This window comes from Pseudomonas zanjanensis, assembly GCF_014268745.2.
In the GTDB taxonomy this organism is placed as follows: Bacteria; Pseudomonadota; Gammaproteobacteria; order Pseudomonadales; family Pseudomonadaceae; genus Aquipseudomonas; species Aquipseudomonas zanjanensis.
On record NZ_JABWRB020000005.1, the window covers coordinates 1 to 55,672 of the forward strand.

At 61.0% G+C, this 55,672-nt stretch carries 52 protein-coding genes (1 of these 52 cut by a window edge); 22 read left to right on the forward strand and 30 right to left on the reverse strand.

Annotated elements, in window-relative coordinates; genetic code table 11:
* Nucleotides 1-6 precede the first annotated feature (6 nt).
* From trmB to HU715_RS23835, 4 genes are all read right to left on the reverse strand, one after another.
* Nucleotides 7-732 carry a tRNA (guanosine(46)-N7)-methyltransferase TrmB gene (gene trmB / locus HU715_RS23820; protein ID WP_181288180.1) on the reverse strand — a complete coding sequence of 242 codons (726 nt, stop codon included), beginning with the start codon at nucleotides 730-732 and terminating at the stop codon, nucleotides 7-9.
* A 9-nt stretch (nucleotides 733-741) separates the two neighbouring features.
* On the reverse strand, nucleotides 742-1,536 hold the full coding sequence (locus HU715_RS23825) for a thiazole synthase (protein WP_003177480.1): 795 nt from the start codon (nucleotides 1,534-1,536) through the stop codon (nucleotides 742-744).
* 54 nt (nucleotides 1,537-1,590) lie between these two features.
* Nucleotides 1,591-1,791: a sulfur carrier protein ThiS gene (thiS, locus tag HU715_RS23830; protein ID WP_163006804.1), complete on the reverse strand. Its 201-nt coding sequence runs from the start codon at nucleotides 1,789-1,791 to the stop codon at nucleotides 1,591-1,593.
* A 91-nt stretch (nucleotides 1,792-1,882) separates the two neighbouring features.
* Nucleotides 1,883-2,263 (reverse strand): DUF423 domain-containing protein, encoded by a 381-nt coding sequence (locus HU715_RS23835; protein ID WP_186707533.1) that lies wholly within the window; start codon nucleotides 2,261-2,263, stop codon nucleotides 1,883-1,885.
* Between the two features lie 73 nt (nucleotides 2,264-2,336).
* Between HU715_RS23835 and mtgA the strand changes: the two genes are divergently transcribed.
* Nucleotides 2,337-3,059 (forward strand): monofunctional biosynthetic peptidoglycan transglycosylase, encoded by a 723-nt coding sequence (gene mtgA, locus HU715_RS23840; protein ID WP_186707534.1) that lies wholly within the window; start codon nucleotides 2,337-2,339, stop codon nucleotides 3,057-3,059.
* Nucleotides 3,060-3,255: 196 nt separating this feature from the next.
* Here mtgA and rpoH read toward each other — a convergent pair whose 3' ends face one another.
* The 4 genes from rpoH to ftsY form a co-directional block, all read right to left on the reverse strand.
* Nucleotides 3,256-4,110: an RNA polymerase sigma factor RpoH gene (rpoH, locus tag HU715_RS23845; protein ID WP_003177476.1), complete on the reverse strand. Its 855-nt coding sequence runs from the start codon at nucleotides 4,108-4,110 to the stop codon at nucleotides 3,256-3,258.
* A gap of 112 nt (nucleotides 4,111-4,222) precedes the next feature.
* Nucleotides 4,223-5,245, reverse strand: coding sequence for a permease-like cell division protein FtsX (gene ftsX / locus HU715_RS23850; RefSeq protein WP_186707535.1), 1,023 nt, complete (start codon nucleotides 5,243-5,245; stop codon nucleotides 4,223-4,225).
* Nucleotides 5,242-5,913, reverse strand: coding sequence for a cell division ATP-binding protein FtsE (gene ftsE / locus HU715_RS23855; protein ID WP_186707536.1), 672 nt, complete (start codon nucleotides 5,911-5,913; stop codon nucleotides 5,242-5,244). Before ftsE ends, ftsX begins: the two co-directional genes overlap by 4 nt.
* Nucleotides 5,910-7,349 carry a signal recognition particle-docking protein FtsY gene (gene ftsY / locus HU715_RS23860; protein WP_186707537.1) on the reverse strand — a complete coding sequence of 480 codons (1,440 nt, stop codon included), beginning with the start codon at nucleotides 7,347-7,349 and terminating at the stop codon, nucleotides 5,910-5,912. The genes ftsE and ftsY overlap by 4 nt, the downstream gene beginning before the upstream one ends.
* A 344-nt stretch (nucleotides 7,350-7,693) precedes the next feature.
* Between ftsY and HU715_RS23865 the strand changes: the two genes are divergently transcribed.
* Genes HU715_RS23865 through HU715_RS23880 form a run of 4 tightly spaced genes read left to right on the forward strand, consistent with a single transcriptional unit; the run spans nucleotide 7,694 to nucleotide 12,173 of the window.
* Nucleotides 7,694-9,049 carry a M16 family metallopeptidase gene (locus HU715_RS23865; RefSeq protein WP_186707538.1) on the forward strand — a complete coding sequence of 452 codons (1,356 nt, stop codon included), beginning with the start codon at nucleotides 7,694-7,696 and terminating at the stop codon, nucleotides 9,047-9,049.
* Nucleotides 9,042-10,532 (forward strand): M16 family metallopeptidase, encoded by a 1,491-nt coding sequence (locus tag HU715_RS23870; protein ID WP_186707539.1) that lies wholly within the window; start codon nucleotides 9,042-9,044, stop codon nucleotides 10,530-10,532. The genes HU715_RS23865 and HU715_RS23870 overlap by 8 nt, the downstream gene beginning before the upstream one ends.
* Nucleotides 10,532-11,143 carry a 16S rRNA (guanine(966)-N(2))-methyltransferase RsmD gene (gene rsmD, locus HU715_RS23875; RefSeq protein WP_186707540.1) on the forward strand — a complete coding sequence of 204 codons (612 nt, stop codon included), beginning with the start codon at nucleotides 10,532-10,534 and terminating at the stop codon, nucleotides 11,141-11,143. The genes HU715_RS23870 and rsmD overlap by 1 nt, the downstream gene beginning before the upstream one ends.
* Before the next feature lie 31 nt (nucleotides 11,144-11,174).
* A complete protein-coding gene (locus HU715_RS23880; protein ID WP_186707541.1) occupies nucleotides 11,175-12,173 on the forward strand; it encodes a hydrolase in 999 nt (332 codons plus the stop codon).
* A 192-nt stretch (nucleotides 12,174-12,365) separates the two neighbouring features.
* On the opposite strand, the gene HU715_RS23885 is transcribed toward HU715_RS23880, so the two are convergent.
* Both HU715_RS23885 and HU715_RS23890 read right to left on the reverse strand, forming a co-directional pair.
* Complete coding sequence (locus tag HU715_RS23885; protein WP_186707542.1) at nucleotides 12,366-13,220, reverse strand: sulfurtransferase; 855 nt, start codon at nucleotides 13,218-13,220, stop codon at nucleotides 12,366-12,368.
* Between the two features lie 34 nt (nucleotides 13,221-13,254).
* Complete coding sequence (locus HU715_RS23890; RefSeq protein ID WP_060740184.1) at nucleotides 13,255-13,926, reverse strand: TetR/AcrR family transcriptional regulator; 672 nt, start codon at nucleotides 13,924-13,926, stop codon at nucleotides 13,255-13,257.
* Nucleotides 13,927-14,074: 148 nt separating this feature from the next.
* Here HU715_RS23890 and HU715_RS23895 point away from each other — a divergent pair, with 148 nt between their 5' ends.
* The 5 genes from HU715_RS23895 (at nucleotide 14,075) to HU715_RS23915 (ending at nucleotide 18,926) form a co-directional block, all read left to right on the forward strand.
* Nucleotides 14,075-15,505, forward strand: coding sequence for a coniferyl aldehyde dehydrogenase (locus tag HU715_RS23895; RefSeq protein WP_186707543.1), 1,431 nt, complete (start codon nucleotides 14,075-14,077; stop codon nucleotides 15,503-15,505).
* A gap of 27 nt (nucleotides 15,506-15,532) precedes the next feature.
* A complete protein-coding gene (locus HU715_RS23900) occupies nucleotides 15,533-16,078 on the forward strand; it encodes a twin-arginine translocation pathway signal protein (RefSeq protein ID WP_186707544.1) in 546 nt (181 codons plus the stop codon).
* A gap of 148 nt (nucleotides 16,079-16,226) precedes the next feature.
* Nucleotides 16,227-17,822 carry a GMC family oxidoreductase gene (locus HU715_RS23905; RefSeq protein ID WP_186707545.1) on the forward strand — a complete coding sequence of 532 codons (1,596 nt, stop codon included), beginning with the start codon at nucleotides 16,227-16,229 and terminating at the stop codon, nucleotides 17,820-17,822.
* A 239-nt stretch (nucleotides 17,823-18,061) separates the two neighbouring features.
* A complete protein-coding gene (gene coaD, locus HU715_RS23910) occupies nucleotides 18,062-18,541 on the forward strand; it encodes a pantetheine-phosphate adenylyltransferase (protein ID WP_003177462.1) in 480 nt (159 codons plus the stop codon).
* A gap of 133 nt (nucleotides 18,542-18,674) precedes the next feature.
* Entirely contained in the window at nucleotides 18,675-18,926 is a 252-nt protein-coding gene (locus HU715_RS23915; protein WP_003195146.1) for a YfhL family 4Fe-4S dicluster ferredoxin, read from the forward strand.
* A gap of 163 nt (nucleotides 18,927-19,089) precedes the next feature.
* Here the strand turns inward: HU715_RS23915 and HU715_RS23920 are convergent, their stop codons facing one another.
* The 3 genes from HU715_RS23920 to HU715_RS23930 are packed head-to-tail and all read right to left on the reverse strand — an operon-like array spanning nucleotide 19,090 to nucleotide 21,122.
* Complete coding sequence (locus HU715_RS23920) at nucleotides 19,090-19,410, reverse strand: multidrug transporter (RefSeq protein ID WP_186707546.1); 321 nt, start codon at nucleotides 19,408-19,410, stop codon at nucleotides 19,090-19,092.
* Nucleotides 19,411-19,463: 53 nt separating this feature from the next.
* Entirely contained in the window at nucleotides 19,464-20,276 is an 813-nt protein-coding gene (gene mutM / locus HU715_RS23925) for a bifunctional DNA-formamidopyrimidine glycosylase/DNA-(apurinic or apyrimidinic site) lyase (RefSeq protein WP_186707547.1), read from the reverse strand.
* 30 nt (nucleotides 20,277-20,306) lie between these two features.
* Nucleotides 20,307-21,122: an HDOD domain-containing protein gene (locus HU715_RS23930; RefSeq protein ID WP_186707599.1), complete on the reverse strand. Its 816-nt coding sequence runs from the start codon at nucleotides 21,120-21,122 to the stop codon at nucleotides 20,307-20,309.
* A 404-nt stretch (nucleotides 21,123-21,526) separates the two neighbouring features.
* On the opposite strand from HU715_RS23930, the gene HU715_RS23935 reads away from it, so the two are divergent.
* The 3 genes from HU715_RS23935 to ilvD all read left to right on the forward strand — a co-directional run bounded on the left by HU715_RS23935 (nucleotide 21,527) and on the right by ilvD (nucleotide 26,248).
* Nucleotides 21,527-22,723: a class I SAM-dependent rRNA methyltransferase gene (locus HU715_RS23935; RefSeq protein WP_003206543.1), complete on the forward strand. Its 1,197-nt coding sequence runs from the start codon at nucleotides 21,527-21,529 to the stop codon at nucleotides 22,721-22,723.
* A gap of 211 nt (nucleotides 22,724-22,934) precedes the next feature.
* Nucleotides 22,935-24,140, forward strand: a complete 1,206-nt coding sequence (locus HU715_RS23940; protein WP_186707548.1) for an MFS transporter — start codon at nucleotides 22,935-22,937, stop codon at nucleotides 24,138-24,140.
* 266 nt (nucleotides 24,141-24,406) lie between these two features.
* Nucleotides 24,407-26,248 (forward strand): dihydroxy-acid dehydratase, encoded by a 1,842-nt coding sequence (ilvD, locus tag HU715_RS23945; RefSeq protein ID WP_186707549.1) that lies wholly within the window; start codon nucleotides 24,407-24,409, stop codon nucleotides 26,246-26,248.
* 235 nt (nucleotides 26,249-26,483) lie between these two features.
* Here the strand turns inward: ilvD and HU715_RS23950 are convergent, their stop codons facing one another.
* Nucleotides 26,484-27,539 (reverse strand): HAD family hydrolase, encoded by a 1,056-nt coding sequence (locus HU715_RS23950; RefSeq protein ID WP_186707550.1) that lies wholly within the window; start codon nucleotides 27,537-27,539, stop codon nucleotides 26,484-26,486.
* 242 nt (nucleotides 27,540-27,781) lie between these two features.
* Here HU715_RS23950 and HU715_RS23955 point away from each other — a divergent pair, with 242 nt between their 5' ends.
* Nucleotides 27,782-29,173: an L-cystine transporter gene (locus tag HU715_RS23955; protein ID WP_186707551.1), complete on the forward strand. Its 1,392-nt coding sequence runs from the start codon at nucleotides 27,782-27,784 to the stop codon at nucleotides 29,171-29,173.
* A gap of 114 nt (nucleotides 29,174-29,287) precedes the next feature.
* Here HU715_RS23955 and HU715_RS23960 read toward each other — a convergent pair whose 3' ends face one another.
* Nucleotides 29,288-29,800, reverse strand: a complete 513-nt coding sequence (locus HU715_RS23960) for a dihydrofolate reductase (RefSeq protein WP_186707552.1) — start codon at nucleotides 29,798-29,800, stop codon at nucleotides 29,288-29,290.
* Nucleotides 29,801-29,886: 86 nt separating this feature from the next.
* Between HU715_RS23960 and HU715_RS23965 the strand changes: the two genes are divergently transcribed.
* Nucleotides 29,887-31,254: a DUF2868 domain-containing protein gene (locus HU715_RS23965; RefSeq protein WP_186707553.1), complete on the forward strand. Its 1,368-nt coding sequence runs from the start codon at nucleotides 29,887-29,889 to the stop codon at nucleotides 31,252-31,254.
* On the forward strand, nucleotides 31,247-32,620 hold the full coding sequence (locus HU715_RS23970; protein ID WP_186707554.1) for a GTPase/DUF3482 domain-containing protein: 1,374 nt from the start codon (nucleotides 31,247-31,249) through the stop codon (nucleotides 32,618-32,620). The genes HU715_RS23965 and HU715_RS23970 overlap by 8 nt, the downstream gene beginning before the upstream one ends.
* Before the next feature lie 197 nt (nucleotides 32,621-32,817).
* Here HU715_RS23970 and HU715_RS23975 read toward each other — a convergent pair whose 3' ends face one another.
* On the reverse strand, nucleotides 32,818-33,309 hold the full coding sequence (locus HU715_RS23975; protein ID WP_186707555.1) for a 2-thiouracil desulfurase family protein: 492 nt from the start codon (nucleotides 33,307-33,309) through the stop codon (nucleotides 32,818-32,820).
* 2 nt (nucleotides 33,310-33,311) lie between these two features.
* The gene (locus tag HU715_RS23980) at nucleotides 33,312-33,944 is read right to left on the reverse strand and encodes a 2OG-Fe(II) oxygenase (protein ID WP_186707556.1); all 633 of its coding nucleotides are present in this window, start codon (nucleotides 33,942-33,944) and stop codon (nucleotides 33,312-33,314) included.
* A 153-nt stretch (nucleotides 33,945-34,097) separates the two neighbouring features.
* Between HU715_RS23980 and HU715_RS23985 the strand changes: the two genes are divergently transcribed.
* Nucleotides 34,098-34,841 carry a DUF2059 domain-containing protein gene (locus HU715_RS23985; protein ID WP_186707557.1) on the forward strand — a complete coding sequence of 248 codons (744 nt, stop codon included), beginning with the start codon at nucleotides 34,098-34,100 and terminating at the stop codon, nucleotides 34,839-34,841.
* Between the two features lie 131 nt (nucleotides 34,842-34,972).
* On the opposite strand, the gene bipL is transcribed toward HU715_RS23985, so the two are convergent.
* Nucleotides 34,973-35,920: a phospholipase BipL gene (gene bipL, locus HU715_RS23990; RefSeq protein ID WP_186707558.1), complete on the reverse strand. Its 948-nt coding sequence runs from the start codon at nucleotides 35,918-35,920 to the stop codon at nucleotides 34,973-34,975.
* A 108-nt stretch (nucleotides 35,921-36,028) separates the two neighbouring features.
* Between bipL and HU715_RS23995 the strand changes: the two genes are divergently transcribed.
* Nucleotides 36,029-36,607 (forward strand): DUF6436 domain-containing protein, encoded by a 579-nt coding sequence (locus HU715_RS23995; RefSeq protein WP_186707559.1) that lies wholly within the window; start codon nucleotides 36,029-36,031, stop codon nucleotides 36,605-36,607.
* A 19-nt stretch (nucleotides 36,608-36,626) separates the two neighbouring features.
* Here HU715_RS23995 and serS read toward each other — a convergent pair whose 3' ends face one another.
* The 4 genes from serS to HU715_RS24015 are packed head-to-tail and all read right to left on the reverse strand — an operon-like array spanning nucleotide 36,627 to nucleotide 40,743.
* Nucleotides 36,627-37,952: a serine--tRNA ligase gene (gene serS / locus HU715_RS24000; protein ID WP_186707560.1), complete on the reverse strand. Its 1,326-nt coding sequence runs from the start codon at nucleotides 37,950-37,952 to the stop codon at nucleotides 36,627-36,629.
* Nucleotides 37,953-37,996: 44 nt separating this feature from the next.
* Complete coding sequence (locus HU715_RS24005) at nucleotides 37,997-39,013, reverse strand: AEC family transporter (protein WP_186707561.1); 1,017 nt, start codon at nucleotides 39,011-39,013, stop codon at nucleotides 37,997-37,999.
* Nucleotides 39,014-39,044: 31 nt separating this feature from the next.
* Nucleotides 39,045-40,034: a KpsF/GutQ family sugar-phosphate isomerase gene (locus HU715_RS24010; protein WP_186707562.1), complete on the reverse strand. Its 990-nt coding sequence runs from the start codon at nucleotides 40,032-40,034 to the stop codon at nucleotides 39,045-39,047.
* Entirely contained in the window at nucleotides 40,027-40,743 is a 717-nt protein-coding gene (locus tag HU715_RS24015; RefSeq protein ID WP_186707563.1) for a hypothetical protein, read from the reverse strand. Before HU715_RS24015 ends, HU715_RS24010 begins: the two co-directional genes overlap by 8 nt.
* 254 nt (nucleotides 40,744-40,997) lie before the next feature.
* Between HU715_RS24015 and HU715_RS24020 the strand changes: the two genes are divergently transcribed.
* Nucleotides 40,998-43,403 carry a penicillin acylase family protein gene (locus tag HU715_RS24020; protein ID WP_186707564.1) on the forward strand — a complete coding sequence of 802 codons (2,406 nt, stop codon included), beginning with the start codon at nucleotides 40,998-41,000 and terminating at the stop codon, nucleotides 43,401-43,403.
* A 104-nt stretch (nucleotides 43,404-43,507) separates the two neighbouring features.
* Nucleotides 43,508-43,849 carry a carboxymuconolactone decarboxylase family protein gene (locus HU715_RS24025; protein ID WP_014340738.1) on the forward strand — a complete coding sequence of 114 codons (342 nt, stop codon included), beginning with the start codon at nucleotides 43,508-43,510 and terminating at the stop codon, nucleotides 43,847-43,849.
* Between the two features lie 335 nt (nucleotides 43,850-44,184).
* Here HU715_RS24025 and HU715_RS24030 read toward each other — a convergent pair whose 3' ends face one another.
* The 8 genes from HU715_RS24030 to HU715_RS24065 all read right to left on the reverse strand — a co-directional run bounded on the left by HU715_RS24030 (nucleotide 44,185) and on the right by HU715_RS24065 (nucleotide 53,350).
* Nucleotides 44,185-45,072 (reverse strand): ABC transporter permease subunit, encoded by an 888-nt coding sequence (locus HU715_RS24030; protein WP_186707565.1) that lies wholly within the window; start codon nucleotides 45,070-45,072, stop codon nucleotides 44,185-44,187.
* Nucleotides 45,069-45,989, reverse strand: coding sequence for an ABC transporter permease subunit (locus HU715_RS24035; RefSeq protein WP_186707566.1), 921 nt, complete (start codon nucleotides 45,987-45,989; stop codon nucleotides 45,069-45,071). The genes HU715_RS24030 and HU715_RS24035 overlap by 4 nt, the downstream gene beginning before the upstream one ends.
* Nucleotides 45,986-47,128 carry an ABC transporter ATP-binding protein gene (locus HU715_RS24040; protein WP_030138093.1) on the reverse strand — a complete coding sequence of 381 codons (1,143 nt, stop codon included), beginning with the start codon at nucleotides 47,126-47,128 and terminating at the stop codon, nucleotides 45,986-45,988. Before HU715_RS24040 ends, HU715_RS24035 begins: the two co-directional genes overlap by 4 nt.
* Nucleotides 47,129-47,188: 60 nt before the next feature.
* Entirely contained in the window at nucleotides 47,189-48,286 is a 1,098-nt protein-coding gene (locus tag HU715_RS24045) for a polyamine ABC transporter substrate-binding protein (RefSeq protein WP_186707567.1), read from the reverse strand.
* Nucleotides 48,287-48,472: 186 nt separating this feature from the next.
* Nucleotides 48,473-49,570 (reverse strand): polyamine ABC transporter substrate-binding protein, encoded by a 1,098-nt coding sequence (locus HU715_RS24050; RefSeq protein ID WP_186707600.1) that lies wholly within the window; start codon nucleotides 49,568-49,570, stop codon nucleotides 48,473-48,475.
* Nucleotides 49,571-49,751: 181 nt separating this feature from the next.
* Nucleotides 49,752-51,116, reverse strand: coding sequence for an aspartate aminotransferase family protein (locus tag HU715_RS24055; RefSeq protein WP_186707568.1), 1,365 nt, complete (start codon nucleotides 51,114-51,116; stop codon nucleotides 49,752-49,754).
* Between the two features lie 58 nt (nucleotides 51,117-51,174).
* The gene (locus tag HU715_RS24060; RefSeq protein ID WP_003206640.1) at nucleotides 51,175-52,533 is read right to left on the reverse strand and encodes a glutamine synthetase family protein; all 1,359 of its coding nucleotides are present in this window, start codon (nucleotides 52,531-52,533) and stop codon (nucleotides 51,175-51,177) included.
* 40 nt (nucleotides 52,534-52,573) lie between these two features.
* Entirely contained in the window at nucleotides 52,574-53,350 is a 777-nt protein-coding gene (locus HU715_RS24065) for a gamma-glutamyl-gamma-aminobutyrate hydrolase family protein (protein WP_186707569.1), read from the reverse strand.
* A 278-nt stretch (nucleotides 53,351-53,628) separates the two neighbouring features.
* Between HU715_RS24065 and HU715_RS24070 the strand changes: the two genes are divergently transcribed.
* Together HU715_RS24070 and HU715_RS24075 are read left to right on the forward strand one after the other, a co-directional pair.
* Nucleotides 53,629-55,005 carry a glutamine synthetase family protein gene (locus HU715_RS24070; protein ID WP_014340747.1) on the forward strand — a complete coding sequence of 459 codons (1,377 nt, stop codon included), beginning with the start codon at nucleotides 53,629-53,631 and terminating at the stop codon, nucleotides 55,003-55,005.
* Between the two features lie 286 nt (nucleotides 55,006-55,291).
* A protein-coding gene (locus HU715_RS24075) for a TetR/AcrR family transcriptional regulator (protein ID WP_186707570.1) crosses the window boundary here: on the forward strand, nucleotides 55,292-55,672 show its 5' portion. 255 nt of this gene lie beyond the right edge of the window; only the first 381 of its 636 coding nucleotides appear in the window; the start codon lies at nucleotides 55,292-55,294; its stop codon lies off the right edge, out of view.

Sequence of the window (55,672 nt, forward strand, 5' to 3'; positions counted from 1 at the left end):
TGGTGTTTACGCCAATTTCTCGAACTTCAAATCCCACACCCCATGCCCAAGCCGTTCGCCACGGCGCTCGAACTTGGTGATCGGCCGTTCAGCCGGGCGCGGCACGCACTTGCCGTCTTCGGCCAGGTTGCGATAACCCGGGGCGACGTTCATCACTTCCAGCATGTACTCGGCGTAGGGTTCCCAGTCGGTGGCCATGTGTAGCACACCGCCGACCTTCAACTTGCTACGCACCAGCTCAGCGAACGACGCCTGGACGATCCGGCGCTTATGGTGACGGCTTTTGTGCCAGGGATCCGGGAAGAACAGCATCAGCCGATCGAGACTGTTATCGGCCACGCAGCGGTTGAGCACTTCGATGGCGTCACAATCGTAGACCCGCAGGTTGGTCAGCCCTTGGGTCAGTACGCCATTGAGCAGCGCACCGACGCCTGGACGGTGGACTTCCACACCAATGAAATCCTGCTCAGGTGAAGCGGCGGCCATCTCCAACAACGAGTGGCCCATGCCAAAGCCGATTTCCAGCGAGCGCGGGGCCGAGCGGCCAAATACCTGGTCGAAGTCGACCGGTGCGTCAGCCAACGGCAGGACATAAAGCGGCGCGCCCTGCTCCAGGCCACGCTGCTGGCCTTCAGTCATGCGCCCGGCGCGCATCACGAAACTCTTGATGCGGCGGTGCTGGCGCTCTTCGCCTTCTTCCGGCAGGACCGGCGTGTCGTTCGATTCAGTCATCAATGGCTCTTACTTGATCAGACCATCCAGCGGCGAGGAGGCGCTGGCGTAAAGTTTTTTCGGCATGCGCCCGGCCAGGTACGCCAGGCGACCGGCGACGATGGCGTGTTTCATGGCTTCGGCCATCAGGATCGGCTGCTGGGCGTGGGCGATGGCCGAGTTCATCAGCACCGCTTCGCAACCCAGTTCCATGGCAATGGTGGCGTCGGAGGCGGTACCGACACCGGCATCCACCAACACCGGGATCTTGGCTTCTTCCAGGATGATCTGCAGGTTGTACGGGTTGCAGATCCCCAGGCCCGTGCCGATCAGGCCGGCCAGCGGCATGACCGCGATGCAGCCGATCTCCGCCAGTTGACGGGCAATGATCGGGTCGTCGCTGGTGTAGACCATCACGTCGAAACCTTCCTTGACCAGGGTCTCGGCGGCCTTGAGGGTTTCGATCACGTTGGGGAACAGGGTCTTCTGGTCCGCCAGCACTTCCAGCTTCACCAGGTTGTGGCCGTCGAGCAGCTCACGGGCCAGGCGGCAGGTGCGCACAGCCTCGATGGCGTCGAAGCAACCGGCGGTGTTCGGCAGGATGGTGTAGCGATCCGGCGGCAGGATATCCAGCAGGTTCGGTTCGCCCGGGTTCTGGCCGATGTTGGTCCGGCGCACGGCGACGGTCACGATCTCGGCGCCCGAGGCCTCGATGGCCAGGCGGGTCTCTTCCATATCGCGGTATTTGCCGGTGCCTACCAGCAAGCGCGACTGGTAGGTACGACCGGCCAGGACGAAGGGCTTGTCGCTACGAACGATGCTCATGGGAAATCCTCTGTTGGGGTGAGGTTCTTGCGAAATGCTGCGAAACCGAGGCGACTAGCCGCCGCCGATGGCATGGACCACTTCGACCGAATCACCGTCGTTCAACGTGGTTTCGGCGTGCTGGCTGCGCGGGACGATATCCAGATTGAGTTCCACCGCGACGCGGCGTCCGGTGAGTTCCAGACGGGTCAGCAGGGCCGCAACGGTTTCACCGTCGGGCAGTTCAAGGGGTTCGCCGTTCAACTGAATGCGCATGCCGGATGCCGCCATCATTTTTAGGGGCTGGCATTCTAGCCCGATCAGTCTGGGTGACCCAAGCCCCTTGGTCAGCTACGAGCCACAAGCTTCAAGCGGCAAGTTGCAGGCGCCAGGCCGCGATGCCCAGGCACAACCAGCCGATCAGGAAGGCCACGCCGCCCAAGGGCGTGATGATGCCCAGCTTGGTAACGCCTGTAAGGGTCAACAAATACAGGCTGCCGGAGAACAACAGGATACCGATCACAAAGGAAACCCCAGCCCAGGTGACGATGCGTCCGGGAATGTGCGTGGCCAGCAGCGCGACGCCCAGCAACGCCAGGGTGTGGACCAGTTGGTAGGTGACGCCGGTGTGGAAAATCGCCAGGTAATCGGCGCTCAGGCGGCTTTTCAGGCCATGGGCGGCGAATGCCCCCAACGCCACGCCTGTGAAACCGAAAAAAGCCGCCAGCATCAGAAAGCTACGCAACATGGGAACTCCAATCAGACTCGGTGGGCAGGGTCTGTATAATGGCCCGCTCGACGGGTTCGGCCAAGCCATCTCTATGCTGCGTACATTGTTTCGACGATTCCTTAAAGCCCTGCTCTGGTTCGCCGTCGGCAGCGTTGTGCTGGTGCTGCTGTTTCGCGTGGTGCCACCACCGTTCACCGCGCTGATGATCGAGCGCAAGGTTGAATCCTGGTTCAACGGCGAGCCGATCGACCTGCAGCGCGACTGGCAACCTTGGGACCAGATATCCGACAGCCTCAAGGTTGCGGTAATTGCTGGCGAAGACCAGAAATTCCCCGAACACTGGGGCTTCGACATCGGTGCGATCCAGGCCGCCTTCGCCCACAATGGCCGTGGCGGCTCGATCCGCGGCGCCAGCACCCTCAGCCAGCAAGTCTCGAAAAACCTGTTCCTGTGGTCGGGCCGCAGCTGGCTGCGCAAAGGCCTGGAGGCCTGGTTCACCGCACTGATCGAAGTGTTCTGGCCCAAGCAGCGGATCCTCGAGGTGTACCTCAATAGCGTGGAGTGGGATGACGGCGTGTTTGGAGCGGAAGCGGCGGCGCGGCATCACTTTCGCGTGGGCGCGGGTGCATTGTCTCGGCAACAGGCCAGCCTGTTGGCGGCGGTGTTGCCCAACCCGCGAAAATGGAGCGCAAGCCGGCCGAGCCCCTACGTGCTACGGCGGGCGGGTTGGATTCGCCAGCAGATGGGCCAGTTGGGGGGCGCCGGTTATCTATTGCAGCTGAATGAGTCGCGGCGGGCGCCCTGGGCGCAATAACCAAGACCCTGGAGACCCCTTGTGGGAGCGGGCTTGCTCGCGAATGCGGTGCACCAGATACATTGATGTGGACTGGCACACCGCATTCGCGAGCAAGCCCGCTCCCACAGGTGGAGTGTCAGGTCCAAGATTGAGCACAAACAAAAACGCCCCGATCATCACTGATCGGGGCGTTTTTTATTGTCGCTATCGCAGGTCAAGCCGCGATCGAGACCTTGAGCTTGTTCATCGCGCTCTTCTCAAGCTGGCGAATCCGCTCGGCCGACACGTTGTACTTCTGCGCCAGGTCGTGCAGCGTGGCTTTTTCCTCGGCCAGCCAGCGCTGGTAGAGGATGTCGCGGCTGCGCTCGTCCAGCACTTCCAGTGCTTCGTGCAGGTTGGTATTGGAGTTGTCGCTCCAGTCGGCGTCTTCCAGTTGACGCGCCGGGTCGTACCGGTGGTCTTCCAGGTAGTTGGCCGGCGATTGGAAAGCGCTGTCGTCGTCCGCTTCGGCGGCCGGGTCGAAGGCCATGTCATGGCCGGTCAGGCGGCTTTCCATCTCGCGCACTTCCCGAGGCTCCACGCCCAGGCTTTCGGCAACGCGATGGACTTCCTCGTTGTTCAGCCAGGCCAGACGCTTCTTCTGGCTGCGCAGATTGAAGAACAGCTTGCGCTGGGCCTTGGTGGTCGCGACTTTCACGATGCGCCAGTTGCGCAAGATGAACTCGTGGATTTCCGCCTTGATCCAGTGCACGGCAAACGACACCAGGCGTACACCCATTTCCGGGTTGAAACGCTTGACCGCCTTCATCAGGCCAACGTTGCCTTCCTGGATCAGGTCGGCCTGGGCCAGCCCGTAGCCGGAATAGCTGCGGGCGATATGTACGACAAAACGCAGGTGGGCGAGCACCATCTGCCGAGCCGCCTCAAGATCCTGCTCATAGTAGAGACTCTCGGCCAGTTCACGCTCCTGCTCGGGGGTCAGCAGCGGGATGCTGTTGACCGTGTGCACATAGGCCTCCAGGTTCGCACCCGGGACCAGAGCATAAGCAGGTTGCAAAGAAGTGGTCATACGAAAAAACCTCCAACTTACATAACTCGTGCAGTTCAGCACTGCGAAAATTGACCGGGAACCGTAGGACAAGTTCCCACAAAAACCGAAAGGTCAATACGCGCAAAAAACACTATTTTGGCGCAAGCTCACGCAAGTGGCGTGCGACCGCAATCCATGCACCGATATAACCCAACAGCACCGCGCCAAGCAAGAGCGACAGACCGTCGGCGACTGGTACTCCGGCCAGCGAGAAATCACTGCCGTACAAACCGGCCAGCCCCACTACCGCATCGTTCAGCCAATCCAGGCCAAACGCCAATACGCCCCAAGACAGAATGCCGGCACCGAAGCCATACAGCGCCCCCATATAAAGGAAGGGCCTGCGTACATAACTGTCCGTACCGCCGACGAGTTTAATCACTTCTATCTCGGTGCGGCGGTTTTCAATATGAAGACGAATGGTATTGCCTATCACCAAAAGTAATGCAGAAACCAGCAGCACCGTCAGACCAAAGACAAACCGGTCGCCAAGCTTGAGGATCGCCGCCAGACGCTCGACCCAGACTAGATCAAGTTGCGCCTGTTGTACCTTCGGCAACTCGGAAAGTCTTTGTCTTAATGCTTCAAGGGCCGGCTTGTCGACCTCGTTCGGCGTCACCAGCACCACGCCTGGCAGCGGATTCTCCGGCAACTCCTTGAGGGCATCGCCCAGGCCGGACTGCTGCTGGAATTCCTCCAGCGCCTGCTCGCGCCCGATGTATTCGGCATCGGACACGCCTGGCATGGCCTTGATTTGCTCACGCAACGCCTGGCCTTCACCAGGGCTGGCGTCCATCTGCAGGTAGAGGGAAATCTGCGCGGCGCGCTGCCAGGAACCGCCGAGGCGCTCCACATTATTTAGCAATAATGACAGCCCCATGGGCAGGCTCAAGGCAACCGCCATCACCATGCAGGTAAAGAAGCTGCCGATGGGCTGCTTGCCCAGGCGCCGCAGGCTGTCCAGCAGGCTGGCGCGATGGCTTTCGATCCAGGCGCGCAGCAGCGTGGCGAAGTCCGGGCCGTCGTCATCGTCGCGCTTTTTCTTTTGCGGCTGCGGATCGGAGGCCTTCGGGGCCACGCGTTCGGCCACTTTCGGGCTGCGAGTAGCACTCATACGCCGGCCTCCCCGTCACCGATCAGTCGACCGCGTTGCAAGGTGAGCATGCGGTGACGCATGCGCGCGATCAGTGCCAGGTCGTGACTGGCGATCAGCACGCTGGTGCCCAGGCGGTTGATGTCTTCGAACACGCCCATGATTTCCGCCGCCAGGCGCGGGTCGAGGTTACCGGTGGGTTCGTCCGCCAGCAGCAAGGCCGGGCGATGGACGATGGCGCGGGCGATGCCGACGCGCTGTTGCTGGCCGGTGGACAGGTCGCCTGGGTACAGGTCGGTCTTGTCCGACAGGGCCACGCGCTCCAGGGCCGAGTCCACGCGCTTGACGATCTCGGACTTGGACAAGCCGAGGATCTGCAACGGCAACGCCACGTTGTTGAACACCGTGCGGTCGAACAGCAATTGGTGATTCTGGAACACCACGCCGATCTGCCGCCGCAGGTAGGGGATCTGGGCATTGCTGATGGTGCTCAGGTCCTGGCCGGCCAGCAGCAGTTTGCCAGTAGACGGTCGTTCCATCGCCAGCAACAGGCGCAGCAGGGTACTTTTACCGGCGCCGGAATGGCCGGTGACAAACAGAAACTCGCCCCGACGGACCCGAAAGCTCAGCTCATGCAAGCCGACATGACCGTTCGGATAGCGTTTACCGACCTGTTCGAAACGAATCATGAATGCTCCCGCTCGGCAAACAGTGCCTGGACAAAGGGCTCGGCTTCAAAGGTGCGCAAATCGTCGATGCCTTCGCCCACGCCGATGTAGCGAATGGGCAGGCCGAACTGCTTGGCCAGGGCGAAGATCACCCCGCCCTTGGCCGTGCCGTCGAGCTTGGTCAGGGCCAGCCCGGTCAGTTCGACGGTCTGGTTGAACTGCTTGGCCTGGTTGATGGCGTTCTGACCGGTACCGGCGTCCAGCACCAGCAGCACTTCGTGGGGCGCGTCAGCGTCGAGCTTGCCGATCACCCGGCGCACCTTTTTCAATTCTTCCATCAGGTTGTCTTTGGTGTGCAAGCGACCGGCAGTGTCGGCGATCAGCACATCGATGCCACGGGCCTTGGCCGCTTGTACAGCGTCGAAGATCACCGAGGCGGAGTCGGCACCAGTGTGCTGGGCGATCACCGGGATCTTGTTGCGCTCGCCCCACACTTGCAGCTGTTCGACCGCGGCGGCGCGGAAGGTGTCGCCCGCGGCCAGCATGACTTTCTTGCCTTCGAGCTGCAGCTTCTTGGCCAGCTTGCCGATGGTGGTGGTCTTGCCGGCGCCGTTGACGCCCACGACCAGAATCACGAACGGCTTGTTCTGCGAAGCCACCACCAGGGGTTTTTCCACCGGCTTGAGCAGGCTGGTCAGCTCGCCTTGCAGGGATTTGTACAGGGCATCGGCGTCGGTCAGCTGCTTGCGCGCGACCTTCTGGGTCAGGCTCTGGATGATCACCGACGTGGCCTCGACACCGACATCGGCAGTCAGCAGGCGGGTTTCGATGTCTTCCAGCAATTCGTCATCGATGACTTTCTTGCCCAGGAAGAGGCTGGCCATGCCTTCGCCGATGCTGGCGCTGGTCTTGGACAGACCCTGTTTGAGGCGGGCGAAGAAGCCGACCTTGTTCTCTTCGGCCGTGCGTGGCGGCTCGGCCGGAGTCGGAACCTCAGCCGGAGCAGGCTCTGGCTCAGGAACGGGTTGAGGCGCGGCGGGCGTAATGACGGACGCTGGCGCTTCGGCAACCGGCGCCTCGACCGGCTTCTCGACAGGTTGCGTCGTTGCCGGAATCGGTGGAGGGGTATGCGCTGCTTCGTCCTCGACCAGCGCAACCGGCTCTTCCGCCACCGGCAAGGTCAGCCAAGGGGTTTGCCCGGCCGGCGGGGTCAGCGGCTGCTCGGCCAGCGGCTCAGGCGCGAGCTCGGGTTCAGGCTCGGCCGGCTGCAGCACCGGCTCGGCAATCGGCAGGACGATGGGCGCCGCCTCTTCGGCCACTGTTTCGGCGGCGGGCTCAGGCAGCGCTTCTGGCTGTTCGACGACGGTTTCCTGCGGCTTCTTGCGCAGCCATCCGAACAGGCTTTTTTTCTCGCCAGCCGCAGCTGGGGTCTTCTTGTCGTCGTTGGAACCAAACATGGAGGACGGCTATCTCACGGTAGCGACGCGCCACGAGGGCGCCTCGGTGATAAATATTCAATGCTGAACAGACTGCGTTTCATCCAGCTTGTTCACGCGCAACATTTTGTCGAAGCGTCCCCAGGACGCCTCAAAGTCGATTTTTTCGAAGGACTGGTACGGCATCATCGGCGAAAACGTCGGGATCAACGAGCAAACCCAAGGTTTCTCCGGGGAACCCAGACAACCCCGGGCCGATAAAAGGCCCGATAGGCGTGGCCGCCAGTAAAACGGATCAGTATCCTAGCACCTCCTCGCCTGCTGAGGCTAAGACCTAGCAGGCAACCCAACAGGTTTAAACACGAATGAATGCTCTTGCCCGCCGCGCCGCAGGCCTGCTGCTCAGCACAGTTTGTCTGCCCTTTTCAGCCTTGGCTGCCGACCCACAACCCACCCATGAATTCACCCTCGACAACGGCCTGAAGGTCGTCGTGCGCGAAGACCATCGCGCGCCGGTGGTGGTGTCCCAGGTCTGGTACAAGGTGGGCTCCAGCTACGAAACGCCAGGCCAGACCGGTTTGTCCCACGCCCTTGAGCACATGATGTTCAAAGGCAGTGAAAAAGTCGGCCCCGGCGAAGCGTCGCTGATCCTGCGCGACCTCGGTGCCGAAGAGAACGCCTTCACCAGCGATGACTTCACCGCCTATTACCAGATGCTGGCCCGTGACCGCCTGGGCGTGGCCTTCGAACTGGAAGCCGACCGCATGGCCAGCCTGCGCCTGCCGCCGGAGGAATTCAGCCGCGAGATCGAGGTGATCAAGGAAGAGCGGCGCATGCGCACCGACGACAAGCCCATGTCCAAGGCCTATGAGCGCTTCAAGGCCATGGCTTACCCGGCCAGCGGCTACCACACGCCGACCATCGGCTGGATGGCCGACCTGGACCGGATGACCGTCGAAGAACTGCGTCACTGGTACCAATCCTGGTACACCCCGAACAACGCGACCCTGGTGGTGGTTGGCGACGTAACGCCGGATGAGGTCAAGTCCCTGGCCCAGCGTTATTTCGGCCCGATTGCCCGGCGCGCGGTGCCGGTCGCGAAAATCCCCCTGGAACTGGCCGAACCCGGCGAGCGCCAGATCACTTTGCATGTGCAGACCCAACTGCCCAGCGTGATGCTGGCTTTCAACGTGCCCAGCATCGCCACCGCGACAGACAAGGCGTCGGTCAACGCCCTGCGGCTGATCTCGGCCTTGCTGGACGGCGGCTACAGCGGCCGGATCCCGACCCAGCTGGAGCGCGGTGAAGAATTGGTGTCCGGCGGTTCGTCGAGCTACGACGCCTACACCCGTGGCGACACGCTGTTCACCTTGTCGGCAACGCCCAACACGCAGAAAAACAAAACCCTGGCCCAGGCCGAAGCCGGTCTGTGGCGCTTGCTCGATCAGTTGAAAACCACCGCCCCGACCGCCGAGGAACTGGAACGCGTACGCGCCCAGGTCATCGCCGGGCTGGTTTACGAGCGCGATTCGATCACCAGCCAGGCCACCGCCATCGGCCAGCTGGAAACCGTCGGTTTGTCCTGGAAGCTGATGGACACCGAACTCGCCGAACTGCAAAGCGTGACCCCGCAAGACATCCAGAAGGCAGCCCAGCTGTATTTCACCCGCTCGCGTCTAAGCGTTGCGCACATCCTGCCCGAGGAGAAAGCTCATGAGTGAGCGCAAATCATCGCGCCTGGTGCCGATCGGCCTGGTGTCGATCGCCCTGGCCTGCGCCCTGGCCTTTTACCTGACGCCGTCCAGCGACTCCAACGCCAGCCAGGCCTTGGACAAGGCCAAGTCCGGCAACAAACTGCAATCCTTGGCTGAACTGAACGACAAGGCGCCCAGCCGGCGCCAGCTCGATGTGCAAACCTGGAAAACCGTCGACGGCGCCAAGGTGTTGTTCGTCGAAGCCCGGGAATTGCCGATGTTCGACCTGCGCCTGACCTTCGCCGCTGGCAGCAGCCAGGACGGCGACGCCCCTGGCCTCGCCCTGCTGACCAACGCCATGCTCAACGAAGGCGTGGCCGGCAAGGATGTCAGCGCCATTGCCCAGGGCTTCGAAAGCCTCGGCGCGGACTTCGGCAACGGTGCCTACCGGGACATGGCCGTGGCGTCCCTGCGCAGCCTCAGTGTGGTCGACAAACGTGAGCCGGCCTTGAAGCTGTTCGCCGAAGTCGTCGGTAAACCGACCCTCCCCGCCGACTCCTTTGCCCGTATCAAGAATCAGATGCTGGCCGGCTTCGAGTACCAGAAGCAGAACCCCGGCAAACTGGCGGGCCTGGAACTGATGAAGCGCCTGTACGGCGAGCATCCGTATGCCCACTCCAGCGACGGCACCGCCGAGAGCATTCCACCGATCACCCTGGCCCAGGCCCGGGCGTTCCACGCCAAGGCCTATGCCGCCGGCAACGCCGTGATCGCACTGGTGGGGGACTTGTCCCGCGCCGAAGCAGAAGCGATTGCCAACCAGGTTTCCACCGCGCTGCCCAAAGGCCCGGCCCTGGCGAAAACCCCGCCACCGGTGGAGCCGAAGGCGAGCATCGGTCACATCGAGTTTCCGTCCAAGCAGACCAACCTGATGCTCGCGCAACTGGGCATCGACCGCGACGATCCGGACTATGCCGCCGTGTCCCTGGGCAACCAGATTCTCGGCGGCGGTGGCTTCGGCACGCGATTGATGACTGAAGTTCGCGAAAAGCGCGGCCTGACCTACGGCGTGTACTCCGGTTTCACGGCGATGCAGGCCCGCGGCCCGTTCATGATCAATTTGCAAACCCGTGCAGAGATGAGCGAAGGCACCTTGAAACTGGTGCAGGATGTGTTCGCCGACTACCTCAAGAACGGTCCGACCCAAAAAGAACTCGATGACGCCAAGCGCGAGCTGGCCGGCAGCTTCCCGCTGTCCACCGCCAGCAACGCCGACATCGTCGGCCAGCTCGGCGCCATGGGCTTCTACGACTTGCCGCTGAGCTACCTGGAGGATTTCATGCACCAGTCCCAGGAACTGACCGTCGAGCAGGTCAAGGCCGCGCTGAACAAACACCTGAGCACCGACAAGATGGTTATCGTCACCGCCGGCCCGAGCGTGCCGCAAAAGCCGTTGCCGCCCCCCACTGACAAACCTGCCGAGCAGCCGCTCGGGGTTCCGGAGCACTAATGGCCCGCCCATCCAATTCCAGCAAGAAACCCGTGCACAACGGTGTGAACCAGTTGCGCATCATCGGCGGCGAATGGCGCAGCCGGCGCCTTAGCTTCCCGGATGCCCCAGGCTTGCGCCCGACCCCGGACCGCGTGCGGGAAACCCTGTTCAACTGGCTCGCGCCCTACGTGGCGGGTGCCCGGGTGCTCGACCCGTTCGCCGGCAGCGGCGCCTTGTTTCTCGAGGCCCTGTCTCGTGGCGCCGCCATGGGCCAGGCGCTGGACGCCAACAACCTGGCGGTCTCCAGCCTGAAGGAACACCTGGGCACCCTGCGCTGCACCGTCGGCCAGGTGCAAACCGCCGATGCACTGCGCTACCTCGACAGCCAACCGGCGACACCTTTCGACCTGGTGTTCCTCGACCCGCCGTTCAACCAGAACCTGCTGCCGACGGTCTGCGCCTTGCTCGAGGAACGCCAGTGGCTGGCCGAGGATGCCTGGGTCTACACTGAAAGCGAGACCGCCCCGTCCACCCTGGGCTTGCCGGGCAACTGGCGCTTGCACCGCGAGCAGAAATCCGGACGGGTGTATTACGCGTTGTGGCAGCGTTTGACAAAGGACATGGGCTGAACGGCTGACCCGTACATCGAGAATAATAATGATGTCCGCCGCACCTGAACGTTTCGTCCCTGCTCCGGGCCTTGGCAATCCGCACCTGCAAACCTTGTGGGGCCCCTTGTGGCGCCCGACCACCCACATCGCGCGCCAACGCGAGCGCTTGTGGTTGGAAGACGGCGATTTCCTCGACCTCGACTGGCATGGCCCCCACAGCGCCGAGGCACCCTTGGTGCTGGTGCTGCACGGGCTGACCGGCTCTTCCAATTCGCCCTACGTGGCCGGGTTGCAGCAGGCGCTCGGTCGCCAGGGCTGGGCCAGTGCGGCGTTGAACTGGCGCGGCTGCTCGGGTGAGCCGAACCTGCTGCCCCGCAGCTATCATTCGGGCGTCAGCGAAGACCTGGTCGCCGCCATCGCCCATTTGCGCGCCCGACGCCCCTTGGCGCCGCTGTTTGCGGTGGGCTATTCGTTGGGCGGCAATGTGTTGCTCAAGCACCTGGGGGAAACCGGCGGCGACAGCCAGTTGCAAGGGGCGGTGGCGGTCTCGGTACCGTTTCGCCTCGACCAGTGCGCCGATCGCATCGGCCAGGGATTCTCCAAGCTCTACCAGGCGCATTTCATGCGACAACTGGTGGCCTATGTGCGCAACAAGCAACGCCAGTTTCTGCACGACGGACGTCACGAAGGCCTGGCGACCCTGGCGGCGCTGGGTCCGCTGGAGAACATGCGCACCTTCTGGGACTTTGACGGCCGGGTAACGGCGCCGCTGCATGGGTTCTCCGATGCAGCGGATTACTACCGCCGCGCCTCCAGCCGCTATTTCATGGCAGCTATCAGCACGCCGACCCTGGTCATCCAGGCCGCCGACGATCCTTTTGTCTTCCCCCACAGCCTGCCCGAACCGGGCGAATTATCGGCCTCGACCCGGATTGAATTGCACGCCCGGGGTGGGCATGTGGGGTTTGTCGACGGAACCTTGCGACGCCCCGGGTATTACCTGGAGCGGCGGATTCCCCATTGGCTGGCCAGCCTGGGGCGCGGCTGAGCGTGGCAAGGGCAGTAAAAGGATCTGCAGACAAAACGAATCCCCTGTGGGAGCGGGCTTGCTCGCGAAAGCGGTGGGTCAGATTGCATTAATGTTGGATGTACCGCCGTCTTCGCGAGCAAGCCCGCTCCCACAATTTTTTCCGGGGTGTTCACCAGTCTGGTGTTCACCCATATTGATTCCGGGTGTTCGCTATTCGCCCTTCGCCACGCCCCGCTGTGGATCATTGATCCACTCACTCCACGAGCCAGCATACAGCCGTCCCAACGGATAGCCTGCCAGGCACAAGGCAAACAGGTTATGACACGCCGTCACGCCGGAGCCGCAGTACGCCACCAGTTCGGTGGGCGAACGCTCGCCCAGTTTTTCGGCGAAGCGTTGCTTGAGCTGTTCGGCCGGCAGGAAGCGGCCATCGGCGCCCAGGTTGTCCGTGAACGCTGCGCACTGGGCGCCCGGGATATGCCCGGCTATCGGGTCGATCGGTTCGACTTCGCCCTTGAAACGCGGTAAGGCCCGGGCATCCAGCAAAGTCATGGCCGGCTCGCCAAGGCGTTGTTGCAGGGCTTGCGCATCGATCAACAAACTCGCGTCCGGCGCACCGCTGAAGGTCCCACGACCGTTCTGCGGCGGATCAAGACTCAGGGGCAAGCCGGCGGCATGCCAGGCCTTGAGCCCACCGTCGAGGATGTACACGCCGTCGCGCTTGCCCAGCCAGGCCAGCAACCACCAGGCCCGCGCGGCATAGGCGCCGGGACCGTCGTCGTACAGCACGACCTCGCTGTCGTTATCCAGCCCCCAAGTCTTGAGACGCTCGATCAACGCCTCGGGCTCGGGCAACGGATGACGCCCGGTCACGCCCTTGGTCACCGCTCCACTCAAGTCGCGCTCAAGGTCTGCGAAAGACGCCCCGGCAATGTGGCCCTCGGCATAACTGCGCTGACCGTAATCCGGGTCTTCCAGGGCGAAACGGCAATCGAGGATCACCAGCCCGGGCTGGGATCGCCGCTGTTCGAGGGCTTGGGGGCTGATGAGTTGCGCGATGGGCATGGTGAGCTCCTGTGACTGAATCGGGGATCGATTCCTACTGCCCTTCCTCCAGGGTCTGGGCCAGCGGGACGTAATATTCCTTGAACAGTGCATCCACCGCCTCGCGGGCCTGATCGGTCACGAAACCGGCCTCCAGCACCAGCACCTGATAGACGCCGCGCTTGATGGCCTGCTCGCTCAGGTGGCTGAAATTTTCCCGCGTGGTGCACAAGAACCGCACCCAGGACGTGAGGATGATCCAGGCGTTGAGGGTCAGGGATTCGATCTGCACCCGGTCCATCTTCAAGATACCGGCGGCAACGAAGCCCTCGTAGATCGCGGTGCCGTGGATCAGGCAGCGCTGGGAAAACCGCCGATAGCGGGCCGCCAGGTCAGGATCGCTGTCGAGCAGATGCTCCAGGTCCCGGTGCAGGAAGCGATACCGCCACATGGCCGCCAGCAGTTCCTGCAGGTAAAAGCGTTTGTCATCCACTGTGGCCGCCCGGCCCTGGGGCGGACGCAGGAAACTGTCCACCAGGTTCTCGTACTCACTGAACAGCACGGCAATGATCGCCTGCTTGTTGGGGAAGTGGTAATAGAGATTGCCCGGGGACATGTCCATGTGGGCGGCGATGTGATTGGTGCTGACGCTACGCTCACCCTGTTGGTTGAACAGCTCGAGGCTGTTTTGCACGATGCGCTCGCTGGTTTTCATTCGTGGGGCCATGGTTTGGGCTTTAATTCGACGAAAGCATTGAACGGCATCTTACGACCTATCCGCCACAGGAAAAACCCAAAGCCGCTAAGGATGTCGTTGACTTTCTAGAGTATAAGCTCTAAAAAACACCCACTCTAATAATATCTGGTGCCTGACGATGCCTGCCGACGTGGCCTACCTGCACGAGTCTCAACAACAACTGGACGAGCTGCGGTCGCGCTTCGATGCCCAGCGCCAGGCCTACGCCGTCCACCCGATGCCACCGGCCGTACAGCGCCGCCAATGGCTCAAGGCACTGCGGGAGGTATTAAGCAACGAACGCCAAGCCTTGATCGACGCCATCAGCCAGGACTTCAGCCACCGCAGCGCCGACGAAACACTGCTGGCCGAGCTGATGCCGAGCCTGCATGGCATTCATTACGCCAGCCGTCACCTCCAGGGTTGGATGAAGCCCTCCCGGCGCAAGGTGGGCATGGCCTTTCAACCGGCGTCCGCCAAAGTGATCTATCAGCCGTTGGGCGTGGTCGGGGTCATCGTCCCGTGGAATTACCCACTGTTCCTCGCCATCGGGCCGCTGGTAGGGGCACTGGCGGCGGGCAACCGGGTGATGCTCAAGCTCAGCGAATCGACACCGGCGACCGGTTTGCTGCTCAAGCAATTGCTGGCCCGGGTCTTCCCCCAGGACCTGGTGTGCGTGGTGCTGGGCGAGGCGGACGTGGGCATGGCGTTTTCCAAGTTGCCCTTCGATCACCTGTTGTTCACCGGCGCCACCAGCATTGGCAAGCATGTCATGCGCGCCGCTGCGGAAAACCTGACGCCTGTCACCCTTGAGCTGGGTGGGAAATCGCCGGCCATCGTGTCGGTCGATGTACCGATCAAGGACGCCGCCGAACGCATTGCCTTCGGCAAAACCCTGAATGCCGGGCAAACCTGTGTCGCCCCGGACTATGTGCTAGTGCCGCAGAACCGCGTCGGCGAGTTCGTCGAGGCCTATCGCGAGGCGGTTCGAGGGTTTTATCCGACCCTGGCGGACAACCCGGACTACACCGCCGTCATCAACGAACGACAACTGGCGCGGCTCAACGGCTACATCGGCGACGCTACCAGCAAAGGCGCGTTGCTGATCGAGCTGTTCGAGCAAGGCCAGGGTCGCCGCATGGCCCACAGCCTGCTGCTCAACGTCAACGATGAGATGACCGTCATGCAGGACGAGATCTTCGGCCCGCTGCTGCCCATCGTGCCCTATGACAATCTGGACCAGGCGTTTGCCTACATCAATCAGCGACCCCGCCCGCTGGCGCTCTACTACTTCGGCTACAACAAGGCCGAACAGCATCGCGTGCTCCACGAAACCCATTCCGGCGGCGTCTGCCTGAACGACACGTTGCTGCATGTCGCCCAGGATGACATGCCATTCGGCGGCATCGGGCCCTCGGGAATGGGGCACTACCACGGGCATGAGGGTTTCCTGACCTTCAGCAAGGCCAAGGGCGTGCTGACCAAACAGCGGTTCAACGCGGCGAAGCTGATTTATCCACCCTATGGCAAGCCGTTGCAGAAACTGATCCAGAAGCTGTTTGTCCGCTGACGCGTCTCTTGCCGGGTAATAACAATAATGAACCCAAGCCTCATCGATACCCCCGCGCTGTCACGGCGCGGACTGCTGAAATTCAGCCTCGGCGCCAGCGCCTTCCTGGCCACCGTCGGGCTCGGCGTCAGCCTGAGCGGTTGCTCGCCAAGCCAACCGGCCGCGGGCTTGATCGCCCTGCGCGACAGCGATCTGCCATTTCTACGCAGCGTCATCCCCGTGATGCTGGAGGGCGCAGTGACCCCCGAACGAATCCCTGCCGCCACTGACGAAACCCTGAAAAGCCTGGACAACGGCCTGGCCCACTTGTCCCCCGCCATGCTCAAGCTCACGCATCAGCTGTTCGATGTGCTCACCCTTGGCATTACCCGTGGACCACTGACCGGGGTCTGGGGCACGTGGGAGAACGCCAGCGCCGATGACATCCGCCAGTTCCTCGCCCGGTGGGAAAACAGTTCTCTGGACCTGCTGCGCCAAGGCCACAGTTCATTGCTGCAACTGGTGATGATGGCCTGGTACAGCCGCCCCGAGTCCTGGGCGCGTTGCGGGTATCCAGGACCGCCCAAGATTTGAAAGCCAGTGAGATCCTGTGGGAGCGGGCTTGCTCGCGAAGGCGGTGTGTCAGCTTGCATAAATGTTGAATGTACAGCCGCCTTCGCGAGCAAGCCCGCTCCCACAGGGTTCCTCATCGTCGACACATAACAATAAGAGAGCCCTGAACATGCCCGTACCCGATCCCTTCCGCGAAGGCCTCGCCCGCGGCTGGACCACCTACAACGGCGCGCAGCTGACCGAAGACCTGACCCTGGAAGCGGACGTGGCCATCGTCGGCAGCGGTGCCGGTGGCGGGACCACGGCGGAAATCCTCAGTGCCGCCGGCTACCGTGTGTTGCTGATCGAGGAAGGGCCGCTCAAGACCAGCCATGACTTCAAGCTGCTCGAAGACCAGGCCTACAGCAGCCTGTACCAGGAAGGCCTCGGGCGCATGAGCAAGGACGGCGCCATTATCATTCTCCAGGGCCGGGCCGTCGGCGGCACGACGCTGATCAATTGGACCTCCAGCTTCCGCACGCCCGACCAGACCCTCGACCATTGGGCCGCCGAGCACAACGTCAAGGGTCACGGCCGCGCTGACATGGCACCCTGGTTTGCGCAGATGGAACAACGCCTGGGCGTGGCGCCGTGGCTCGTTCCGCCCAACGCCAACAACGACGTGATCCGCAAAGGCTGTGAACAACTGGGCTACGCCTGGCACGTCATCCCGCGCAACGTCCGCGGTTGCTGGAACCTGGGTTATTGCGGCATGGGCTGCCCGACCAACGCCAAGCAGTCGATGCTGGTCACCACCATCCCGGCCACGCTGGACAAGGGTGGCGCGCTGCTTTACCTGGCGCGGGCCGAGCGCCTGACGATCAAGAACGACGCCGTGGTCGGCATCGAGTGCCAAGCCATGGACGAACGTTGCGTGGCGCCGACCGGGCGGCGCATCACCGTCAAGGCGCGGCACTACGTGCTGGCGGGTGGTGGCATCAACAGCCCGGGCCTGCTGTTGCGCTCCGAGGCGCCAGACCCGCACGAACGCGTGGGCAAGCGCACCTTCCTGCACTTGGTAAACATGTCCGTCGGGCAATTCGACGAGGTCATCAATCCGTTCTACGGCGCGCCGCAATCGATTTATTCGGATCATTTCCAATGGCAGGACGGGACTACCGGCAAGATGGCCTACAAGCTCGAAGTCCCGCCCCTGCACCCGGCCCTCGCCACCACGTTATTGGGCGGGTTCGGCGCCGAGAACGCCGTGCACATGGCCCAACTGCCCCATACCCACGCCATGCTGGCGCTGTTGCGCGATGGTTTTCACCCGGACAGTCCCGGCGGCAGCGTCGAGTTGCGCAGCGACGGCACGCCCGTGCTCGACTACCCCGTTTCGCCGTATACCTGGGATGGCCTGCGCCGGGCTTTCCACAGCATGGCCGAAATACAATTCGCCGGCGGCGCCAAGGCGGTCATGCCCGCCCATAGCGATGCCCACTACGTGAAGACCCTGGCCGAAGCCCGCACACTGATCGACGGACTCGACCTGGCCTTGTATCGCACGCGCCTGGGCAGTGCCCACGTGATGGGTGGCTGCGCCATGGGCGAAGACCCGAAAACCGCTGTCGCCGACAGCCTGGGCCGCCACCACCAACTGGGCAACCTGTCGATCCATGACGGCTCGCTGTTCCCCACCAGCATCGGCGCCAACCCGCAGTTGTCGGTGTACGGGCTGACCGCACAACTGGCGACGGCCCTGGCCGAACGCCTGAAAACCCCATGAACCCTGTATTGAAACCGTGGCGAGGGAGCTTGCTCCCGCTTGAGCGCGAAGCGCTCACAAAATGGGTCTGCTGCGCAGCCCAGCGGGAGCAAGCTCCCTCGCCACAGGCTTACCGAACGTCTGGATATCCGGGTTATTCGCAGCGTCTATAGTGCTTTCTTACGCAACAGCCGACTTGGCCGACCGAGAAGGCTGCGATACCATCCGACTCCCCAACGGACTCCCGCCAGGACGACGCGATGAACCGAGTGTTGTACCCAGGTACCTTCGACCCTATTACCAAGGGCCATGGCGATCTGGTCGAACGCGCCGCGCGCCTGTTCGACCATGTGATCATTGCCGTCGCCGCCAGCCCGAAGAAAAACCCGCTGTTCCCGCTGGAACAACGTGTGGAACTGGCTCGCGAGGTCACCAAGCACCTGCCCAACGTGGAAGTGGTCGGCTTCTCGACGCTTCTGGCCCACTTTGCCAAGGAAAAGAACGCCAACGTGTTCCTGCGCGGCCTGCGCGCGGTCTCGGACTTCGAGTACGAGTTCCAATTGGCCAACATGAACCGCCAATTGGCACCGGACGTCGAAAGCCTGTTCCTGACGCCGTCGGAGCGCTACTCGTTCATTTCCTCGACCCTGGTACGGGAAATTGCGGCGTTGGGCGGTGATATCACCAAGTTCGTCCACCCGGCCGTGGCCGATGCACTGACCCTGCGCTTCAAGAAATAGCTGGCGGGTGCTGCGAGCCGCCTCGCAGCACAGCGCAGTCCATCGCGCCCGCGTGCACTGCGCTCGTCAATGCGGCACAATTGCGCCCATACGTTTTCAGATGCCCGGGCCCAACGCCCCGGCAGGAGCCTGCATGTCCCTGATCATCACCGACGACTGCATCAATTGCGACGTCTGCGAACCCGAGTGCCCGAACGCCGCCATTTCCCAAGGTGAGGAAATCTACGTCATCGACCCGAACCTGTGCACCCAGTGCGTCGGCCATTACGACGAACCCCAGTGCCAGCAGGTTTGCCCAGTGGATTGCATTCCGCTGGACGAGGCTCATCCGGAGACGGAAGAGCAGTTGATGGAGAAATATCGCAAGATCACTGGCAAGGCTTGAGCCAGGTGGTTTTCTAGCGTCTGTACCGACGTCTTCGCGAGCAAGCCCGCTCCCATAGAAATCGACTGTGTTCACATGATTTGTGTCATAAGCACATCCCTTGTGGGAGCGGGCTTGCTCGCGAAGAGGCCCTCAGCCACCACCCAGATATAACTGTTGACCTTCACTCCTGCCGCTCAAACCCCTCCCCCACACACCCCAGGCATCGCACAAACGTGGCTTTCGCCGGGTCCACCACCAGCGCCTTCCCCGCATCGCCGACCCCACCGCCCAGCGCGGTAAAGGGCAACGACACCACGAACGCCCCCGCCCCGATCACCGTGGCGGCGAGCAGCAGTGGGCGGGCGATCAGCAGATCACCGATCATGGCAAAAGCCGGCGGATTCTGGATGGTGTAGCGCGGGTCGCCGCTGCCACTGTTGGCCTGGGCAGGCAAACCAACACTCAGCAGCAGCGCTAAAGCGACAGGTCGAAGCAATTTCATCGGGCGATCCTTCGGCTAAATCAGTTAATACTGACTATAGACCGTAGGACCGATCAGCTCTGGCAGCGAGGGCACCAGACGCTGGCGCGCTGGCCCAGGCGGATTTCCCGCAGCCCCGTGCCGCAGACCTTGCACAGTTCCCCGCCCCGGCCATAGACAAACAGCTCCTGCTGGAAATAGCCCGGCTGGCCGTCCCCACCGATGAAGTCCCGCAACGTGGTGCCACCGCGCTCGATGGCATGGGCGAGGATGCGCTTGATCTCGATCGCCAGCTTCAGGTAACGCGCCCGGGAAATGCCTCCGGCTGACCGGCGCGGGTCGATCCCGGCGGCGAACAGCGCCTCGGTCGCGTAGATATTGCCCACGCCCACCACCACTGCGTTGTCCATGATGAACGGCTTGACGGCCATGGAGCGCCCTCGCGAAAGCTGGAACAACCGCTCGCCATCGAACAGGTCGGTCAACGGCTCGGGACCGAGGCGAATCAACAACTCGTGATTAAGCGGGTCGAGGCTCCAGAGCATCGCGCCGAAACGCCGAGGGTCGGTGTAGCGCAAGGCCAGGCCCGACTCCAGCTCGATGTCCACGTGCTCATGCTTGAGGGCGGGCATGCCGACCTCCACCAGGCGCAAGTTGCCGGACATGCCCAGGTGGCTGATCAACGTGCCGACCTCGGCATTGATCAACAGGTATTTGGCCCGCCGCTCCACTTGCACGATGCGCTGGCCCGAGAGCCGCACGTCGAGATCTTCCGGGATCGGCCAGCGCAGGCGGCGGTCACGGACCACCACGCGACTGACCCGCTGGCCTTCAAGATGGGGCGCGATGCCGCGACGGGTGGTTTCGACTTCCGGCAGTTCTGGCATGGGGTTCTCGCGTCAGGCGAAGCCGCGCGCTCAACGGGAGGCGAGGTCGCGAATTTCCTGTTTTTGGGTCTGGAAGTCGTATTCCGACAAACCGATGTAGTCGAGCACCAGGCCCCCGACGCTCTCCCACTCGTGGTCTTCGGCCTGGTTGCCCAGCACCCGGTGGGAGGCACAGATGTTCTCGGACATCTTCAGGATCGCCAGCAGGTTTTTCAGCGGGCTGTTGTTGCGTGAAGACTCGTCGCTGAACACCGCCAGGGCATTGTGGTGGTTGGCAATGGCCTGGCTGACGTGATCCGGCAGGCGCCAGGACTTGGACGTGTAGTAACCGACCACCGCATGGTTGGTGTTGAACACGCGGTTCTCGGTGTCCACCACCCGGCACTCGGCGCTGGCACTGGCGTAGGCCTCTTCCAGCACGCTCATGTAGTTGGGAAACTGCTTGAGCATCAACGGCACGCCACAATCGTGGAACAGCCCCAGGGCATAGGCTTCGTCACCATTTTCCAGGCCGACGCGCTTGGCCAGGGTCAGGCAGGTCATCGCCACGTCCTGGGCCGTATCCCAAAAGCGGTTCAGGGTGACGATGGCGTCGTCGTGCAGCTCGCTTTTGATCGACTGCGCATTGATCAGGTTGATGATCGAACGGCTACCCAGCAGGTTCACCGCGCGCTGGATCGAGGTGATCTTGTTGCGCAGGCCGTAATACGGCGAATTGACGATCTTGAGCAAGGCCCCGGAAAGGCCCGGGTCCTGAGAAATCAGTTTGGCGATGGTCTCCAGGTCCGGGTCGGGCATGTACTGCTCCATCTGCAGATCCACCATGATCTGCGGCTGGGGCGGCACGCTGATGCCTTGCAAGGACTGTTGGATCTGTTCGGCAGTAAGCTCTTTGGACATGAGTACACACTCTGGGTCAGGCGGGGATTCTAACCCTTAAAGATGGATCCGATACACCGCAAGGGAGATCGGCGGAACTTTGCTTCAGGTATCGGCTTGCGCGTGAGGCCCGCGCTCTGTAGGAGCCTGCGATCTTTTGATTTTGATTTTGATTTTGATCTTGATCTTTCGCTCGCGACTCAATGGGCAGTGGAAAAGATCGCAGCCTCGTTGCACTCGACAGCTCCTACACAGCTCCTACACAGTTTCTACGGCCAAGGGAGAAGGTGTCCCCCTCACCACATGTCCACCGCAAGCCCCGCCAGGGTTGCAACACGGTATACTCCCGCTCTTTTTTCCGGAGCGACGTCATGTCCCTGCCTAGCCTGCGCCTCAAAGCCAACGCCGACCGTCGCCTGCGCGCCGGCCACCTGTGGGTCTACAGCAACGAAATCGATGTAGCCGCCACGCCCCTGCACGGCTTCAAGGCCGGCGACCAGGCCATCCTCGAAGCCGCCGGCGGCAAGCCGTTGGGCATCGTTGCGATGAGCCCCAACAACCTGATCTGCGCCCGGCTGCTGTCTCGTGACGTGAAGCTGCCGCTGGACAAGTCCCTGCTGGTGCATCGCCTCAACGTGGCGTTGTCCCTGCGCGAGCGGCTGTTCGACAAGCCGTTCTATCGCCTGGTCTACGGCGACTCCGACCTGCTGCCAGGCCTGGTGGTCGACCGCTTCGGCGACATCCTGGTGGTGCAGATCGCCTCGGCCACCATGGAAGCCCACAAGGACGACGTGATCGCCGCCCTGACTCAAGTGCTCAAGCCCAGCGGCATCCTGTTCAAGAACGACTCCGCCGCCCGTGACGCCGAAGGCCTGAACCGCTACGTCGAGACCGTGTTCGGCCTGGTGCCGGAATGGGTCGCCCTGGAAGAGAACGGCGTGAAGTTCGAAGCGCCAGTCATGGAAGGCCAGAAAACCGGCTGGTTCTACGACCACCGCATGAACCGCGCACGCCTGGCCCCGTACGCCAAGGGCAAGCGCGTGCTGGACCTGTTCAGCTACATCGGCGGATGGGGCGTGCAAGCCGCGGCGTTCGGCGCCAGTGAGGTGTTCTGCGTCGATGCCTCGGCCTTCGCCCTCGACGGTGTCGAGCGCAACGCCGCGCTGAACGGCTTCGCCGAGAAACTGACCTGCATCGAAGGCGACGTCTTCGAAGCCCTGAAGGAACTCAAGGCCAGCGAAGAGCGTTTCGACGTGATCGTCGCCGACCCACCGGCCTTCATCAAGCGCAAGAAAGACCTGAAGAATGGCGAAGGCGCCTATCGCCGCCTCAACGAGCAAGCCATGCGCCTGCTCAGCAAGGACGGCATCCTGGTCAGCGCATCGTGCTCGATGCACCTGCCCGAAGACGACCTGCAAAATATCCTGCTGACCAGCGCCCGTCACCTGGACCGCAACATCCAACTGCTCGAACGCGGCGGCCAGGGGCCCGACCACCCGGTACACCCGGCCATCGCCGAAACCCGCTACATCAAGAGCATCACCTGCCGGTTGCTACCCAACAGCTGAAGCAGGGCGGGGCCAGTGCCGTAGCGCTGCGCCCCGCACACTCGAATTGCATGCTGATCGCGGCCTTGGCTGCGATTTTTTTCGCGCCTGAATAAGTTTGTAGGAGAACCCCCACGCAATTACCAGAACCGCCCTACTCAATCTCCCCGTGACTGGCGGACATGACGCATTAGGATTGAAAGCTCCCCTCGGGTAAGCCTTGGAGCGCCTCATGACTGATCCGCAAAACCGCCTGGCGGCCCGTAAACCGGCCACCGTCGGCTTGTTGCTGACGCTGACGCTGCTCGGCGTCTTTCCAATCGATGTCGTGCTGCCCTCGTTCCCCGCCCTGTCTGAGCATTTTGAACGCCCATCGTCGGACATTGCCCTGTCCGTCAGCCTGTTCGCGGTGGGTATCGCCCTTTCGCAACTGCTCGTCGGTCCGCTTTCCGACGTCATGGGGCGCAAAAACCTGCTGTTGATCGGAATCACCGTTTCCGCCGTTGGCGCAGCAGGTTGCGTGGTTGCAGACGGTTATTGGTCTTTTTTGGGGTTCCGGATTGTCCAGGCTTTGGGGTGTGGTTTTTTTGTGTTGTCCCAAGCGCTGATCCAAGACCTGTTCACCGGCCAGGAACAGCAGCGACTGCGGATCTTCCTGGTCACCTGCGGCGGGATTTTCATTTCCGTTTCGCCCCTGGCCGGCACCGGGCTGCAAAGCTGGATGGGCTGGCGTGGCAGTTTCCTGGTGTTCATCGCCCTGGCCATCGCTGCTTTCATCACTGCCAGTCGTTTACTTCAACACCCTGCGGCAGGCAACCCACCCAAGCGCCTGGATTTCATCGCCGCCTATGGAAAGGTCTGCGGCGACTTCAGCTTCATGGCTTATTGGCTAACCTCGGCGCTGGCTTTTTCCTGCCATTTTTCGTTCATCGTCATTTCACCGCTGGTCCTGATCGACCAGTTGCACCTCTCCCCCGAAGCTTTTTCGTTGGCGCTGCTGGGCTATGGGCTGGCCTATATCGGCGGGGGCGCGGTAGCGTCCGTGCTGAGCCATCGAATCGATCCCCAAGCACAGATCATCGTGGGCCTGGGCCTGATCCTCGCCGCAGGCCTGCTGATGCTGGGGCTCGCCAATCACCTGGGCTTGTCAGTCACCACGCTGTTGCTGCCCATGATCGTCTGCACCACCGGAACGACCATCGCCCGCGCGGCCGCCCACACCCAAGCCATGAATCGATTCCCCGGGCAGGCCGGCACATCCGCTTCGGCCGGCAGCGTGCTGATCTTCATCGTCGGCGGGCTGACCAGCGCCGCGATCAGCCTCACCCCGCTGGACTTACAGCTGGCCCTGGCCCTCTGCCTGATCCTGCTCAGCCTGCTGGGGGTGGCTCTCAATGCCCTGGTCCGGCTGCGCGATAGGGTGTTGTTAGCCGGCTGAACCCTGCCAGTCGTCATCCCGCGCACGACATTGGCGTCCGATCAGCGCTTTGCGTCATTTCATCCTGGCGCCAGCGGTGTAGAATCGTGGCATTCATCGCCATTCATCCCCGGCGGGTTTATGAGCTCATGCCGAGGCGCGCAGCGATCCTGCAAAGTCATCGGCCACTTCCGGACACACGGCCAAACCCGGGTGTTCCAGACGTCGACAGAAGCTCACTCCCATTGATACCTGATAAGTACCTGATTAGCCGCCCGGAGTGCTCCATGCCTGATTACCGCTCGAAAACATCCACCCATGGCCGCAACATGGCCGGCGCCCGTGCCTTGTGGCGCGCCACGGGGATGAAGGATGACGACTTCAAGAAGCCGATCATCGCCATTGCCAACTCCTTCACCCAGTTCGTACCGGGCCACGTGCACCTCAAGGACCTCGGCCAACTGGTTGCCCGGGAAATCGAACGCGTCGGCGGCGTTGCCAAGGAATTCAACACCATCGCCGTGGACGACGGCATCGCCATGGGCCACGACGGCATGCTTTATTCGCTGCCGAGCCGCGAGATCATCGCCGACTCCGTCGAATACATGGTCAACGCCCACTGCGCCGACGCCATCGTGTGCATTTCCAACTGCGACAAGATCACCCCCGGCATGCTCATGGCCGCCCTGCGCCTGAACATCCCGGTGATCTTCGTCTCCGGCGGTCCGATGGAAGCCGGCAAGACCAAGCTCGCCAGCCACGGCCTGGACCTGGTCGACGCCATGGTGATCGCCGCCGACTCCAGCGCTTCTGACGAGAAGGTTGCCGAGTATGAGCGCAGCGCTTGCCCGACTTGCGGTTCGTGCTCCGGCATGTTCACCGCCAACTCGATGAACTGCCTGACCGAAGCCCTGGGCCTGGCCCTGCCGGGCAACGGTTCGACCCTGGCCACCCACAGCGACCGCGAACAGTTGTTCCTGCAGGCCGGCCGGACCATCGTCGAGCTGTGCAAGCGCTACTACGGCGAGAACGACGAGTCTGTGTTGCCGCGCAACATCGCCAACTTCAAGGCGTTCGAAAACGCCATGACCCTGGACATCGCCATGGGCGGTTCCACCAACACCATCCTGCACTTGCTGGCCGCGGCCCAGGAAGCCGAGATCGATTTCGACCTGCGCGACATCGACCGCCTGTCCCGTCACGTACCGCAGCTGTGCAAGGTCGCGCCGAACATCCAGAAGTACCACATGGAAGACGTGCACCGTGCCGGCGGGATCTTCAGCATCCTCGGCTCCCTGGCCCGTGGCGGCCTGTTGCATACCGACCTGCCGACCGTGCACAGCAAGACCATGGCCGAGGCCATCGCCAAGTGGGACATCACCCAGACCACCGACGAGGCCGTGCATCACTTCTTCAAGGCCGGCCCGGCGGGCATCCCGACGCAAACCGCGTTCAGCCAGTCGACCCGCTGGGAAACCCTGGACGACGACCGTGAAAACGGCTGCATCCGCAGCGTCGAACACGCCTACTCCCAGGAAGGCGGCCTGGCCGTGCTGTACGGCAACATCGCCCTGGACGGCTGCGTGGTGAAAACCGCCGGCGTCGACGAGTCGATCCATGTGTTCGAAGGCAACGCGAAGATTTTCGAAAGCCAGGACAGCGCCGTGCGCGGCATCCTCGCCGACGAAGTGAAGGCCGGCGACATCGTGATCATTCGCTACGAAGGCCCGAAAGGCGGCCCGGGCATGCAGGAAATGCTCTACCCGACGTCCTACCTGAAATCCAAGGGCCTGGGCAAAGCCTGCGCCTTGCTGACCGATGGCCGCTTCTCCGGCGGCACCTCGGGCCTGTCCATCGGCCACGCTTCGCCGGAAGCGGCGGCGGGCGGCGCCATCGGCCTGGTGCGCGATGGCGACAAGGTCCTGATCGACATTCCGAACCGCTCGATCAACCTGTTGATCAGCGACGAAGAACTGGCCGGGCGCCGCATCGAACAGGACAACAAGGGCTGGAAACCGGTGGAAGTGCGTCCGCGCAAAGTCACTACGGCCCTCAAGGCCTACGCCCTGCTCGCCACCAGCGCCGACAAAGGCGCGGTGCGTAACAAGGCGATGCTTGACGGCCTGTAAGCGCTGCCCATAAAAAAGCCCCGCCAAGTGCGGGGCTTTTTTTTGGGCTTCAGTTCGACCCTTTGAGCCAAGTCATCTTTCGTGGCGAGGGAGCTTGCTCCCGCTGGGTCGCGAAGCGGCCCCAAAAATTCGTCCCTCACCTCAATGCGTGGGCTGACTTTAGGGCTGCTACGCAGCCCAGCGGGAGCAAGCTCCCTCGCCACAGGGTTCCTTGGTATCCCTGTGGGATGGGGGTTTATTGGATGTCTTCAGGCTTGACGATCACCCAGTTCTTGTCCGCCGTCACTGGCAGTCCTTCCTTGGCTTGGGCCGCGGCGTGCTTGGCCATCATGCCGTTGATCTGGGTCATGTACTTGTCCTTGCGGTTGACCCACAGGTGAATTCCGCCCTTGGCCACGTCCACATCGTGGAACAGCATGTAGCCGTCACTGGTCGGTGTGTCACCCGCCACCAGCACCGGTTTTTTCCATTCGTCGATGTACGTCAGGATCGCCGCGTGCTTGCCGGCCATCCAGGTTGCCGGGGTCCACAGGTACGGCGTGTATTCCAGGCCAAGGTTGGCTTTCTCGTCATATTTGCCCGCGGTGATCTGCTTGCGGGCGGTGGTCAGCTCGCCGGTCTTGCGGTCCTTGAGCAGCGTGGTCACGCCGATCACGTTCTGCGGCTTGAGGTTGTAGCCATACTTCGGATCGGACGCGACCATGCGCACCAGTTCTTCGGAAGCGGCGGTCATGACATAGACCTCGATGCCGTTTTCCATCAGTTTGTTGTACAACTCGGCCTGGCCGGTGAAGATCTTCGGTGGATTGACGGTGTACTGGACCACCTTGTCGCCATCGTAATAACTGGTCGGCACCGGCTTGCCGGACGCCATCAGCTCATCGACATAGCCCTTGAGCTCCTTGAGCGTGAAACCCGAGAACACCTGGGCCACCCACGGGTAACAGACCATGTCGTCCACTTCGCACAAACGGTAGTAATAGCTGAACAGGCTTTCCTTATGGTCGGCCGTATCCTTGAACGGCATCAGCTTCAAGGACGGGTCGAGGGTTTCCCGGGTGATGAGGCCCTTGTTCTCCATGAACGGCAGCAACGACTCCTCAAGGTCGTAGCGGTAACTGGTGTTGTCCATGTCGAACACCGCGTAGTTACCCTTGTTGGCATTGGCGGCGATCATCGCGTCCAAGGCCTTGGCCTGCTCCGCTGGCCAGTGCTTGAGTTCGGTGGCAAGTGCCTGGCCGACGAGGCCAAGACTCAAGGCGACAGCGAGAAAACGAGGTGCGAGCTTCATCGGCATTTCTCCCGGGTTCAAAGAACTCGACGCTAACAAATGCGTGTGACAATCCTCGCCCAGCCGCGACCGCTTGCGTCCTGATCACGCCAGCGACGTACCCGCAAACGCCAAGTCCTTATTCCATAAACGACAATCAACATGCCTTTTTAGTATTAATTCATTAGATATCAGGCTGTTAGGCTTCCCGGCTCACAGTCGCGGCCTCGGGCGACTGGCACGTCTTATCGGAGTCTCTTTTGATGAATCTGCCGCTGATCCTCAACTTGCTGGTGTTCCTCGCCTTGCTGTTCGGCCTGGCGCAAACCCGTCACCTCACCTGGAGCCTGGCCAAGAAAGTGCTGCTGGCGCTGGTATTGGGCGTGGTGTTCGGTATCGCCCTGCACACGATTTATGGCACCGGCAATCCGGTGCTCAAGGCCTCGATCGGCTGGTTCGACCTGGTGGGCAACGGCTACGTGCAGTTGCTGCAGATGATCGTGATCCCACTGGTCTTCGCCTCGATCCTCAGCGCCGTGGCCCGCCTGCATAACGCCTCGTCCCTGGGCAAGATCAGCTTCCTGACCATTGGCACGCTGCTGTTCACCACCGCCATCGCCGCGCTGATCGGCATCGGCCTGACCAACCTGTTCGGCCTCACCGCCGAGGGCCTGGTGGCCGGCACCCAGGAACTGGCGCGCCTGCAAGTGATCCAGAGCGACTACGCCGGCAAGGTCGCCGACCTGAACATCCCGCAACTGCTGCTTTCGTTCATTCCGCAGAACCCTTTTGCCGACCTGGCGCGGGCCAAGCCGACGTCGATCATCAGCGTGGTGATCTTCGCCGCGTTCCTCGGTGTCGCGGCGTTGCAGTTGCTCAAGGATGACGTGGAGAAAGGCCAGAAAGTGATCAACGCGATCGACACCCTGCAAAGCTGGGTGACGCGCCTGGTGCGCCTGGTGATGAAGCTGACGCCATACGGTGTGTTGGCGTTGATGACCAAGGTGGTGGCCGGTTCCAACCTGCAGGACATCATCAAGCTCGGCAGCTTTGTCGTGGTTTCGTACCTCGGGCTGGGCCTGATGTTCGTGGTTCATGGCCTACTGGTGTCCGCTGCAGGCATCAACCCATTGCGCTTCTTCCGCAAGATCTGGCCAGTGTTGACCTTCGCTTTCACCAGCCGCTCCAGCGCGGCCACCATCCCGTTGAGCATCGAAGCCCAGACCAGCCGCCTCGGCATTCCCCGGGCGATTGCCAGCTTCAGCGCCTCGTTCGGCGCCACCATCGGCCAGAACGGTTGTGCCGGCCTTTACCCGGCCATGCTGGCGGTGATGGTCGCACCGACCGTGGGCATCAACCCGCTGGACCCGGTGTGGATCGCAACACTGGTGGCGATCGTGACGTTGAGTTCGGCCGGGGTGGCCGGGGTCGGAGGCGGCGCGACGTTCGCCGCGCTGATCGTGCTGCCGGCCATGGGCTTGCCGGTGTCGCTGGTGGCTTTGCTGATTTCCGTCGAACCGCTGATCGACATGGGGCGTACGGCGTTGAACGTCAGCGGCTCGATCACCGCCGGGGCGATTACCAGCCAGGTGATGCAGCAGACGGACAAGGCGTTGCTTGATGCCCAGGAGCATGGGGAGTTGGTGCACGCTTGATGGGTGGCGCCTGATCAATCGCCTTCGCGAGCAAGCCCGCTCCCACAGTTAACCGAGTTGTGCCAGGAAAAATCGGTCGACTGTGGGAGCGGGCTTGCTCGCGAAGCTTTTGCTTTAAAGCTTTTCCCAGACCTCGAAGCTATAGGCCGGCTTGTCGCCTTCAGCCGGGTTCGGCTGGTTCGAGACCTGTTTCCACTGGCTCGGATCGAACTCAGGAAACCACGCATCTCCCTCAGGGCTCAGCGCAACGCGGGTCAGGTACAGTCGATCCGCCTGTTCCAGGGCCTGGGCATAGAGCTGGGCGCCACCGATCAACATCAATTCGTCGACACCCTGCTCCAGCGCCCAGGCCTCGGCCCGAGCCACGGCGGCTTCCAAGGTGAAAAACACCTCGGCACCTTCCAGCACCAGACCCGGCTGGCGACTGACGACGATGTTCAGCCGCCCCGGCAGCGGTCGACCGAGGGAATCCCAGGTCTTGCGCCCCATGATGATCGGCTTGCCCAAGGTGGTGGCCTTGAAGTATTTGAAATCCCCCGGCAGGTGCCAGGGCATGCTGTTGTCGACGCCGATCACACGGTTTTCACCGAGGGCTGCGATCAGGCTTAGGGGGAGAGTTTTGTTCATGGCCGCGAGGATACCAGAGGCCCGGCGTACCCCGACAGGCATCACAGCGGTTATGCTCAACCCTCATTCGAGCAACGGAAGCCCCCGTGACAGTACTGCAGAACCTCTGGTTGACCGAGACGATCCGCCTGCGTGAAGAGCACGCCGGCCCGCTCCAAGACCAGGAAGCCAATCGCCTGGCCCGTGCGTCAGGCGGCGATCTATCCGCCCGCATCCATCAGCGCGCCCGTTGGCTGGCCGAGCGCGATGGCCTCACGCAAGCCCTGCGCCATTGGCTGCAAGGGGCGCGCCTGGCGCTGATCGCCTTGGCGCTGCTCGCCGTCATCAGCGGCGCCGGCCTCGGGTTGGCCGCCCTCGGTGACGGCCAGGCACCGGTCAATGTGTTCTGGGCCTTGGGCAGCCTGTTGGGGTTGAATCTGATGCTGCTCATCGGTTGGGTCCTGGGCCTGGTCTTCGCCGGTGAGCAAGGTGCCGCACTGGGACGCCTGTGGCTGTGGCTCAGCGAAAAACTCGCCCGCGACGCCAAGGCCGCCCAACTGGCGCCGGCCCTGCTGCTGTTGCTGCAACGGCACAAACTCAGTCGCTGGGCCCTCGGTGTGTTGGTCAATGGCCTGTGGCTGCTGGCGATGCTCAGCGCGCTGGTCATCGTCCTGCTGCTGATGGCGACCCGGCGCTATGGCTTCGTCTGGGAAACCACCCTGCTGGGCAGCGAAACCTTCGTCGCCATGACCCAGGCCCTCGGCGCACTGCCGGCACTGCTGGGCTTCAGCGTGCCGACCGAGGACATGATCCGCGCCAGTGGCGACGCCGCGCTGGACATCGAAAGTGCCCGCCAGGCCTGGGCCGCCTGGCTGGTCGGCGTGCTGCTGGTCTATGGCCTGCTACCCCGCCTGGGCCTGGTGCTGCTGTGCCTGTGGCGCTGGCGACGCGGTCGCGCCACGCTGCGCCTGGATTTGAACCTGCCGGGCTACGCACAGCTACGTGAGCGCCTAATGCCCAGCAGCGAACGCCTGGGCGTCAACGACGCCGCTCCCGCGCACTTGCATCGAGTCGAAAGTGCCGTCAGTGCGATGGACAGCGACGGCGCGCTGTTAGTGGCGATCGAACTGGATGATCGGCCCTGGCCGCCCAAGCTGCCCGAAACCGTGAAAAGCGCCGGCATCCTCGACAGCCGCGAGTCGCGCCACAAACTCCTCGAACAGCTGTCGCGTTTTCCGCCGGCACGCCTGGCGATTGCCTGTGACCCACGTCGCTCGCCGGACCGTGGCAGCCTGGCGCTGATCGCCGAGCTGGCCCGCAGCGCCAGCGCCACCCGCGTCTGGCTGTTGCAGGCGCCGCCCGGCGAAGCGCTGGACGCCGAGCGCCTGGGGGACTGGCACAGCGCGTTGCAACAGTTGCAGTTGCCGTTCGCCGATTGCATGCCCTTGAACTGGCTGGAGAGCGGCCATGACTGACCCCGTGAAGCCGCTGAAACTGGCCGTGGTCGGCCACACCAACGTGGGCAAGACCTCGTTGCTGCGGACCTTGACCCGCGACGTCGGCTTCGGCGAGGTGTCCCACCGCCCAAGCACCACCCGGCATGTCGAGGGTGCGCGCCTGTCGGTGGACGGTGAAGCGTTGCTGGAGCTGTACGACACGCCGGGCCTGGAAGACGCCATCGCCCTGCTCGATTACCTCGAGCGCCTGGAGCGTCCTGGCGAACGCCTCGACGGCCCGGCGCGCCTGGCTCGTTTCCTCGAGGGTAGCGAGGCGCGACAACGCTTCGAACAGGAAGCCAAGGTGCTGCGGCAATTGCTCGCCAGCGACGCCGGTTTGTATGTGATCGATGCCCGGGAACCGGTGCTGGCCAAGTACCGCGATGAATTGGAAGTCCTCGCCAGTTGTGGCAAACCGCTGCTGCCGGTGTTGAATTTCGTCAGCAGCGCCCAGCATCGTGAACCCGACTGGCGCGAAGCCCTGGCGCGATTGGGGTTGCACGCCCTGGTGCGCTTTGACAGCGTCGCCCCGCCCGAGGACGGCGAGCGACGCCTGTATGAAAGCCTCGCGTTGTTGCTGGAAGGCGCCCGTGGGCAACTGGAGCGACTGGTCGCCGACCAGCAGGCCCAACGCCTGGCCCGCCAGCAGAGCGCGGCGCGCTTGATCGCCGAACTGCTGATCGACTGCGCCGCCTGCCGACGCAGCGTCGCCAGCGATACCGAACTGGAACGCCAGGCCATTGGCGAATTGCGCAACGCGGTACGTCAACGCGAACAGCGTTGTGTCGAAGCCCTGCTCCAGCTCTACGCGTTCCGCCCCCAGGACGCCGCCGCCGGCGACCTGCCGCTGCTCGACGGGCGCTGGGGCGATGACCTGTTCAACCCCGAAACCCTCAAGCAATTGGGTGTACGCGTCGGCGGCGGGATCGCGGCGGGCGCGGCGGCCGGTGCCGGGGTGGACTTGCTGGTAGGTGGCCTGACCCTCGGCGCCGCCGCCCTGGCCGGGGCGATTGTCGGCGGCACCCTGCAAACCGCCCGCAGCTACGGCAACCGGCTGATGGGCAAACTCAAGGGGCAGCGGGAACTGACGGTCGACGACAGCGTGCTGCGCCTGCTGGCCCTGCGCCAAGGGCAGTTGCTGCAAGCCCTCAACCTGCGCGGCCACGCGGCGCTGGACAGCATCCGCATCGCCACGCCCCAGGACAAGACTTGGCGCGAGGGCAAGCTGCCCGAAGCCCTGAACAAGGCCCGGGCGCATCCGCAATGGTCATCCCTCAACCCCCAGCCGCGGTTGAGCCAGGCGGAGCGGCAGGAGCAGATCGAGCAGTTGGCCGAGCAGCTCTGAGCGACACAAGGTTCTGGCCAAGTACCCTTTGGCAGTACACAAAACCTGTGGCGAGGGAGCTTGCTCCCGCTGGGCTGCGAAGCGGCCCCAAAATGCCGGAACGCGGTTGGCCTGACACACCGGGGTGTCAGGTTTCAGGACCGCTTCGCGGCCCAGCGGGAGCAGGCTCCCTCGCCACAAAAGCGGTCAGCCAGAAGTTATTCGTGGCTCAAGGCCTTCAGGGCCGCCGACGCTTCAGGCAGTTCCAGCTCACTGAACACTTGTACGCCATGGCGCTTGAGCAACGCCGCCGTCACCCCTTCGCCGCTGACCTTCACACCGCTGAACGTCCCGTCATAGGTCAGCAGGTTGCCGCACGACGGGCTGTTGGCCTTGAGCACCGCGATGCGGATGCCGTGAACTCGCACCTGCTCCAGCGCTTGATACGCGCCTGATAGAAATTGCGCGCTCACATCTTCGCCATCGGTGGTGATCACCGCGGCCTGACCGTCAAGCACTTGCCCGCCCTGCCCCCCAGGAATCTCCGCCGCCGCACGCGGGGTGGGCAAGCCGCCAGCGACTTCCGGGCACAGCGGTACGACCCGGCCTTGGTCGAGCCATTGCTGGAGTTGATCGAACGGCCCGCTGGCACCGCCGTCGTAGCGCACGCGATGGCCAAGGAGGCAGCGGCTGACCAGGATCTTTTCCATATTCAGAACAACTCGTTGCCGCGACGGCGGAACCAACCGGTCAAGGACAGGCGATCCCGGGTGGCCGGCAGCACTTCGTGAGGGATGTCCCCCGCCAGGAACACCACCAGGCAACCGCCGACGGGCACCACGTCACGCTCCACGCCGTCCTCCAGGTACATGCGCAACTGGCCGCCGTGTTCCGGCAACCAATCGTCGTTGAGATAAAGCACCGCCGACACCATCCGCCGGTCGTCGTCGCGAAAGCGGTCGACATGCTTGAGGTAGAACGCGCCGGGTGGATACAGGGCAAAGTGACTTTCGAAGTCTTCCAGACCCAGAAACAGCCCGCGATTCATCGCCTCGCGCAGGCTGTCCATCAGTGTCAGGTATTGATCGCAGGCTTGCGCCTGGCCGGGCTCGATCCACTGAATGCGATCACCCCGGATCCCTTCGCGAATCTCCGAGAACGGCCCGCGTCCGACCGCCGCCGGGGCCAGCTCACCCTCGGCGGCACGCTGGCGGCATTCGGCCGCCAGGGCACGGGTCAGCGCGTCCGGCAGGAAGAGGTTCTGCTGCGACCAGCCGCGCTCGGCCAGGTCGTCGACGATACGTAACAGCAGCGGGTGATCAGAAGGTATTTGCATGGCGCGCATAGTATGCCGGCGCCTGCAAAACCGACAGCGCCACGCAGCGGGTTCGCTGCGTCGGTTCTTTACCTCCAAGAGCACCGCCGTACGAACTTGATACGAATTCTCGACAAGACCCCACACCCCACGGAGAATAGTCGGCTGCTGACAGGAGTCCCTATGCGCCGTTTGCTTTTCTCACTGTTGATGTTCTGCGTTTTGCCCGCCTGGGCAGACAGCTACGACCAGTTGTACAAGGTCGCCGGCTGGCCGGAACAGCGGGCGCATTTCAACGATGCCTTGAGCGCCGCCCAGCAACGCTACCAGAGCAGCCTGCCGCCGGCGGTGTTCCAGGCGCTGGTCAACAACAGCAATCAACGTTTTTCTCCCCAGGCCATGGACCAGCGGGCCGAGGCGCAAATACGCAGCAAGCTTCGCGACCCGAACCCGGCCCTGGCCTTTTTCCAGTCGCCCCTGGGCCGCAAGGTCGTGGCGGCCGAATTGCTGGCGACCCGGCGCGACCAATTGGCGAAAAACGCCAAGGGCCTGCCGAAGATGCAAGCCAGCGACAACCGCCTGTTGATCATCGGCCACCTGGCCCAGGCCCTCCCCGCCCGCGAAGCCGGCGCCGAAGTCAGCCTGGCGATCGCCGGCGTGGCGGCCGACAGCCTGAGCTCGATGATCCCGGGACTCTTGGGTGCCGGCCAGGCCCAAGGCATGCTCAACGGCCAGCGCCAGCGCCTGATGGAACAGATCGGCGCGGACCTGAACAACACGCTGCTGTACGTCTACCGTGACCTGACGGATACCGAGCTGGAAGAATTCGCCACCTTCGCCGAATCGACCGAGGGCCAGGCTTATTATCAAGCGGCCCTGGCGGCGATTCGGGCGGGGTTGGCGGTGGGGCAGGATCTCGGGCAGTAGATAGATCTTCAGCGCCGGCTATACCGCTTTCGCGAGCAAGCCCGCTCCCACAGGGGTTTGCGACGGTCGCAGAACCTAAGTTCACTCAAGACCCTGTGGGAGCGGGCTTGCTCGCGAAGGCAATTAATCAGTCACCGCCTGACTCTGCTCATCCGCTTCGTCAAGAACCCAAACATCTCCTGCCGCATCGCCAGCGCCTCGTTCGCCAAGTGATGCCGCCCCTCAGGCAACATCAACACCTGCGGCCGGTCGAACTTGCTGCGCAGCACGTTCAGGTTGTGCACCCAATCCACCGTCATGTCCGCCTCCCCCTGCACGATCAAGGGCTGGCGCGGGCTGCTCGGGGCGGCTTCGATACGCTTGATCCATTGCCCCAACGCGCCCACCCACGCAGTAGGCAGGCGCAGCGGTTGCAACGGGTCGGCTTGCAAGAAAGGCAGGAACTGCGGGTCGGTGGAGTTCTCGCTGAAACGCCGGGCGATGCCGGTCACGAAGGGCTTGAGCAGGTAATAACTCAGGCGCGACCAGCCCCAGGCCCGCGGCCGTACCAGGGGCGACAGCAGGATGACCTGGCCCTGGGCCGGGCTCTGCGCGCCGTGGTTGAGCACGTGATCGACCACGATGGCGCCGCCAGTGCTTTGCCCACACAAGTGCCAGGGATGCGGCAGGTCCAGCGTCGCGGCCTCGGCCAACAGGCCCTGCAAGGTGGCCTGGTACTCGGCGAAATCGCCGATGCTGGCGCGTTCGCCGCTGGACAGGCCATGGCCCGGCAGGTCGCAGGCGATCACCGCGAATTTCTGCTCCAAGGCCCACTCGATCAGGTGCCGGTACAGCCCCATGTGATCGTAGTAACCGTGGAACACAAACAACGTCGCCACGGCTTTTTCCGGCCACCAGACCTGGCTGACCACTTCATACCCGCCCACCTCGAAACGCCCTAATCCCTTGCGCACACTGCGCTGGGGGAAATCCAGCCCATAGAACCGCTGGTAGGCCCGGGCTTGCTCGGACAGGGCTTGCCACTGGGCCAACGGTTGCAGGCTGGCACGCAGGAGATCGGGATCGAAAGTGGCAGGCATCAAGAGTTCCAGACAAAGGCGCAGCGCGCGAAACAGACTTTACAGGCCTGCGATATTCATCTGTCGCGGCAAGCATGGCAAGCTACGCGGCCTCAGAGGATCGACTCCATGCGCCCGTCCCACCGCACGACCTTGCTTGCCAGCCTGCTCGCCCTCGGATGCGCCATCGTATTGTGGGTGGCCTACGACTGGTTCCAGGGCCGTTTCCTGCGGGCCTTCAGCCAACACACCGCGATATTTTCCGGCGACCCTCTGCGCCTGCCCGCCGACCTGGCCGGCCCCGGCGCGATCCGCCTGGTGCATTTCTGGGACCCGGCGTGCCCGTGCAACGTCGGCAATCAGCAACACCTCTCTGAACTGGTGGATAAATACGTACCGCAAGGCGTCGAGTTCTATGCGGTACAAAAGCCCGGCAGCCACGGTCAGTTACCGGCCACCCTGAACAACCTCAAGCCGCTCCCAAGCCTGCCCGGCTCCAGCCAGATCCCCGCCAGCCCGGCCGTGGCGATCTGGGATCGCAGCGGCCAGCTCGCGTATTTCGGCCCCTACAGCGAAGGCCTGACCTGTAATTCGAGCAACAGCTTCATCGAGCCGATTCTTGAAGCGTTGAGCGGCGGCCGGGCGGTGAATGCGACGCATACGATGGCGGTGGGTTGTTATTGTCCGTGGGCCCCGTCGGACAAATGAAGAAACCCACTTCAGATAATTAAGATGGGTTTGCCTGCTCAGGCTTACGCCCTTGTGATGCACTGGACACTGCGGCAATCTGATCAAAGTCGAGGTAGCGCTTCAACGCTTCAGGCATTTTCACCGAGCCATCAGCACACTGATAATTTTCTAAAATAGCCACCATCGTTCTACCCAATGCGGATGCAGTACCGTTAAGGGTATGAACATACCGATTACTTTTTGAAGCAGAATCTCTGTACTTGATATTCAGTCGCCGAGCCTGGTAATCCGTACAGTTACTGGCGGAGGTAATCTCACCGTACTCCCCCGAGATGCCCTTCCCTGGCATCCAGGCTTCAATATCGTACTTCTTATACGCAGGCGCCCCCAAATCACCCGTGCAGTTTATAACGACCTTATAGGGAACTCCCAGTTCACTATAGATTTCTTCTTGCAGCTCAAGAATCTTGTCATGGTATTTAACGCTATCCTCTGGCTTACATATTACGAACAGCTCCAACTTCTCAAACTGATGCACCCTATACAGTCCTTTACTGGACCTTCCCGAGGCGCCGGCCTCACGCCTAAAACAATGACTTTCGGCAATGTAGAGCAAAGGCAATCTAGATTCATCAAGAATGTCCCCAGCGTGCATGCCCGCAACACAAATTTCAGCCGTAGCAATAAGGCTTTTATCAAGCCCATCCAGACCATACGTATTGCTTTCCTCACCCTTTGGAGCGAACCCGACCCCCTCCAAAATATGGTTGTAAGAGATATCCGGCGTTTGCAATGGCGTAAACCCGGCTTTCACTGCCTTATTAAAAATGAATCCTTTAAGTGCATGCTGGAGAAAAACCGCTTGATTTTTCAAAAAATAAAATTTCGCACCGGACACCTTCGTGCCCGAATCAAAATCGATCAAATCCAGCTCTTGACCTAGTTGGACATGGTCCTTATGGCAGAACCCAAACTTTGGCGCTTGGCCTTTGAACTTGACAGCTAAATTATCTTCATCACTTTCGCCTACAGGCACATCGGGGGAGGTCCAATTGGGTAGCTGGCGCGAAAGCAAATCAAAGTCCTCAAGGAGCACGTTGTAAGACTCCTTGGCGCGTAGGATATCCCCCTTCAGCGTCGACGCCTCAGAATGCTCATATTGAAACTCACTCTTCAACGAATCATTTCTTATAGTTTTGGAAATCGCGTTTAACTTGCGCTGCATTTCTTCCAGGCTCTGCTTTTGCGATTTCACTGTGTCGTACAAACAAAGAAACTGATCCACATCAAAACGCACCCCCCGTGCGGACAAGTTAGCCTTCATTCCTGCAACGTCTTCTAAAACTTGTTTGATATTGATCACCTACCCTCTCCGCATTAAGTTTACCACCCGATTTACGCACAACCTCAGACCACATGAGGAAGAAAAAAATATCCAGCCACATTAACCACAAAAAAAGAAACGCACGTGGTAGCCAGAAGTACTAGATTAAACTTCTGCACCGACACACCATAGGCTTGCGCAAAGATGAAAGTATTTTTTGGAGAAGGCATTGCCGATATCAGTATCAATGAAAACAACAGCAACCCAGACAATCCAAAAATGTACTGTCCCACCACGAAAGAAATCGCGGGGTGCAAAAAATTCTTTATAAACACACCCAGCACTATTTCATTACAGTCGTTTCTCATAGTTGACGTTACGCGACCAGCATAGAACGAAGCACCCAATGCTATTAGTGCAATAGGCGCCGCGGTATCAGCAATCATGTCCATGCTCTCGATAATAAAAAAATCTGTATCGATCATGTGCGGGAGCTTAATTTGCGAAATGAGCGACCCCGTCAACGCGGAAATGATCAATGGATTTTTGAACACGACCAGCAGGGTTTTCTTTAGAAAAGCGCTCAAAGAACCAATTTGCGAAAAAGAGGAAACCTCCATGACAAATACCGAAATGCTCGTAAGAACAACGGACTGAAAAATAATTATTGGCACAACCAAAGCCGAGTCTCCCAACAGCAATATGAAGATAGGCACTGCCAAAAAAGCGGTATTGGTTTGCCCAACAGCAATAAAATTTAAACCCACCTCCACCAGACTCTTCTTCAGGCAAACTTTATATATGACATAAATCATGATCCACAATACAAAGATACCCAAACCATACGCCTGAACATAAGCATCTACATTGACGTCTGGCGTGTAGTCGGACCTCAGCGTCGTCAAAAAAATCTCTACGGGGAGCGCAACATAAAAAACATAGTCACTCAGTACTTCATCAGCACCGCGACGCACGAGACCAGCAAACGAAAGCAAACAACCTAACAATATCAAAACAAATATTGACAACGTTGAGCTCAGCGACAACATCAACATAAGTAGTCCACCCTGCCGTTCAGCAACAACCAAACGAACGAACACACCCAATAAAATCCATTATTCTTCCGACGACTTACAAAGCAATAGACGCGACAAGATCATGCTTGTGCGAAACACCTAAAAGTTTTCCCTTGTGGTCAACGACCAAAATTGCAGACACATCAATACCTATACAGTCTGCAATCAGCTCGCCCTCATGCACGCATCTTAAATTAACCTCCATAACATCCGAAATTTTAAGACCAGCAACACTATCATTCCCCTTGAACACTCGAGCCATATCCCCATCTGTAAACACTCCCAAAGGCCGAGAGAAGGTATCTACCACGACGACAAATCCAAGGCGCTTATTCGCCATATAACTAACCGCATCCAAGAACAATGTATCAGGCGGTAGCGCAGGGACTTTATCCCCCCTCACCATCACGTCACGAACTTTCACCGTCAGCACCTTGCCTAGATTTCCGGCGGGATGATTCCTTGAGAACTCTTCCTTCGTGAAGCGCTTGATTTTCATCAGCACCATAGCAATGGCATCTCCGACACCTAATGTGGCGCTAGAACTTACGGTTGGCGCAAGATTATACGGACAGGCTTCCCTATCAACTTTCAACGCCACATGCGCATTTGTCTTACATGCCAATTCCGAATTTGAGAAATTTGTCAACGCTACGGTATTCACACCCAGATCATGAAGATATGGAAGCAGAGACAAAACCTCCTCACTTCTACCGCTATAAGATATTAGTACTGCGAGGTCATGCGCCGTAATCATGCCCAAGTCCCCATGCTTAGCCTCGGATGGGTGTATAAAAAAGCTGGGCGTCCCCGTAGAGGCTAGACTTGCCGCAATTTTCTTACCGACATGGCCACTTTTTCCAACACCAAGAATCACCACGTGTCCCTTGCAGGCCAATATAAGTCGAACCACATCGACAAAACCGTTACCCTCCAACTCATCGGAAAGTTTTATCAATGCCCGCCCCTCACTGATTAACACCTCTCTCCCCAAGGTTAGTAGATGCCTGTCAGACCCCATTTCTGACAACGATTCATCATTCATGGATTCTTATCTCCTTACGGTCGACATTCGGATCATTGACCAACAGAGCTCCATCCCTGTAATGACTTCTTCGATAAAATGTCACGAAAAGACTATTTCTCTCATAAGAAACACTGGGATGGTGTGCAGCGCCATGCCAGCTATCGTCTGATCTCAAAAAAGCAAACGCCACATTAGGCTCATAAGGAATTTTTCTAAACTCTTCAAAGCCACCTTCACTTTTTACAAACAGCCCAAGCCCTGATTCTTTATAATCCGCACCTTCTGGCAAATACCATCCAAATGTCATCGCCTTTTCAACAATATCCGTATGCGGAGGCAAATCAAAACCGGCAAAGTCTTTATACAAATGCGGATAAGGTGTCACCTCAAGATCAGAACCAAATTTTCCTAGTAAAAGACGCTTGAAGGGTTCACTACAAAGAAGCTCAACAACCTCAATAGCAACTTTAGACCCCGAAAAAACCTTACCAAGGTCAATCGAAATTCCTTCCAGAGACAAAGGTAATTCAAATCGCGTCGAACTCCCATTTCTCAAGGTGCTTTTATGCATCAAGGGCTTGTATAAATCCAACGCTGGCAAGCTGGAAATAAACTCTCTGTATAATTCTGCTGGAACAAAGTCCTTTACTTCAAAAAAACTGAACGGCTCTCTCACCAGTTCAGCGCCTGTTACTTTTTGAGAAACATACTCCATGAGTCCCGACATACCCACCTCCATACGGCTTTCTCGAGATCCATCTCAACATGAATGAAAAATTTAACCACCCCATCTTTTATAGGCCTTGCCCACACACCCAGCAACGGAATCCTTGTAGTTAAATTCCCAAAGAATCGAAGGAAACTTCTTACACTCAATTTGTTTTAGTAGGAATCAAGTCGCGGGCCGGGTTATTATTTTTTTCAAGATCAATGCCCTACACTGTTTATCGATACCCATCGGTATTTAGGAAAAGGACTTTTATGAAACGCACCCTCATCGCCTTCCTCTCATTGATCGTCACCACGATCATCGTCGCGGGCGGCTACCTCTACAGCAAGCAGCCCACCCGCCAAGGCACGATGCAGGTGCAAGGGCTGCAGGGCTCGGTGACGGTGCGCTACGACGAGCGCGGTGTGCCGCATATTCGCGCCGAGAACGAAGCCGACCTGTACCGCGCCCTCGGTTATGTCCATGCCCAGGATCGGCTGTTCCAGATGGAGATCATGCGCCGCCTCGCCCGGGGCGAGCTGGCCGAGGTGCTGGGGCCGAAGCTGCTGGACACCGATAAGCTGATGCGCAGCCTGCGTATCCGCGAGCGTGCCGCGACCTACATCACCGAGCAGGACCCGCAATCCCCCGCCTGGGTCGCCATGCAGGCTTACCTGGACGGTATCAACGCCTACCAGGACAGCCACACCCGTCCCGTGGAGTTCGACGTGCTGGGCATTCCCAAGCGCCCCTTCACCGCCGAAGACACCGTGAGCGTCACCGGCTACATGGCCTACAGCTTCGCCGCGGCCTTTCGCACCGAACCCCTGCTGACCTATGTGCGCGATGTGCTGGGTGCCAACTACCTGAATATTTTCGACCTCGATTGGCAGCCCCAGGGCGTACTGGCCGAAGGGCGCAAGGTCGGCCTGCCCCTGGCCGCCGCCGACTGGAAGGACCTCAACGCCCTGGCCCGCCTGAGCGAGCAGGCCCTGGCCGACAATGGCTTGCCGCAGTTCGAAGGCAGCAACGCCTGGGCGGTCGCCGGCAGCCGTACCCGCAGCGGCAAGCCGTTGCTGGCGGGCGACCCGCACATTCGTTTTTCCACGCCGTCGGTGTGGTACGAGGCGCACCTGTCGGCCCCCGGCTTTGAGCTCTACGGGCAATACCAGGCATTGCTGCCCTTTGCGACGCTGGGCATGAGCAAGGATTTCGGCTGGAGCGTCACCATGTTCCAGAACGACGACCTGGACCTGATCGCCGAGAAGGTCAACCCGGACAATCCCGAGCAGGTCTGGTATCGCGACCAATGGGTGGACATGACCCGCAGCGAGCAGCAGATCGCGGTCAAGGGCCAGGCGCCGGTGACGCTGGTGCTGCGCCAGTCGCCCCACGGTCCGATCGTCAACGATGCCCTCGGCGCGAACGCCGGCAAGACTCCGGTCGCCATGTGGTGGGGATTCCTGGAAAGCCGCAACCCGATCCTCGACGCCTTCTACCAGCTCAACCGCGCCGACACCCTCGCCAAGGCCCGCGGCGCTTCGGCCAAGATCCACGCACCGGGGCTGAACGTGGTCTGGGCCAATGCCAAGGGGGACATCGGCTGGTGGGCCGCTGCGCAATTGCCCAAGCGCCCCGCCGGCGTGAAGCCTGGCTTCATTCTCGATGGCAGCAGCCCGGAGGCGGAAAAGGAAGGTTTCTATCCGTTCAGCAGCAACCCGCAGGAAGAAAATCCGGCGCGGGGCTACATCGTCTCGGCCAATTTCCAACCGGTGCCGGCCAGCGGCATCGAGATCCCCGGCTACTACAACCTTGCCGACCGTGGCCAGCAACTCAACCACCAGCTCAGCGACAAGCAGGCGAAGTGGGACCTGGAAAGCACCCAGAAACTGCAGTTGGGCACCACCACCGCCTACGGTCCTCGCCTGCTTGCACCGCTGGTGCCGGTGCTGCGTGGGGTGGTCAGTGACCCACAGCAACGCAAATGGGTGGAACAATTGGCCCAGTGGCCGGGCGATTATCCCCTGGACTCCATCAGCGCCACGCTGTTCAACCAGTTCCTGTTCAACCTGGCCGATGCCGCTCTGCACGATGAACTGGGCGACGGGTTCTTCGAAACGGCCCTGTCGACCCGGGTGATCGACGCGGCCCTGCCACGCCTGGCAGCCGCAGAGGACTCACCGTGGTGGGACGACCGCACGACCCTCGGCACCGAGACCCGTGCCGACACCGTTAAAAAGGCCTGGGACAAGAGCCTCGCCCATCTGAAGGCCACCCTCGGCGAAGACGCCACGCAATGGCAATGGGGCAAGGCCCACACCCTGACCCACGGCCACCCGCTGGGCCTGCAAAAGCCCCTGGACCGGATCTTCAACGTCGGCCCGTTCGCCGCGCCCGGCACTCACGAAGTGCCCAACAACCTCTCCGCCCGGATCGGCCCGGCGCCGTGGCCGGTGACCTACGGGCCTTCGACCCGGCGCATCATCGACTTCGCCGACCCGAGCCACAGCGTCACCGTCAACCCGGTAGGCCAGAGCGGCGTGCCTTTCGACAAGCATTACGAGGATCAGGCCGAGGCGTACATCGAGGGGCTGTATCACCAGGCGCACCTGGCCGAGGAAGAAGTGACGGCCAACACCCATGGCACCTTGAAGCTGTTGCCGGCCCGGACGCCCTGAATCGGGCGTGCAGGACTTTTTTCATCGTTAGCCGGGCTTGATCGTCATGGATGGTCAAGACTACAGGGGCACACTTGCCCGTCTCTTCCACAGGAGTCAACGCTATGTTCAACAACTGGTCCGAGCTGCTGCCCACCATCAAGAGCGCCTTTGGTGCCCTGGGCAAAAGCAATCCGAAGATGGTCAAGGCCTACATGGCCTTGGACGAAGCCGCGGCGGAGAACAATGTGCTCGATGCCAAGACCCGGGAACTGATCTCCATCGCCGTCGCCATCACCACGCGCTGTGACGGCTGCATCGGCGTACACACCGACGCCGCCATCAAGGCCGGCGCCACCCGCGAAGAAATCGCCGCCACCCTGGCCACGGCAGTGTCCCTCAACGCGGGCGCGGCCTACATCTACTCCCTGCGAGCGCTGGAGGCTCATGACGCGTTGAAGAAGTGACGGGCCAATAACCCCACAGGTCGCTATCGTCGGATCGCCGCCCGGAGCAAGCTCGCTCCCACAGGATTTACTGGTGATCAATCCATGGTGTGATGATTTGGAAGCTTTTGTGGCGAGGGAGCTTGCTCCCGCTGGGTCGCGCAGCGCCCCCAAAAAAAGCGATGAGCGCTGCGCACTCAAGCGGGAGCAAGCTCCCTCGCCACAGGACCGTGGCGTTCCCAAAAACTTGTGGGAGCGGGCTTGCTCGCGAAAGCGGTGTATCAGCCAACATGAATGTTGAATGTACCTCCGTCTTCGCGAGCAAGCCCGCTCCCACATTGGGTGCCAGTATCGGGTCAGACCGGCGCGGTCTCGGCCCGGCGGACTTCCGGTTGTTTCCAGGAATCGGCGGCGCTTTCTTCGATGGCTTGCTGGATCGCGCGCTTGCGATTTTCTTCGGCGCGGCGGCTGAAGTACCAGACCAGGAAAGTCACCAGCGACACCGCCAGCAGAATCAGGCTCGCCACGGCGTTGATTTCCGGTTTCACCCCCAAGCGCACGGCCGAGAACACTTCCATCGGCAAGGTCGTCGAACCAGGACCGGAGACGAAGCTCGCCAGCACCAGGTCGTCCAGGGACAACGCAAAGGACATCATGCCCCCCGCCGCCAGCGATGGTGCGATCATCGGGATGGTGATCAGGAAGAACACCTTCCACGGCCGCGCACCGAGGTCCATGGCCGCCTCTTCGATGGACAGGTCCAGCTCACGCAAGCGTGCCGAGACCACCACCGCCACATAGGCCGCACAGAACGTGGTGTGGGCGATCCAGATCGTGACGATGCCACGCTCCTGGGGCCAGCCGATCATCTGCGCCATGGCCACGAACAGCAGCAACAGCGACAGGCCGGTGATCACTTCCGGCATCACCAGCGGCGCGGTGACCAGGCCGCCGAACAGCGTGCGGCCCTTGAAGTGGGTGATGCGGGTCAGCACGAAGGCCGCCAGCGTCCCCAGGGCCACCGCGGCAATCGCCGTGTAGCAGGCGATTTCCAGCGAGCGCATCACCGAGCCCATCAACTGGCTGTTGTCCAGCAGACCGACGTACCACTTGACCGACCAGCCGCCCCACACCGTCACCAGTTTCGAGGCGTTGAACGAATAGATCACCAAGATCAGCATTGGCGCGTAGATGAACAGCAAACCCAGCACCAGCATCAGGCTTGAAAAACTGAAGCGCTTCATTCCTTGCCCTCCATTTCTTTGGCCTGACTGCGGTTGAACAGGATGATGGGCACGATCAGGATCGCCAGCATCACCACCGCCAGGGCGGACGCCACCGGCCAGTCACGGTTGTTGAAGAATTCCTGCCACAGCACTTTGCCGATCATCAGGGTTTCCGGGCCACCCAGCAGTTCCGGGATCACGAACTCGCCCACCACAGGGATGAACACCAGCATTGCGCCTGCGATGATGCCGTTCTTGGACAGCGGCACGGTGATTTTCCAGAAGCTGTTGAAGGTGCTCGAACCCAGGTCGGAGGCGGCCTCCAGCAGGCTTTGGTCGTGTTTGACCAGGTTGGCGTACAACGGCAGGATCATGAACGGCAGATAGGAGTAGACGACCCCGATATACACCGCCAGGTTGGTGTTGAGGATCTGCAGAGGCTCGCTGATCCAGCCCATGCTCATCAGGAAGCCGTTGAGCAAGCCGTTGTTGCTGAGGATGCCCATCCACGCATAGACGCGGATCAGGATCGCGGTCCAGGTCGGCATCATGATCAGCAGCACCAGCACCGTCTGCATCTCTTTGCGGGCATTGGCGATGCCGTAGGCCATCGGATAACCGATCAGCAGGCACAGGACCGTGCTGATCAAGGCCATCTTCAGCGAGCCGAGGTAGGCGGCGATGTACAACTCGTCCTCGCTCAGCATCACGTAGTTGGCAAGGTTGAGCAGCACCTGCAGCTTCTGGTCGACGTAGCTGTAGATCTCGGTGTAGGGCGGAATGGCCACGTCGGCTTCGGCGAAGCTGATCTTCAGGACGATGAAGAACGGCAGCATGAAGAACAGGAACAGCCAGATGAAAGGCACCCCGATGACCAGTTGGCGGCCACCGGGTGTTATTCGATCGAGTCGGCGTTTGAGTTTGCGCATGTTCATGAGCGAAGCACCACGCCGCTGTCGTCTTCCCACCAGACGAACACCTGGTCGCCCCAGGTCGGACGCTGGCCACGGCGTTCGGCGTTGGCGACGAAGGATTGCACGAGCTTGCCGCTCGGCAGTTCGACATAGAACACCGAGTGGCCGCCTAGGTAGGCGATGTCATGGACCTTGCCGCTGGACCAGTTGTGCTCGCAGGTCGGCTGCTCGGACGTGACCAACAGTTTCTCCGGGCGAATGGCGTAGGTCACGGACTTGTCCTGCACCGAGGTGCTGATGCCGTGGCCGACGTAGATGCTGCGGTCCAGGTCCTTGCAGGTCAGCACCGCGTGGCCTTCGGCGTCGTCCACCACTTCCGTCTCGAAGATGTTGACGTTGCCGATGAATTCGCAGACCAGGCGGCTGGTCGGGGTTTCGTAGATGTCGATCGGGCTGCCGATCTGGGCGATCCAGCCCAGGTGCATGATCGCGATGCGCTCGGCCATGGTCATGGCCTCTTCCTGGTCGTGGGTCACCATGACGCAGGTCACGCCGACCCGCTCGATGATCTCCACCAGCTCAAGCTGCATTTGCGAACGCAGCTTCTTGTCCAGGGCGCCCATCGGCTCGTCGAGCAGCAACAGCTTGGGCCGCTTGGCCAGGGAACGGGCCAAGGCCACACGCTGGCGCTGGCCGCCGGACAGTTGGTGCGGCTTGCGCTTGGCGTACTGGCTCATCTGCACCAGCTTGAGCATCTCCGCCACGCGGGCATCGATCTCGGCTTTCGGAATTTTGTCCTGTTGCAGGCCGAAGGCGATGTTCTGCGCCACGGTCATGTGGGGGAACAAGGCGTAGGACTGGAACATCATGTTGATCGGCCGCTCGTAGGGCGGCATGTCGGTGATGTCCACACCGTCGAGGAAAATCCGTCCCTCGGTGGGCCGCTCGAAACCGGCCAGCATGCGCAGCAAGGTGGATTTGCCCGATCCCGAACCGCCGAGCAAGGCGAAGATCTCGCCTTTCTTGATTTCCAGGGACACATCGTCCACGGCAATCGTCTCGTCGAACTTCTTCGTGACCCGGTCGATTTTGACCAGCACCTGCTTGGGTGTCTGGTCGCCCTCGAGGGCTTTCTTATAGGCGCCGGAGGCAACTGCCATTTACGAAACTCCCACAGAATTTGCAGTTCGCCCCAAGGAGGCGAACAAGAGTGTTGACGTTTATTTACCCGATTTGACCTTGGTCCAGCTGCGGGTCATGAGTCGTTGGATCTTGGGCGGCAACTCGGAGTTGACGTAGAGCTTGTCGACGACCGCTTGCGGTGGATAAACCGCTTCATCGGTGCGTACTTTCTGGTCCATCAGTTCGCCAGCCTTGGGGTTCGGGTTGGCATAACCGACAACGTCGCTGACCTGGGCGATGACCTCAGGCTTGAGCACATAGTTGATGAAGGCATGGGCTTGCTTGACGTTGCCGGCATCACGGGGAATCGCCAGCATGTCGAACCAGAGGTTGCCGCCTTCCTTGGGAATCACGTAGGCGATGTCGACGCCCTTGCCGGCTTCGCTGGCACGTTCGCGGGCCTGGAAGATGTCCCCGGAAAAACCGGCGGCCACGCAGATCTCGCCATTGGCCAGGTCGGAGATGTATTTGGAGGAGTTGAAGTAGGTCACGTAAGGCCGGATCTTGAGGAGTTGGGCCTCGGCCTTCTTGTAGTCTTCAGGGTCTTCGCTGTTGGGGTTCAGGCCCAGGTAGTTGAGCATCGCCGGAATCATCTCGTCACCCGAATCGAGGAACGAAACGCCGCAGCTGGACAGCTTCTTGATGTTTTCCGGCTCGAACAGCATGGCCCACGAATCGATCTTGTCGACACCCAGGACTGCCTTGATTTTCTCGACGTTATAGCCGATGCCGTTGGTGCCCCACAGGTAAGGCACGGCGTACTGGTTGCCCGGGTCGTTCTTTTCCAGGCGCTTGAGCAGCACCGGGTCGAGATTGGCGTAATTGGGCAACTGCGCCTTGTCGAGCTTCTGGAAAGCCCCGGCCTTGATCTGCTTGCCCAGGAAGTGGTTGGACGGCACGACCACGTCGTAACCGGTGCGCCCCGCCAGCAACTTGCCTTCCAGGGTTTCGTTGGAGTCAAACACGTCATACACCGGCTTGATGCCCGTGGCTTTTTCGAAATCCGCCAGGGTGGTCTCGCCGATGTAGTCCGACCAATTATAAATATGCACAGTGGAGGCAGCCTGGACACTGACGGCGAGCGTCAGGCCGGCGCCCACCAGCAAGGCGTTGCGTAACAAAGAAAAGACTGGCACGTGGAGGTCCTCTTAAATAGTTGGGCCCAAGTTGCCCCCGTTACGTGACCCTTGCTGGGGCCCTGCAACAAAACCGGCGCGCAACTTACCCTCGATAAACCGATCCCGCAAAACTTTTAGTTATTTATGGGCTCCTGTTGCCGCCGCCGCGCTGGCCGCGACAACAGGAGGGTGCTTCAGGCCGGCTTATTTACCGGATTTGATCTTGGTCCAGCTGCGGGTCAGGATCCGCTGGGTCGCGGCTGGCAAGTCGGCGATGGCGTACAGCTTGGCCTTCACTTCGTCCGATGGATAAATGCTCGGGTCACCGGAGATTTCCTTGTCCACCAGAGCGGTGGCGGCCTTGTTGCCGTTAGGGAAACGCACGTTGTCGGTGATCTCAGCCATGACTTCCGGCTGCATGATGAAGTTCATCCACTTATAAGCGGCCTCGACGTTTTCGGCATCCTTGGGAATGGCGACCATGTCATAGAACGAACCGGCACCTTCCTTCGGAATGGTGTAGGCCACTTTCACTTTGCCGCCAGCTTCGGCAGCGCGGCTCTTGGATTGCTCGATATCACCCGAGTAACCCACGGCGACGCAGATGTTGCCGTTGGCCAGGTCGGAAATGTATTTGGACGAGTGGAAGTAACCGATCGATGGGCGCAACTTGAGGAACAGCGCCTCGGCCTCGGCCAGTTGCTTCTTGTCTTGGCTGTCGGTCGGATAACCGAGGTAATGCAGGGCCACCGGAATCATTTCGGTTGGCGAATCGAGGAAGCTCACACCGCAGCTCTTGAGCTTGGCGATGTTCTCGGGCTTGAGCAGGGTGTCCCAGGAGTCGATCTTGTCGACGCCCAATGCGGCCTTGACCTTCTCGGGGTTGTAACCGATGCCGATGGTGCCCCACATGTAAGGGAAGGCATGTTTGTTGCCCTGGTCGCTGGCATCGCCGACGGCCTTGAGCAGGTCGGTGTCCAGGTTCTTCCAGTTAGGCAGCTTGGACTTGTCCAGCTCCTGGTAGACGCCGGCCTTGATCTGCTTGGCCAGGAAGTTGTTCGACGGCACCACGATGTCATAACCGGATTTGCCAGCCAGCAACTTGGCTTCCAGGGTTTCGTTGCTGTCGAACACGTCGTAGACGACTTTGATCCCCGTTTCCTTTTCGAACTTGGCAACGGTGTCCGGCGCAATGTAGTCGGACCAGTTATAGACGTGCAGCACTTTGTCGTCCGCCTGGACGGCGCCCGCCATCACGCCCATCAGGGACATGGCGAGGAGGGTCTTGCCAGCTATCTTCATACCTAATGCCTTCATGGATTGATGCTCCAATTATTCTTTTTAGCCACGTTCAGTAGCCGGCTCGCGGGCAACTTGAACAGGCGGTAGTCTGGCAAGTTACAGGGCAGGCTTTCAACACAAGCCCAGTCTTTTGTTCGCGCTGGGCGAGGCCCTTGCAGGCACCTCGCTCAGAGCCTAGCACTTAGCCTTGCAACGCACTGAGGGTCAGGTCCAGGCACTGCCGTGCCTTGGTCACCAACTCATCGATCTCGGCCTTGCTGATCACCAGCGGCGGCGCAATGATCATGGTGTCGCCCACCGCGCGCATGATCAGCCCGTTATCGAAGCAGAACTGCCGGCAGATCATGCCCACACCCTTGCCTTCGTAGCGCTTGCGCGTGGCCTTGTCCTGGACCAGTTCGATCGCCCCCAGCAAACCGACCCCACGTACTTCACCCACCAGCGGATGATCGTTCAGTTCCCTTAAGCGTTGTTGCAAATAGGGTGCCGTTTCGCTGTGGACACGCTCGATGATCTTCTCGTCGCGCAGGATGCGGATGTTTTCCAGGGCCACCGCCGCGGCCACCGGGTGACCGGAGTAGGTAAAGCCGTGGTTGAAGTCGCCGCCTTCGTTGAGCACCGCGACCACGTCGTCGCGCACGATCAGCCCACCCATGGGGATGTAGCCGGAGGTCAGGCCCTTGGCGATGGTCATCATGTGCGGTTTCAACCCGTAATGGTCGGTACCGAACCACTCACCGGTACGGCCAAAGCCACAGATCACTTCGTCGGCCACGAACAGGATGTCGTACTTGGCGAGGATTTCCTTCATGCGCGGCCAGTAGCTGTCCGGCGGCACGATCACGCCACCGGCGCCCTGGATCGGCTCGGCGATGAACGCACCGACGTTGTCCACGCCGATCTCCAGGATTTTTTCTTCCAACTGGTTGGCCGCCCACACGCCGAACTCTTCGGGGCTCATGTCGCCGCCTTCACCGAACCAGTAAGGCTGGGCAATGTGGACAATGCCCGGGATCGGCAGGTCGCCCTGCTCGTGCATATAAGTCATGCCGCCCAGGCTCGCGCCCGCGACGGTCGAGCCGTGATAACCGTTCTTGCGGCTGATGATGACTTTTTTGTTTGGCTGGCCCTTGATCGCCCAATAATGGCGGACCATCCGCAACATTGTGTCGTTGCCCTCGGAGCCGGAGCCGGTGAAGAACACGTGGTTCATGCCTTCAGGGGCGATGTCGGCGATGGCTTTGGACAGTTCCAGCACCGGCGGGTGGGCCGTCTGGAAAAACAGGTTGTAGTACGGCAGTTCGCGCATCTGTTGGCTGGCGGCATCGGCCAGCTCCTCGCGACCGTAACCGACGGCCACGCACCAGAGGCCAGCCATGCCGTCGAGGATCTTGTTGCCTTCACTGTCCCAGAGGTAGACGCCCTTGGCGTGGGTGATGATGCGCGGGCCTTTCTCTTTGAGCTGCTTGAAGTCGCTGAACGGCGCCAGGTGGTGATCGTTGCTCAGGGTCTGCCATTCACGGGTTTGCGGGTTATTGCGGGTCATGCCAATTCTCCTGTTATCGGTGAGGGCGAAGCTGCCTGAAGCAGCCCCGCCCGGCGCTTCAGACGGCGAAGAGCAGGAATTCCCGCTCCCACGAACTGATCACGCGCTTGAAGTTTTCATGCTCGGCCCGCTTGACCGCGACGTAGCCTGTGATGAATTTCTTGCCCAGGTATTTCTCGATGGTGGTGCTGTTTTCCATGCGTTCCAGGGCGTCTTCGATGGTCAGCGGCAAACGCAGGTTGCGGCGTTCGTAGCCTCGGCCCACCACCGGCGCGCTCGGGTTGATGCCTTCAACCATGCCGATGAAGCCACACAGCAGGCTGGCGGCAATCGCCAGGTATGGGTTGGCATCGGCGCCCGGCAAGCGGTTTTCCACCCGACGGTTCTGCGGCCCGGCATCCGGCACGCGCAAGCCCACGGTGCGGTTCTCTTCGCCCCACTCCACGTTCACCGGCGCCGACGTGTCCGGCAGGAAGCGGCGGAACGAGTTGACGTTGGGGGCGAACAGCGGCAACAGCTCGGGGATGAATTTCTGCAGGCCACCGATGTGGTGCAGGAACAGATCGCTCATGGTCCCGTCTTCATTGGAGAAGACGTTCTTGCCGGTTTCCTTGTCGATGATGCTCTGGTGCAGGTGCATCGCACTGCCCGGCTCGCCGGTCATGGGCTTGGCCATGAACGTGGCGGCCACGTCGTGCTTGAGTGCCGCCTCGCGCATGGTGCGCTTGAACACCAGGATCTGGTCGGCCAGGGACAAGGCATCGCCGTGACGGAAGTTGATTTCCATCTGCGCCGTGCCGTCCTCATGGATCAGGGTATCGAGGTCCAGCTCCTGCAATTCGCACCAGTCGTAGACGTCTTCGAACAGTGGGTCGAATTCGTTGGCCGCTTCGATCGAGAAGGACTGGCGACCGGTCTCCGGGCGGCCGGAGCGGCCAATGGGCGGCTGCAGTGGGAAGTCCGGGTCGTCGCTGCGCTTGGTCAGGTAGAACTCCATTTCCGGCGCGACGATGGGCTGCCAGCCTTTGTCGGCGTAGAGCTTGAGCACTTTCTTGAGCACGTTGCGCGGCGACAGCTCGATGGGGTTGCCCTGCTTGTCGTAGGCGTCGTGGATGACCTGGGCGGTGGGCTCGATGGCCCAAGGCACAAGGAACACGGCGTTCTCGTCCGGGCGGCAGATCATGTCGATGTCAGCCGGGTCGAGCAGTTCGTAATAGATGTCGTCTTCGACATAGTCGCCCGTCACGGTCTGGAGCAGCACGCTCTCGGGCAGGCGCATGCCTTTTTCGGCGATGAACTTGTTGGTCGGCGAGATCTTGCCCCGGGTGATACCGGTCAGGTCGCCAATCATGCATTCGACTTCTGTGATCTTGTGGTCTTTCAACCAATCGGTGAGCTGGTCGAGGTTGTTACTCATAAATGCCTCTAGGCGTGAGTTTCCTGACTGCTATTAATCGTCAGGCGTTGTTTGACGCATCCGCGTCGCGTTGTGTTGCCCTTGCTCGGCAGGCATCGCCAAATGCCTGGAAAATCGCAAGGTAGTACGGGTTAGAGCTTACCTCCCATTCGGGGTGCCATTGCACACCTAAAGCAAAAGCCTTGCCTTCTGACACCGAAACCGCCTCGATCAGCCCGTCGGGGGCCACCGCTTCGGCCCGCAACCCAGGCGCCAGGCGCTCGATGCCTTGGCTGTGGATCGAATTGACGTCAATCACCGCCGGCAGGCCCAGGCCCGCCAGGATGCCATCGGGTTGGATCCGCACGACGTGAGCCGGGCCGTACTGGATATCCACCGACTGAGTGTCGTCTTCACGATGATCGATAAAGGTTCCGACTTCATGAACCTTCTGATGCAGGCTGCCGCCGAACGCGACGTTCATTTCCTGGAAACCGCGGCAAATGCCAAATATCGGCACCCCGGTCGCCACCGCGGCACGCAGCAGCGGCAGGGTCAACGCATCCCGTGCAGGGTCGTGGGCAGTGCCCGGCGCGCTGGCAGGTCCGCTATAGTGAAAAGGTTCGACGTTGGAAGGAGAGCCGGTAAACACAATACCGTCCAGGGCGTCCAGAATATCGGACGTTCCAAGCTCATCGGCCATGGACGGAATAATCAGGGGCAAGCCCTTGGCGGCCGTGGCGACAGCCCGCAGGTACTTGTCATAGGTAGCGTGGTAGACATGCAAACCGATCTGCTTGGTGCAGGCGGTGACGCCGATTAACGGCAGGCGAGACATGAAGCACCCCGGTATTATTGCTGTTATGGGTTTGAATCGAGCTTAGCCTTGTTCATTTTTTTACACAACACCCCCGTAAAAAATACAACACGGCCCGCTCAAGCCTGCGGGCGCCAAGGCCTTTAAAGGGAAAAAAACGCCCTAAATTGCCTCAAAAAAGCCTTGAAGGTGCTTTTTTAGGGCAAAAAAGGCCCTGCTTGACTTCGGCATGCCGTTCGGGTTGACTGGCTTTCGAAGAGATCAATGATTGATATTTTTAACAACAAAGGTGTTGCATCATGTCGGTACCCCCGCGTGCCGTTCAGCTTAACGAAGCGAACGCGTTCCTTAAGGAACATCCTGAGGTTCTGTACGTTGACCTTCTGATTGCGGATATGAATGGTGTGGTGCGCGGCAAGCGCATAGAACGCACCAGCCTCCACAAGGTTTACGAGAAAGGCATCAACCTGCCGGCCTCTTTATTTGCCCTGGATATCAATGGCTCTACGGTGGAAAGCACCGGCCTGGGTCTGGACATCGGTGATGCCGACCGGATCTGCTATCCAATCCCTGACACCCTGTGCAATGAGCCTTGGCAGAAGCGCCCTACCGCGCAGCTGTTGATGACCATGCACGAACTCGAAGGCGAGCCTTTCTTCGCCGACCCGCGCGAAGTCCTGCGCCAGGTCGTGACCAAGTTCGATGAACTGGGCCTGACCATCTGCGCCGCGTTCGAGCTGGAGTTCTACCTGATCGACCAGGAGAACGTGAATGGACGCCCACAACCGCCCCGCTCGCCGATTTCCGGCAAACGCCCGCATTCGACCCAGGTCTACCTGATCGATGACCTCGACGAATACGTCGATTGCCTCCAGGACATTCTGGAAGGGGCCAAGGAGCAAGGCATTCCCGCCGACGCCATCGTCAAGGAAAGTGCCCCGGCGCAGTTCGAAGTGAACCTGCACCACGTGGCCGATCCGATCAAGGCGTGCGACTACGCGGTCCTGCTCAAGCGCCTGATCAAAAACATCGCCTACGACCATGAAATGGACACCACCTTCATGGCCAAGCCGTATCCGGGCCAGGCAGGCAATGGTTTGCACGTCCACATTTCGATCCTGGATAAAGACGGCAAGAATATCTTTGCCAGCGAGGATCCCGAGCAGAACGCCGCATTGCGTCACGCGATCGGCGGTGTGCTCGAGACCCTGCCCGCGCAGATGGCTTTCCTCTGCCCGAACGTCAACTCCTACCGTCGTTTCGGCGCACAGTTCTACGTGCCGAACTCGCCGACTTGGGGCCTGGACAACCGCACCGTGGCCTTGCGCGTGCCGACCGGCTCGGCCGATGCCGTGCGCCTGGAACACCGCGTCGCCGGTGCCGATGCCAACCCATACCTGCTGATGGCCTCCGTGCTGGCAGGGGTGCACCATGGCCTGGTCAACAAGATCGAGCCCGGTGCGCCGGTGGAAGGCAACAGCTACGAGCAGAACGAGCAAAGCCTGCCGAACAACTTGCGCGATGCCCTGCGCGAGCTGGACGACAGCGAAGTCATGGCCAAGTACATCGACCCGAAATACATCGATATCTTCGTGGCCTGCAAGGAAAGCGAGCTGGAGGAGTTCGAACACTCCATCTCCGACCTTGAGTACAACTGGTACCTGCATACCGTGTAAGCGGTTGCGGTCAAAAAGAAACGCCGCAGGCCTTATGGCCTGCGGCGTTTTTTTATGTCTGCCGCCGAACATTGTGGCGAGGGAGCTTGCTCCCGCTGGGCTGCGCAGCAGCCCCAAAAATGCTGAAGCGGTCAACCTGAACCACGGCGGCGACTGGTTTCGGGGTGGCTTCGCAGCCCAGCGGGAGCAAGCTCCCTCGCCACAGGAGTTGCTCTGCTCACAAGTCCGGGTATGGACCATCCGCTCGCTCTGCGTACAATGCCCGGCAGCCCCGCAGGAGACGTCCATGACGCGCATCGCCACCCCCCGCAAACCCCGCGCACGCAGCCAGGCCCGGATCGACACCATTCTTGATGCCGCCCGTACGCTGCTTGCCGCCGAAGGCGTGGCCAGCCTGTCGATCTACAGCGTCGCCGAGCGCGCCGGGATCCCGCCCTCTTCCGTGTACCACTTCTTCGCCAGCGTCCCGGCCCTGCTCGAAGCCCTGACCGCCGACGTCCACGCCGCCTTCCGCGCGGGCCTGCAAGCACCGATCGATCATGCCGCGCTGAACCATTGGCACGACCTGTCCCGGCTGGTGGAACAACGCATGCTCGCCATCTACAGCCAGGACGCCGCCGCTCGCCAGCTGATCCTGGCCCAGCACGGCCTGACCGAAGTCACCCAG

Excerpts from the sequence above, each read along its gene's own strand:
- trmB (WP_181288180.1), bottom strand. The coding sequence starts at position 732 with ATGACTGAATCGAACGACACGCCGGTCCTGCCGGAAGAAGGCGAAGAG.
- HU715_RS23825 (WP_003177480.1), bottom strand. The coding sequence starts at position 1,536 with ATGAGCATCGTTCGTAGCGACAAGCCCTTCGTCCTGGCCGGTCGTACC.
- thiS (WP_163006804.1), bottom strand. The coding sequence starts at position 1,791 with ATGCGCATTCAGTTGAACGGCGAACCCCTTGAACTGCCCGACGGTGAA.
- HU715_RS23835 (WP_186707533.1), bottom strand. The coding sequence starts at position 2,263 with ATGTTGCGTAGCTTTCTGATGCTGGCGGCTTTTTTCGGTTTCACAGGC.
- mtgA (WP_186707534.1), top strand. The coding sequence starts at position 2,337 with ATGCTGCGTACATTGTTTCGACGATTCCTTAAAGCCCTGCTCTGGTTC.
- rpoH (WP_003177476.1), bottom strand. The coding sequence starts at position 4,110 with ATGACCACTTCTTTGCAACCTGCTTATGCTCTGGTCCCGGGTGCGAAC.
- ftsX (WP_186707535.1), bottom strand. The coding sequence starts at position 5,245 with ATGAGTGCTACTCGCAGCCCGAAAGTGGCCGAACGCGTGGCCCCGAAG.
- ftsE (WP_186707536.1), bottom strand. The coding sequence starts at position 5,913 with ATGATTCGTTTCGAACAGGTCGGTAAACGCTATCCGAACGGTCATGTC.
- ftsY (WP_186707537.1), bottom strand. The coding sequence starts at position 7,349 with ATGTTTGGTTCCAACGACGACAAGAAGACCCCAGCTGCGGCTGGCGAG.
- HU715_RS23865 (WP_186707538.1), top strand. The coding sequence starts at position 7,694 with ATGAATGCTCTTGCCCGCCGCGCCGCAGGCCTGCTGCTCAGCACAGTT.
- HU715_RS23870 (WP_186707539.1), top strand. The coding sequence starts at position 9,042 with ATGAGTGAGCGCAAATCATCGCGCCTGGTGCCGATCGGCCTGGTGTCG.
- rsmD (WP_186707540.1), top strand. The coding sequence starts at position 10,532 with ATGGCCCGCCCATCCAATTCCAGCAAGAAACCCGTGCACAACGGTGTG.
- HU715_RS23880 (WP_186707541.1), top strand. The coding sequence starts at position 11,175 with ATGTCCGCCGCACCTGAACGTTTCGTCCCTGCTCCGGGCCTTGGCAAT.
- HU715_RS23885 (WP_186707542.1), bottom strand. The coding sequence starts at position 13,220 with ATGCCCATCGCGCAACTCATCAGCCCCCAAGCCCTCGAACAGCGGCGA.
- HU715_RS23890 (WP_060740184.1), bottom strand. The coding sequence starts at position 13,926 with ATGGCCCCACGAATGAAAACCAGCGAGCGCATCGTGCAAAACAGCCTC.
- HU715_RS23895 (WP_186707543.1), top strand. The coding sequence starts at position 14,075 with ATGCCTGCCGACGTGGCCTACCTGCACGAGTCTCAACAACAACTGGAC.
- HU715_RS23900 (WP_186707544.1), top strand. The coding sequence starts at position 15,533 with ATGAACCCAAGCCTCATCGATACCCCCGCGCTGTCACGGCGCGGACTG.
- HU715_RS23905 (WP_186707545.1), top strand. The coding sequence starts at position 16,227 with ATGCCCGTACCCGATCCCTTCCGCGAAGGCCTCGCCCGCGGCTGGACC.
- coaD (WP_003177462.1), top strand. The coding sequence starts at position 18,062 with ATGAACCGAGTGTTGTACCCAGGTACCTTCGACCCTATTACCAAGGGC.
- HU715_RS23915 (WP_003195146.1), top strand. The coding sequence starts at position 18,675 with ATGTCCCTGATCATCACCGACGACTGCATCAATTGCGACGTCTGCGAA.
- HU715_RS23920 (WP_186707546.1), bottom strand. The coding sequence starts at position 19,410 with ATGAAATTGCTTCGACCTGTCGCTTTAGCGCTGCTGCTGAGTGTTGGT.
- mutM (WP_186707547.1), bottom strand. The coding sequence starts at position 20,276 with ATGCCAGAACTGCCGGAAGTCGAAACCACCCGTCGCGGCATCGCGCCC.
- HU715_RS23935 (WP_003206543.1), top strand. The coding sequence starts at position 21,527 with ATGTCCCTGCCTAGCCTGCGCCTCAAAGCCAACGCCGACCGTCGCCTG.
- HU715_RS23940 (WP_186707548.1), top strand. The coding sequence starts at position 22,935 with ATGACTGATCCGCAAAACCGCCTGGCGGCCCGTAAACCGGCCACCGTC.
- ilvD (WP_186707549.1), top strand. The coding sequence starts at position 24,407 with ATGCCTGATTACCGCTCGAAAACATCCACCCATGGCCGCAACATGGCC.
- HU715_RS23950 (WP_186707550.1), bottom strand. The coding sequence starts at position 27,539 with ATGAAGCTCGCACCTCGTTTTCTCGCTGTCGCCTTGAGTCTTGGCCTC.
- HU715_RS23955 (WP_186707551.1), top strand. The coding sequence starts at position 27,782 with ATGAATCTGCCGCTGATCCTCAACTTGCTGGTGTTCCTCGCCTTGCTG.
- HU715_RS23960 (WP_186707552.1), bottom strand. The coding sequence starts at position 29,800 with ATGAACAAAACTCTCCCCCTAAGCCTGATCGCAGCCCTCGGTGAAAAC.
- HU715_RS23970 (WP_186707554.1), top strand. The coding sequence starts at position 31,247 with ATGACTGACCCCGTGAAGCCGCTGAAACTGGCCGTGGTCGGCCACACC.
- HU715_RS23975 (WP_186707555.1), bottom strand. The coding sequence starts at position 33,309 with ATGGAAAAGATCCTGGTCAGCCGCTGCCTCCTTGGCCATCGCGTGCGC.
- HU715_RS23980 (WP_186707556.1), bottom strand. The coding sequence starts at position 33,944 with ATGCGCGCCATGCAAATACCTTCTGATCACCCGCTGCTGTTACGTATC.
- HU715_RS23985 (WP_186707557.1), top strand. The coding sequence starts at position 34,098 with ATGCGCCGTTTGCTTTTCTCACTGTTGATGTTCTGCGTTTTGCCCGCC.
- bipL (WP_186707558.1), bottom strand. The coding sequence starts at position 35,920 with ATGCCTGCCACTTTCGATCCCGATCTCCTGCGTGCCAGCCTGCAACCG.
- HU715_RS23995 (WP_186707559.1), top strand. The coding sequence starts at position 36,029 with ATGCGCCCGTCCCACCGCACGACCTTGCTTGCCAGCCTGCTCGCCCTC.
- HU715_RS24010 (WP_186707562.1), bottom strand. The coding sequence starts at position 40,034 with ATGAATGATGAATCGTTGTCAGAAATGGGGTCTGACAGGCATCTACTA.
- HU715_RS24015 (WP_186707563.1), bottom strand. The coding sequence starts at position 40,743 with ATGTCGGGACTCATGGAGTATGTTTCTCAAAAAGTAACAGGCGCTGAA.
- HU715_RS24020 (WP_186707564.1), top strand. The coding sequence starts at position 40,998 with ATGAAACGCACCCTCATCGCCTTCCTCTCATTGATCGTCACCACGATC.
- HU715_RS24025 (WP_014340738.1), top strand. The coding sequence starts at position 43,508 with ATGTTCAACAACTGGTCCGAGCTGCTGCCCACCATCAAGAGCGCCTTT.
- HU715_RS24030 (WP_186707565.1), bottom strand. The coding sequence starts at position 45,072 with ATGAAGCGCTTCAGTTTTTCAAGCCTGATGCTGGTGCTGGGTTTGCTG.
- HU715_RS24035 (WP_186707566.1), bottom strand. The coding sequence starts at position 45,989 with ATGAACATGCGCAAACTCAAACGCCGACTCGATCGAATAACACCCGGT.
- HU715_RS24040 (WP_030138093.1), bottom strand. The coding sequence starts at position 47,128 with ATGGCAGTTGCCTCCGGCGCCTATAAGAAAGCCCTCGAGGGCGACCAG.
- HU715_RS24050 (WP_186707600.1), bottom strand. The coding sequence starts at position 49,570 with ATGAAGATAGCTGGCAAGACCCTCCTCGCCATGTCCCTGATGGGCGTG.
- HU715_RS24055 (WP_186707568.1), bottom strand. The coding sequence starts at position 51,116 with ATGACCCGCAATAACCCGCAAACCCGTGAATGGCAGACCCTGAGCAAC.
- HU715_RS24060 (WP_003206640.1), bottom strand. The coding sequence starts at position 52,533 with ATGAGTAACAACCTCGACCAGCTCACCGATTGGTTGAAAGACCACAAG.
- HU715_RS24065 (WP_186707569.1), bottom strand. The coding sequence starts at position 53,350 with ATGTCTCGCCTGCCGTTAATCGGCGTCACCGCCTGCACCAAGCAGATC.
- HU715_RS24070 (WP_014340747.1), top strand. The coding sequence starts at position 53,629 with ATGTCGGTACCCCCGCGTGCCGTTCAGCTTAACGAAGCGAACGCGTTC.